This window comes from Microcystis sp. BLCC-F210, from assembly GCF_042134685.1.
GTDB lineage: Bacteria > Cyanobacteriota > Cyanobacteriia > Cyanobacteriales > Microcystaceae > Microcystis > Microcystis aeruginosa_D.
Map to the genome: position 1 here is coordinate 2,523,622 of NZ_CP169647.1, position 57,671 is coordinate 2,581,292.

A 57,671-nucleotide genomic window follows, 5' to 3' on the forward strand; every position below is an offset into this window, starting at 1 on the left:
GCTGACTGCTGTTGCCTTTACCCAAAAAACCCAAATTCATCGGGAAAGCTTCGGCGGCCTCTAGCATTCGATAGATGTTCCATTCTCCCGGGGTGCAGGTGGTGGCATTAGTTCCCGTCGCAGGTCCAGTCCCGCCACCAATCATCGTGGTAATCCCCGACGCAATCGCTGTCTCAATTTGTTGGGGACAGATAAAATGAATATGGGCATCAATCCCCCCTGCTGTCAAAATCATTCCTTCCCCGGCTAATGCCTCGGTAGCAGGACCGATAATAATATCGACATTATCTTGAATGTGGGGATTGCCCGCTTTACCGATTTTATAAATTTTGCCGTCTTTAATGCCCACATCGGCTTTAACGATGCCCCACCAGTCGAGAATTAGGGCATTAGTAATCACCAAATCTACCGCCCCATCTTCCCTAGAAATGGGGGATTGGCCCATACCATCGCGAATTACTTTACCGCCGCCGAATTTTACCTCATCGCCGTAGGTGGTGAAATCTTTTTCGACTTCGATAAATAATTCCGTGTCTGCGAGGCGAACTTTATCTCCGACGGTGGGGCCGTAGGTTTCTGCATAGGTGCGGCGATCGATGCGATAATTCATAGGGGGAATTCTTGAAAATCGACATTGATTATACGATCGATTTTCCAGCAATTATCGCTTTTTAGGGATTTTCTTCCATTTTTAATCCGGCTCGTTTTCGAGGATTTCTTTGGCTTTCAGTAAAGCTTGGCGATGTTCTTCGGTGACGGTGGGATATTTTAAACCAAGGGATTCCAGGGTGTGATAAATAACCGCCCCCACAGCTAAACGGGTAAACCATTTGCGATCAGCCGGGATAATATACCAAGGAGCCCACTCGGTACTGGTATGATTGAATACCTCCTCGTAGGCTTTCGTGTAATCATCCCAAAAAGCTCTTTCTTTGACATCATTTTCGGAAAACTTCCAATTTTTTTCGGGGCGATCAATTCTTTCTAAAAATCGTTTTTTCTGTTCTCCTTTAGAAACATTGAGAAAGAATTTTAGGACAATAACCCCATTATTAACCAGATATTTTTCAAAATTATTAATCTCCTCAAAACGTCGCTGCCAAACTTTCTTAGTTCTGTCTTCTGGGGGGAGTTTTTGCCTTTCCAATAAATCTTGATGGACGCGCACGACTAATAATTCTTCGTAGTAAGAACGATTAAAAATACCGATACGACCCCGCTCCGGTAAAGCTTTATAATATCGCCAGAGATAATCGTGGTCTAGTTCTTCGGCCGAGGGAACTTTAAAGCTAAATACCTGACAGCCTTGGGGATTTAAACCAGACATAACGTGCCTAATCGTACCATCTTTACCCGCCGCATCCATGGCTTGCAGATTAATTAACAGGGCATAGGTATCCTGAGCATAAAGTTTATCTTGAAACTCGGCCATTTTTTCGATCCCCTGTTGCAGCAGCAGCGTGGCATCTTCTTTGGTAATGTAGTCTGGCTTAAACCCGGGATCGTAGTCTTTGTGCAGAGAAATTTCTTTACCCGGTGGCACGATTAAGGATTGTAAAAATGCTTGGCGATCAATTTTGCTGACCATGCTCTTCTCCTTGATTGTTTTGACCCTTAAGATTACATTGTAGCACTTTTGCTCGGAAAATATCTAAACCTTGAACTGGCGAGCCAAAGATGAAGTGGCAGAAATGACCTAGAAACAAGTATATTTAAATATTCGATTTTAGCGACTCCTCATCTGACGAGAAAGTAAAGAATAATTTTTAGGTGATCGCAAATTCGGTCAACTGACGCACTTCGGGAGGTTGAAAAGCTAAAACTATCTCACTGCTGAGAATTCCTAAGCGCATTAATTCCGTGGCGATACCTGCTTCTGTCCAATCTTCTTCAATATAAATTTTGTCATTTTTTAGACGAAGATAAACGGAAATCGCTTTAATTCGTTTGCCATTTTTCCAGCCAATATTAAACCAAAGATATTGGCTTCTATTATCGTCAAACATCAATATTTCTTCTGTGTCTTGATCGGGTACTTGTGAGAAAATTTCTGCATATTCTGTGAGAATTTTCTTGATTATGTTTCGATAAATCACTTTTATCATTTCATTTAAGGCGATTTATTGGTAAATGAGATTGTGTGGCTTTTCATCCCGCTCAAAATGATAGCGAACTTTTTTATTGTGTGGCTTGTACCCGAACTAAACTTGACTATACTTTGTGAGCCTCCGCATAAATCCGTAAAGCGGCGGACATTTTTTGTTCACAATCCTCACCCTGTGATTGAAACCAAGCTAGGGTTTCGGGATCTACTTGAACAAGAACATTTACTTTCTCTACAGGTTTCCACCACCGCGATTTACTAAAAAACTCCTCGGTTAAGGGCGGAATATCGGATGTGTCGATTTCCTCTTCCGTAAGAGCGTCAACTTTCTCCCAATTCGTCTCGGAGGTATTGTTCATATCGTTTTCGTTCATAGGGTAAAGCTTTACGAAGTGAAATAATACGAATTGTATCTCTACTCGGTTCTGTAAAAACGACAACTACCACTCGGCCATCGAGCGTACCGATTCCTATCAATCGATCTTCGCCATAATTTTCTCGTTCGTCAAGGGAAACTCGAATGGGATGTTCAAATATCCGCTGCGCGTCCGCGAAGTCTAGATCGTGCTTGATGATATTCGCTCGGTTCTTTTGTCGATCCCACTCGAATTTCATATTTTTATTTTATCGAGTTGTCATTCCGTATATCGAAAAAAATCCTATAATTGTCGAAAATTTGATCGTTAGAGGGGTCATCTTGATCGAAATCAAAAGAAATCTTTCGCCTCGATCGAAATGACCCATAACCGGTCAACTAACTCAAAACACCAGAAGGAATCCCTAAGATATCCTCAATTTTAGGTAAATCTTCTAGGGGAATTACCCGGCCTTCATCCTCAAAACCAGCGATTTCATTAAAGTTCAAATAGCGGTATAAATCGCCAGCAAAAGGATTAATTTTCTCGGTGACAATTGCCAGGTATTCCTCGACGGTGGGAATGCGTCCTAGCAGCGCACAAACCGCCGCTAATTCGGCGGAACCGAGATAGACTCGCGCATCTTTTCCCATGCGATTATTGAAGTTACGAGTCGAGGTAGAAAATACCGTTGCTCTGTCTTCAACCCGCGCTTGATTACCCATACAAAGGGAACATCCAGGCATCTCAGTACGGGCCCCAGAAGCGGCAAAAATGCCGTACATTCCCTCCTCGCGCAATTGTTTTTCATCCATGCGGGTGGGGGGACAAATCCACAGTTTAGCCTTAGCAACTCCTGCCCCTTCTAATATCTTAGCAGCGGCGCGATAATGACCGATATTAGTCATACAAGAACCGATGAACACCTCATCAATTTTATCCCCGGCGCATTCCGACATTAACTTGATATTATCGGGGTCATTGGGTGCGGCGACAATGGGTTCTTTAATCTCGCTTAAATTGACGGTGATAATATCCGCATATTCGGCATCCTTATCCGCCTCCATCAGAACGGGATTAGCTAACCATTGTTCCATTTTTGCTACCCGACGTAGGATAGTTTTGGCATCACTATAACCCCGGGCCGCCATATTCTTTAACAGGGCCACATTAGAGCGTAAATATTCCGCCACTGTCTCGGTACTTAACTTAATCGTACAACCGGCACAGGAACGTTCCGCCGTGGCATCGGTTAACTCAAAAGCCTGTTCTAATTTCAAATCCGGCAGCCCTTCCATCTCCATAATCCGACCGTTAAAAACATTTTTTTTGTTCTGTTTTTCCACGGTTAATTTGCCTTCTTGGATGGCGACGTAGGGAATAGCATTAACAATATCGCGCAGAGTTACACCGGGTTGTAATTCCCCCGTAAAACGTACTAAAACTGATTCTGGCATATCCAAAGGCATTACTCCCAAAGCGGCGGCAAATGCCACTAAACCCGACCCCGCAGGAAAGGAAATTCCCAGGGGAAAACGAGTATGAGAATCGCCGCCAGTCCCCACCGTATCCGGCAATAACATCCGATTTAACCAGGAGTGAATAATGCCATCTCCCGGACGTAAAGCCACCCCACCCCGGGTAGAGAAAAAGTCCGGTAATTGGTGATGAGTTTGAATATCAACCGGTTTGGGATAGGCTGCCGTGTGACAAAAACTCTGCATGACTAAATCAGCGCTAAAACCTAAACAGGCTAACTCTTTTAACTCGTCTCTGGTCATCGGTCCGGTGGTATCCTGAGACCCTACCGTAGTCATAATCGGGTCACAGGAAGTACCCGGCCGCACCCCGGGTAAACCGCAAGCTTTGCCGACCATTTTTTGCGCTAGGGTGTAACCTTTACCCGTGTCATTAGGCATAGTGGGACGAGTAAATAGGGTACTCGCTTCAAGTCCCAAGGCGTGACGGGTTTTATCCGTGAGACTGCGACCGATTAATAAGGGAATACGACCGCCAGCCCGCACTTCATCCAGAATTGTCTCAGGTTTGAGGCTAAAAGTGCTAATAGTTGCGCCCGCTTCGTTGATGATTTTGCCTTCGTAGGGATAAATTTTAATCACATCCCCCGTGTTCATTTGGCTAACATCGCATTCAATCGGTAAAGCGCCGGAATCCTCGGCAGTATTAAAGAAGATAGGGGCGATTTTACTGCCTAAAATATAGCCACCAGCACGTTTATTAGGCACAAAGGGAATATCATCGCCAATATGCCAGAGAACCGAGTTAATCGCCGATTTTCGGCTGGAACCAGTCCCAACCACATCCCCCACATAGGCGACCGGATGACCTAATTTTTTCAATTCGGCAATGGTTTCTAGGGACCCGGGTTGACGGGTTTCTAACATTACCAAGGCATGAAGGGGAATATCGGGCCGGGTGGTGGCATGGGGAGCGGGAGATAGGTCATCTGTATTGGTTTCTCCCGGGACTTTGAAGACGGTGACGGTAATTTCTTTAGCGAGTTTCGGTTTAGCGATAAACCAAGCGCCATTGGCCCAAGCATCGATAACCTGTTTAGCATAGGGATTGGTGTCGGATAATTCCAAAACCTCGTTAAATGCGTCGAATACCAGCAGGGTTTTACTTAAAGCACTGGCAGCGGCAGCGGCGATATTAATATCTCTGGATTTCAGCAGTTCAATCAGAGAATGAACGTTATAGCCACCGACCATGGTTCCCAGTAAGCTAACCGCACCCTGGGGGGAGATAACGTTAGATTTTATTTCACCTTTGGCAATTCCTGTTAAAAATCCTGCTTTAACGTAGGCCGCTTCATCAACTCCGGGGGGAACACGGTCACGCAGCAGGGTCAGCAATTCTCCCTTGAGTTCTTCGGACGGATTTTTGAGTATTTCGCATAATTCCGCCGTTTGTTGAGCATTAAGGGGAAGGGGAGGGATACCTAATTTCGCTCGGTCGGCAACGTGCTGATGATACGCTTCTAACATAGGTCTATTTTCTCCTAGTCTTCACTTGTGACGGTTTCTTCCTAGGTTACTGGATTTTTGCTAGTCTCGGAATTTCTAGGTTAGCGAGACATGACTTTGCTGTGTGACTTCCATAAAATGAGAAAATAGCGATCGATTGACTATATTGAGGCGTAGATAATGGCTATCACCGATTCTGATCTAGATTTAGCACAATATATCGACCATTCTCTCCTCGTCCCCACCGCCACCAGTGAACAATTAGAGGCTTACTGTCAACAGGCTGATCAATATCATTTTCCCACCGTCTGCGTTTATCCCGCTGCCGTTAAACAAGCTGTGCAGTTACTCCACGGCAAAAAAACTTTAGTTTCTACCGTGATTGGTTTTCCCACAGGGGCCACTACCTCCGCAGTTAAACGTTATGAGGCTTTAGAAGCCGTAGATAATGGTGCTAAGGAGTTAGATGTGGTTATTAATCTCGGTTGGCTAAAAGATGGGAAATCTGAGCAATTATTCCAAGAAATTGCTAGTATTTGTCAGGAAACTGGCCAGACGGTAAAAGCGATTCTGGAAACCTCGCAACTGACGGACACCGAGAAACGTTTAGCAGCAGAGATTTGCATGGATGCAGGAGTGAGTTATCTAAAAACCAGTACCGGCTGGTTTGGAGGAGCAACGGTTAGCGATGTGAAGTTTCTCAAGGAAATTAGCAAAGGCCGGGTAGGAATTAAAGCATCCGGCGGAATTCGCACCATTGAACAAGCAATCGCTCTTATCCAGGCCGGGGCCACCCGTCTGGGGACTTCCCGCGGTGTCGATTTAGTCCGTCAGCAAAAAGCCGCTTTTGAGGAGTAATACTAAATCCTGTTTTAAAAGGTATAGGAAAGTGGGGTGTGGGGTGTGGGGAAGTGGGGTGTGGGGTGTAGGGTGTAGGGTGTAGGGAGAACAAAGCTGCCTTTTGCCTTTTGCCTTTTGCCTTTTGCCTTTTGCCTATTGCCTATTGCCTATTGCCTTTTGCCTATTGCCTTTTGCCTATTGCAAGAGTGCCTATTGCCTTTTGCCTTTTGCCTATTGCCTTTTGCCTTTTGCCTCCTGAGAGCTAAAATGATGACTGACAATATAGATAAAAATAAGGAGGTTTATTTGCCGATAATTCGCTGTGGTAATCGAGAATTTAGAGATATTCAAGGGATTGTTTTTGATAAGGACGGTACGCTAGAGGATTCGCTGGCTTTCTGGTACGATCGAGCTATAGCCCGGGTGCAGGCCATTGAATCGCAAATCCCTGGTTTAGAGTCTTTATTAACTAAAACTTTCGGTATTGGGGCAAATAGTCTCAATCCTGCTGGTTTAATGGCAGTGGGCAGCCGCAGAGATAATCATATCGTCGCTGCTGGTTGTATTGCTTCCACCGGTCGGGATTGGTTAACAGCAATGGCGATCGCAAAAGCCTCCTTCCAAGCGGCCGATGAAAAGGTTCCCCCCCGCTTAAATCCCCTCTATCCCCAATGTTTAGAAGTAATTCGTTATCTGCACGCGGCCGGTTTACAATTGGCGATTCTTTCCTCCGATACCACAGCACGAGTTGAGCAATTTGTCAAGGAAAATCACCTATTAAATTATGTTAAAATTGCCCGAGGCTGCGATCAAGGTTTAAGCAAACCCGATCCCTTATTATTGCAAGAAACCTGTCAAGCTTTGGGGACTGCCGTGGACAAAACCCTGATGATAGGGGATACTAGGGCCGATTGGGAAATGGCTAAACAGGCAAAATCAGCAGCTGCGATCGCAATTATTTGGCAACCAGAAACCCATCAAGATTTACAATTAGCTGATGTGGTCATTAGAGAACTGACTGCCATCTCGGTTATCAGTTATGATTTTAGCTGTTAGGAGTCAGGAGACAGGAGATAGGAGATCGGAGATAGGAGTCAGGAGACTATTTTCATTTGTTTTCCCTGCTCCCTTCTCCCCAATCCCCACTTCATAATTCATAATTCATAATTTATAATTTCCGCTCCCCACTCCCCAATTCATAATTCATAATTTCCACCTCCCCCCACTACTCTCTCCCCAATTCATAATTCCCTCTATGCTAACAATTGCCTTACCGAAGGGTGCTTTACTAAACGAAAGTATCCAAATATTTCAGAAAATTGGCTTAGATTTTAGTGCCTTTCTTGACTCAAAAAATCGCCAATTACAGATTACTGACCCCACTAACCAAGGGAAAGCATTATTAGTAAGAGCCACAGATGTACCAGTTTATGTAGAATACGGTCAGGCACAATTAGGCATCGCTGGTTATGATATTTTATTGGAAAAATCTCCCGATGTGGCTAATTTAATTGACTTAAAATTTGGTTATTGTCGGATGTCGGTAGCTGTCCCTGCTGATAGTCGCTATCAAAGTCCTCTGGACATTCCCCATCACGGTAAAGTTGCCTCAAAATTTGTCAATTGTGCTAAGGATTATTTTCGTCGTTTAGATATTCCCGTCGAGATTATACCTCTCTATGGTTCCGTAGAATTAGGACCGATTACGGGGATGTCAGAAGCGATAGTTGACCTAGTTTCCACTGGTCGAACTTTACGGGAAAATGGTTTAGTAGAAATTGACGAATTATTTGCTAGTAGCGCTCGATTAATCGCTCATCCCCTCAGCTATAGACTAAATCGCAATCATATTTATAACTGGGTAGAAAAGCTCAGAGAAGCAACTACATCAATGGCAAAAGTTTAACGAATCAGCGCCCCCCTTATTAGGGGAAGATTAAGGAGGGTATCTGACAATTTTTAACACCCACCTACTGATTATGCTAAAATCCGGTTATTAAAAACTGATTATTTATTCCCTCTTTTGCCTCTTGCCTGTCCTGATATGTAGCCTATAGTCAACGGATTTAGTAAGTACCTAGGGTTTGCTGAATAAATGTGAAATGTAGGCAAGCTAAGAGTTTTGTGGCTTTTCTCTCGCAACAGGTGCAAGATTTTGAGAGAATCGTCGTTCAAAACCTTGCGTCTTCATCAACCCCCATCCTGTAGGGGCGAAGCATTCGGGCATAACCTATCGGTGAAACCGTAGATTTTCTAACCGAATGCTTCGCCCGTACTTTTTCAGCAGACCCTACCTAAGCAAAATTAATTACACATATCTAACCATCTCTTGCCTCTTGCCTATCTTCACTAGGAAATTAATTTTGTACGACTACTTATCAGTTATTAGTTCACTGAAAAAAAGCTTCCCTGCTACCTGCCATTTGCTCCCAACTCTTGACCATCTCCAATCAGGATAAACGCCGCCCAAAAGAAAGGATGAAGGTCAATATGGGCGAGTTTTGCTTGACGGAGGGCTTCCGCTTTGGTCATGCCCTGTTGTAAATTAGTATAAAATTGATTTAAAATCGCCGCCGTGGGCAATTCTGGGCTGTTTTGTTGGGAATATTGCACAAAATCGGTGGCATTCCAAAGACTGGCGAGGGTAGTTTTCGCCCCCGCTCTTTCCCAAACATAGGCCAAACCCGCCAAACCGACTCCATCCACTTCCCGCGCCGTTTCACAAGCGCCAATAGTAATCAGTTCGGTGTTTTGCAGTCCCAGTTTCACGGCATCTTTGAGTTCATACTCTCTCTTGTTGGCAAACAGTAGGGTATTCGCTTTCATGCCTAGGCTAGGACACCCCTCTGGACGGAAACAACCATGAGTGCCTAAGTGCAGAATAGGAAACCGAGGCGATTGGCTTAAAAAGGCGTCGAGGGTGGCTTGTTGGTGTTTGTAGATTTGGCTGTTGGCATAGGTTTTTTGCAGAAAATCCGCTTGAGCTTCTGTGCCGATTAATTCGACTTGGGTAGGACGGGGATTAGCAAAGACGAGGACACTAGGATTATTGACTTTCGGCGTGGGTTGGGGCTGCACTTTACTCAGACGGGTGAGGTAGTGAATGGGATATTTTTGCAGGAGATACTGTTGGGTTTGGTTGTCGTAGAGGGTTTCAAAGGGGATTCTTTGCAAAGCACCCGTGGCAATGATGGCCAGGGTTTGATTCGGGGCAATTTGGGCTTCTATGGGACGAATCAGCAGATCATAGAGTTGGGAACTGAGGGCGCGATCGACGATTTCTAGGTCGCTTTCCAGTTGGCTGGCGTAGCGTTGCAGACGCTCATTAATATCTTTAGGGACGGGAACTTGCTGAACCTTAAGGGTGGTACGGGTGAGGATAAAGAGGGCAACGGTATGTTCAACGTTATCTATCCCTGTGAGTAGGACGGGTTGGAGGAGAGTGGTATTAGCAGGTAGATTGGCTTGCAGTTGGGCGAGGTCAGTGGGGGTAATTTCCAGTAAATCGGCTAATTCGGGGTATTTTTCCACGAGGATTTCCGCTTGTTCGTTGAGGGCGGCTTGTTCTTGCAGGACTTGTCGGGAGAGGGTGTCGCTGAAATTGGTTTGTAATTCTTGGCGCAGGGCTTCCAGCTGCCGTGCCTGTGCTTTCCACTCCTGATAAGCTTGATTGGCGACAGGATTTTTGACTTGTCCTTCTGTTCCTGCAAGGCGATCGTAATCCACAAGGTCAAAAGTGGTGCTGAGATTTGCCCATTCAAAAGCTTTTTGAGGGGAATTCTGGCGAATGAGGAGACCTACTAGGGCGATGCTTGTCCCTTGCTCACTTTCTAGGAAAGTTGCCCGCAAGGAACGGCTAACCCCCCGCCGTAGCTCCAGAATCAGATTAGCGGATTGTTCCCAAGAGTTAATCGCCACTTCTGGGTTTCCTTGATCTCGATAGATAAGACCAATATTACTGAGAATATTGGATTCCCCAGAGCGATCGCCCACCGCCCGCAATAAGGGTAAAGCCCGTTGGAAGTAGTCTAAAGCCTTCTGTTTCTCCCCTAAATTTCCATAGACAAAACCAATATTATTGAGAGTAGTGGCTTCCCCAGAGCGATCGCCTACTGCCCGCGATAAGGGTAAAGCCTGTTGGTAGTAGTCTAAAGCCTTCTGTTTCTCCCCTAAAGCAGAATAGACAGCCCCGATATTATTGAGAGTAGTGGCTTCCCCAGAGCGATCGCCCACCGCCCGCCTTAAGGGTAATGCCTGTTGGTAATAGTCTAAAGCCTTCTGTTTCTCCCCTAAAGCAGAATAGACACCACCAATATTATTGAGAGTAGTGGCTTCCCCGGAGCGATCGCCTACTGCACGCCATAAGGGTAGAGCCTGTTGGTAATAGTCTAATGCCTTTTGTTTCTCCCCTAAATCATCATAGACAGCACCAATATTACTGAGAGTAGTGGCTTCCCCTGCGCGATCTCCCACCGCCCGCATTATGGGTAAAGCCTGTTCGTAGTAGTCTAAAGCCTTTTGTTTCTCCCCTAAAGCAGAATAGACACGACCAATATTATTGAGAGTAACGGCTTCCCCAGAGCGATCTCCCACCGCCCGTCTTAAGGGTAAAGCCTGTTGGTAGTAGTCTAAAGCCTTCTGTTTCTCCCCTAAATCTGAATAGACAAGACCAATATTATTGAGGGTAGCGGCTTCCCCTCTGCGATCGCCCACCGCCCGTCTTAAGGGTAAAGCCTGTTGGTAGTAGTCTAAAGCCTTCTGTTTCTCCCCTAAATCTGAATAGACACCACCAATATTATTGAGAGTAGTGGCTTCCCCTGCGCGTGCGCTTTGCGTGCCTTCGGTAGCGCCCACCGCCCGCCATAGGGGTAAAGCCTGTTGGTAGTAGTCTAAGGCTTGTTGCTTTTCTCCTAAATCATCATAGATACGTCCTAAACTGGTGAGGACTAATGCTTGCTCTAATTTGCCATCGAGTTGTTGATAAAGCTTTGATGCCTGTTGCCACTTCCCCAATGCCCCCTGATAGCCTTCTAATGTTCCCAACTGGAACAATTCAAATCCTTCTTGAAGTAATCGATCGGCTTCTTGACGTAAATCCGTCTGCACCAATAGGGGGGAAGCTATAACCGTCAAATGCGGCGCTGTTACGACTAGCCCTAGACTGAGTAATATCCCTAAACCTGTCTTCATTGCTTCCCCTCGTCAGACTCAAATGATTCTTTATATTATCTCAATAATGCCAGTATCAGGATTTTGAGGATTGGAAGATTTTCAGGATAGATATAATATTCTTTATGATCCTTTAATTATAGACTCTTCACAAGTCACCTAATCCTGTTAATCCCTTAATCCTCAATGCCAGTATCAGGATTTTGAGGATTTGAGGATTTTCAGGATAGGGTTGAGGGTGGGTGTCCTATTCCCTGCATCCTTTAATTATAGACTCTTCACAAGTAACCTAATCCTGTTAATCCCTTAATCCTCAATGCCAGTATCAGGATTTTGAGGATTGGAGGATTTTCAGGATAGATATAATATTCTTTATGATCCTTTAATTATGTACTCCTTGCCAATAACTTAATCTTGTTAATCCCTTAATTCTCAATCCCAGTATCAGGATTTTGAGGATTGGAGGATTTTCAGGATAGATATAATATTCTTTATGATCCTTTAATTATGTACTCCTTGCCAATAACTTAATCTTGTTAATCCCTTAATTCTCAATCCCAGTATCAGGATTTTGAGGATTGGAGGATTTTCAGGATAGATATAATATTCTTTATGATCCTTTAATTATGTACTCCTTGCCAATAACTTAATCTTGTTAATCCCTTAATTCTCAATCCCAGTATCAGGATTTTGAGGATTGGAGGATTTTCAGGATAGATATAATATTCTTTATGATCCTTTAATTATGTACTCCTTGCCAATAACTTAATCTTGTTAATCCCTTAATTCTCAATCCCAGTATCAGGATTTTGAGGATTGGAGGATTTTCAGGATAGATATAATATTCTTTATGATCCTTTAATTATGTACTCCTTGCCAATAACCTAATCTTGTTAATCCCTTAATTCTCAATCCCAGTATCAGGATTTTGAGGATTGGAGGATTTTCAGGATAGATATAATATTCTTTATGATCCTTTAATTATGTACTCCTTGCCAATAACTTAATCTTGTTAATCCCTTAATTCTCAATCCCAGTATCAGGATTTTGAGGATTTGAGGATTTTCAGGATAGATATAATATTCTTTATGATCCTTTAATTATGTACTCCTTGCCAATAACTTAATCTTGTTAATCCCTTAATTCTCAATCCCAGTATCAGGATTTTGAGGATTGGAGGATTTTCAGGATAGATATAATGTTCTTTATGATCCTTTAATTATGTACTCCTTGCCAATAACCTAATCTTGTTAATCCCTTAATTCTCAATCCCAGTATCAGGATTTTGAGGATTGGAGGATTTTCAGGATAGATATAATATTCTTTATGATCCTTTAATTATGTACTCCTTGCCAATAACCTAATCCTGTTAATCCCTTAATTCTCAATGCCAGTATCAGGATTTTGAGGATTGGAGGATTTTCAGGATAGATATAATGTTCTTTATGATCCTTTAATTATGTACTCCTTGCCAATAACCTAATCTTGTTAATCCCTTAATTCTCAATCCCAGTATCAGGATTTTGAGGATTGGAGGATTTTCAGGATAGATATAATATTCTTTATGATCCTTTAATTATGTACTCCTTGCCAATAACCTAATCCTGTTAATCCCTTAATCCTCAATGCCAGTATCAGGATTTTGAGGATTGGAGGATTTTCAGGATAGATATAATATTCTTTATGATCCTTTAATTATGTACTCCTTGCCAATAACTTAATCTTGTTAATCCCTTAATTCTCAATCCCAGTATCAGGATTTTGAGGATTTGAGGATTTTCAGGATAGATATAATATTCTTTATGATCCTTTAATTATGTACTCCTTGCCAATAACTTAATCTTGTTAATCCCTTAATTCTCAATCCCAGTATCAGGATTTTGAGGATTGGAGGATTTTCAGGATAGATATAATGTTCTTTATGATCCTTTAATTATGTACTCCTTGCCAATAACCTAATCTTGTTAATCCCTTAATCCTCTAAATCCTGATACTGATATTTGTTATCTATTATTAAATATCTTTTTGTATTCTAAACTGGTTGCGCCAAAGTTGATTAATAAACCAACGGGAAAATTATAAGCAACGACGTAATTTTTTGCTTGTGCAAGATGGACATTTTCTAGGCGAATTACTGCTTTTAATTCGACAATGACTTTTCCTTCTACGGTAAAATCAGCGCGTCTTGTTCCGACTTGTATTCCTTCATAAAAGATAAGTTGTTCTTTTTCTCTTTCAAAGGTTAATCCTGTTTTTCCTAATTCAATATCGAGACATCTTTGATAGATGACTTCTTGAAACCCATTTCCCAGTGTTCGATGGATTTTCATACAACAACCAATAATTTTATAGGTGATTTCGTCTAATTCCATAATGCCAGTATCAGGATTTTGAGGATTTGAGAATGTTCAGGATAGATATCATATTCCCTGCATCCTTTAATTATAGACTCTTCACAAGTCACCTAATCCTGTTAATCCTTTAATCCTCAATGCCAGTATCAGGATTTTGAGGATTGGAGGATTTTCAGGATAGATATAATATTCTTTATGATCCTTTAATTATGTACTCCTTGCCAATAACTTAATCCTGTTAATCCCTTAATCCTAAAAATCCTGATCTCAGGATTTAGGGGATTGGAGGATTTTCAGGATGGATATTATAGTCTTTTTATCCTTTAATTATAGAATCTTCACAAGTCACCTAATCCTGTTAATCCCTTAATCCTAAAAATCCTGATACTGATTTTTATTGACCTAATTTTGGTGATTAATTTGCCCGACAACGCACCACTCCTGCCGCTTTTAACTCGCCATTAGCAAATTCTAACTGTTTCAAGACATAACCATAAGCCCCTTTCTGAGTTAAATCTCTTTGCATCTGTGGAGGCAAATCTGATAAGTTAATCTCTACCTGCTTACGCTTTTGCTTTTCCACCAAACTCAAATGCTCAAAACGGCGCGGTACAGCATAAACCGAACCACATCGCTTGTCCTCTCCCTGAATCACAATTATCGGGTTTTCGGGAATACTGATGATGGTTTCTCCCTCTAAGGTTAATTGTGTCACTTGGGCAATGGGTAGATTAAACTCCTTACCCCCTTGCTTAAAAGAAATCTGACGCTGAGGGCGATCGAACCGAGTTAACGTCACCCCCTTATAATCTCTGCCATTTTGTAACGTAATATTTGCTAATCGTGGTAAAGCCGCTTCGAGGGTGGGTGCTTGAGCGATACTAGAAACAGTCAAAAATCCCAAAAAAACTAAAGCTATACCAGATATAATTTCTAAACGTCTGACCATAACCCACTCTACAATGATCATCTATAATAACTTTAATTTTAGCGTTCTTTTTTAGCGTTAGTAGCCCCCTGTGACGACTCCTTCTCCCCCGACGATTCTCCTCAATCTTGCCAGTGCCGCCGGTCTCATTGGTGCGGGATTGTACTATACAGGTTGGGTCTATCGTTGGGCATACTTTGCCTATTACCAACTCGGTATCACCAGCCTCGATTTTCCGGTTGAATCCTTCTTATTACTCCCTCTTCAAGTCTTCTTTGGTACGCCTCAAAGTATTGTTAACACCCTGATTATTGCCCTTCTGATTCCTATACTTTTTCAGCTTTCCACCCTTTGTCTTGCTTTCCTTCACTGGCAATATCAACAGTGGTTAACTAGACTGAAAAATTGGCAACTGAAAAGACAAAACCAACGCAATCGCCGAAAAATACCCTATGCTCCTCGTCCCCGCTTTCAGCGTCAGTTAACCCTTCCTCTCGTCTCAGAACTGATTCTCCTGAGTTGGATTCTCTTACTCATCTTCCATCTTGCCCGGGATCAAGGTTTAAAGGATGCCCGTCGAGATGCGGTGAATCCCACTTCTACTCTCCCCGTTGTCACCCTGATTAGTGCCAAGGAACTGCTCATTTTAGGTAAAGAAGCAGGGGATCTTGACCCCAATCAGCCCCTTTTTGAAGCCCTAACGCCCGAAGATCAGCAGAGTCTCATTGGCGATCCTAATTTAGCCCGCATTATTCAACAGCGCAACCTAACCGATACGGAGCAAGATCGCGTCTGGCGATTATTACTGGAAAGAGGGGGATGGCTGTACCTTTTTCGTGCTTTACCCCAAGATGCCCCCAAAACTGAACATCCCGTACTGCTAGGTGTCGCTAAATCTAACGTCGGTCGGCAGTTGCTTATTTTAAGCCCTGAACCCGTTAAATCCACTAAATAGTATAGAACAGTCTCAAGTTATCTACTGGTGGCGATTTCCACTTCGGGTAAGATTTCTAAAGATAAACGGGTTCTGACAGTGCCAGAAAGACGTTTAAGCAGTTGTGGGCGTAAATCGCGCAGAATATAGATTAATTCGTCTCCTGTGCGCCATTCTTCCCTTTCTGTTACTACCTGTAGGGAATTATCGCGACGCAATAGTAGGGGCAGCAGTTCACCATTTTCGATTAATTTAGTTAATCTGGTTTGTTGTTCGCTCAAATCATCGGCTTTAAAGATAGTTTTACCTAATTTAATCTGATTATCGTCTAAATACTGATTCCATTCCTTGACCGAAAAACTAGGCAGAAAAACCTGATTAACCTTATTTTTATCTGGGTTGGGGGTTCCCGCAAAGGCAGCCAACAACCGGGGAGGATGAAATTCCTCGCTGGCTCTTTGGGCTAAAACCAGATTAACCTCGCTATTATTAGTCAAAACCAGAAAAGTCCCCATGGATTCGATGCCGGCTTCTTGCAGTATTTTTGTATCAAGTGCGCTACTCTGCAGCACCGTCAAACCCTCTTCTTTTGCTTGCTGACAGGCCCTGGCATCCGTATCGATTAAAACCACGTTTTCCCCTTGTTCTTGGAATAAACAGCCGATTAAGCGACCTAGGGGATTACAACCGACGATTACTGCCCCCGTTGCCGCAGAAGAAGTGATTTTTAGCCCTTTTGCCACCCACCGCGCCGTTAATCCCTGAATAAAAACGGTCATTAAAATTGTTAAAAAGACTAAAGCTTTGATCGCTTCACCGCCATTAATACCGGCACGGGTGAGTAAAATGGCAAATAAAGAAGCTACAGAGGCAGAAACGATTCCCCTAGGGGCAACCCAAGCGATAAATAACTTATGTCGCCAATTTAGGTCACTTTTTAGGGTACACAGAGCCACACTCAGGGGACGTACCACCAACATCAAGACTAACACCGTCAGGACGCTGCCCCAACCCAAAGCGATCACACTGGCGATCGAAAGATCCGCCGCTAGTAAAATAAACAGTACCGACACGCAAAGAGTGGTTAATTGACCCTTAAAACGCCTTAATAACCGCTCATCGGGAACTGCCGCCGCTTTTAGCACGATTCCCGCCATTACCACCGCCATTAACCCCGATTCACTGCGACTAAATTGCGATAAACCAAATAATCCCCAGACTCCCGCTAAAACCACGAGATTTTTTAGCTCAAAAGTCAAAAAATTGCAAGTTTTTATAATAAAACTTAACAATCCGCCTCCAGCAATGCCGATCGCCGCCCCGATGCCTAAACGCAGGGTTAAACCGGTGATAATTTCCATGGGGCGGGAATGAGTATCAATAATCGTATTTAGCACCACTACGGCTAAAATTGCGCCCACAGGGTCGATTAATACCCCTTCTCCTTCTAAAAGCGTCGCCACCCGTCGATCTACGGCTACTTGCTTCAGCAAAGGCCCGATCACTGTCGGACCAGTTACCACCACTAAAGAAGCGTAAAGAAATGCGATCGGCCAGGGAAATTCCCCCAACCAGTGGGCCGCCATACCGCCACCGATGAGAGTGATGGAAGTACCGAGGGTGACAAGATTGCGTAAACTGCCAGAAACTCGCCCTAATTCCCGTCCGCTTAGGCTTAAACCGCCTTCAAATAGGATAATCGCCACAGAGAGGGCAACAAGGACTTCTAAGCCAATTCCCAGACTTTGGGGGTGTAAAATTTCCCAACCGTCGGACCCTAAAGCAATCCCAAAAATGAGCAGGAAGACAATACTGGGAACTTTCAGGTATTCGGCGATGACTTGGGCCGTAATCCCCGCTACAACAGTGATGACAATTTGCAGGGTAAGGGCGAAAGATGGATCCATGTTTAGCGATCAGTTATCGGCTATCGTTTATCGAGGCGGGGTTTATCGTTGGGATTTAATGATTCTAATTATAGTTGGGACAACAGGGTAAGTGATGCAAAGTCGCTGAATTTTCCCTCTGAATCACTCCCATAAGTAGGTAGGTATTAAAAACTTTCAGATCCCCCCGCCTATCGGCACCCTCCTTATTAAGCAGGCCCGGGGGGATCAAACTTAAAATCCATTTTTAATTTAATTATAAACAGCTACTTATCTGATACTTTTTGAGTTCCAAAAAGTCTAAAAGTCTTACCCAACAAGGTTTTTAGATTTATTCAGCAAGCCCTACTTAAAGATCAAGCAACAAATCAAGAAATAAAAAATTCTCGATATTGTCTTTCACTTCCCCCAGTTTCAATAATTAATTCTTTTTCCACTACTTTTTAGGTTCTGGGGGTTGCTGTTTAGAATCTGCCGCAATCGCTTGATTTAAACGAGTTAATTCTTCTTTAAATTTTGGTTCTTGGGGATAGTTTTTGACTAATTTTTCTAGGATACTTTTAGCCCCAGAAACGTCTTGAGTTTGTAATCTTGTTCCATAAAGAACTAGCATAACTTCCAGATTATCGGGATATTTTTGATATAACTTTTCTAAAGGTTCTCTGGCTCCGATAAAATCTTTTAACTGTAAGCGAGTTTGGGCTAGTCCTTGCAAAGCAGTAGGGTTATCCGGTTCACGTTCGAGAATTTTCTCGTAACCTTTGACCATTTCTTGTAATTTTTCGGGAGGAATAGCCGCCTCTTGCCCGGGTTGACTGCCTTGGGAAGAATTAGAATTATTATTTTTCAATAAACCTAAGGTTGGCACCACCATTAAAGCCAGAAATACTAAACCAGAGGAAATAATTAAGACTCGTTTGAGGGTATCGTTATTTTTTTTTGGCATACTTTTTAAAGATTAGAGATAAGCAATTTTGCAGGGTGCGTTAGGCTGCGATAACCTTGGAATGAAAAACCAAAATTAGTAATCCGCACCCCACGCATCAGATAAGATTAATCAGTAGTAAGTCGATAAAATTCCTGACCCCAAAGATTATAAGCCCAAATTCCCAAGCTAAAACTACCTAAGCAGAGGATGGTGAGCATCAGGAAAACTTGCCACCTATTGTAACCCGCTTCCTGAAGTTCTAGACGACCGAGGATAGTGGCAGCTAACAGAATTAAAGCTCGACTAAATACCGCCCACTTGTGGAAGATAAAGACTACCGCCAAAGACCAGCCAAGAATTGATAATACAGCGCTAATATCGTTTTTAAACCAACTGCGGAAAAATACTGGCATTAAGTGACTAAACAGAGTTAATCCTAGGGCAATTGAGAGGATAATCCCTATCGCTAGGATATAGATGATAATTTCTAGCCATTCGCTAGTGAGAGTCCAATTCATCTCATCACCGCGGGCAAGTAACCAATCACTCCATGACAAACGCTCACGGGCGATCGACCAGCCAAACAGCCCATAGACCGATGGTATTAGAAAAGTTAGTAGTACAATGCGCCAAAACATAATCAGTTATCAGTTATCAGTTTTGAGTTATTAGTTAAGTACCTAAGCAAAATTAATTACACACTTCGATGAAGCTTTTGCCTCTTGCCTATTGCCTCTTGCCTATCTTCACTGGGAAATTTATTTTGCATGACTACTTATCAGTTTTGAGTATTAAGTGAGCAGTATGTATTAAGTGAGCCTGATCAAATGCCAGTTTACTACTGTCTTTTCACTGATTACTGTTTACTGCTTACTGATCACTGATCACTGTTTACTGATCACTGAAAAAAGTTAAGCCTGAAGCCTGAAAGAGACGAAAATTGCCCCTTTTTAGACTTCAGACCCGTGGAGTTGTCCCGATCGCTTAGGACATATACTGGATGATAAAGTCGAAGTAGGGGGCTGCTTCCACAGCATCCTCTTGAGTCAAAAGACCTAAAGCGGCCTCTTTGAGACAACGAATCGCTTCCACCATACCGGGGACGGGAACATTAAGAGAGTTATACATCTCTTTGACCCCGACCAGGCCGGTTTGTTCGATCGGACCCTTATCTCCGGCTAATACCCCATAGGTAACTAGACGCAGATACCAACCATAATCGCGCAAGCATTGATTATATTGACGCTGACCGTAGGCATTACCCCCCGGCGCTCTATAATCGGGACGTTTCTTGAACAGTTGTTTTTGAGCCTGATCGACGATTTTTTTCTCATTTTCAGCGAGAGTCTCGGCAATGCGAATTCTTTGCTCACCGGTTTTTAAAAATTGCCCGATACCCTGTAGTTCACCACTACTAGGATAACGAAGTTCGTCGTCGGCTTTGAGGATGACTTGGCTAACTACGCTCATAATATCAAGGTAAATTCTGATAACATTCTGTAGTTTATCTCAGGTCGGGGTCTGGAAGTCGAGTCATCTCTGTCGGGTGGGCAATTCCTAAAAATCTGTAATATTTCGTTATGAGTTTCCCCGGCAGCCTAGTTACTCTCTAGAATGAATGTATTAGTGATCAGGAGTGAGGAGATAGCAATTGAGATGTCACCCTACACCGATTAACTTGAACCCGATAACTGGTAATTAATATGGAATTTTTAGCACCCTTGCTGTTTATAGCGGGCATTCTGGGGTTAAATGGCTTTAAAATCGATCGAGAATACCAGCGTGGTGTTATCTTTCGCCTAGGTCGTTATCAAGACACCAAAGGCCCGGGACTATACTGGATCATTCCCCTAGTTGACCAAAAAATGCAGGTGGATATTCGCACCAAAACCGTCGATATCGCCCCGCAAGAAACTGTCACCGCCGATAATGTCACAATTAAGGTTAATGCGGTTCTCTACTATCGCATTATCGACCCGGGCAAAGCGATTAATAAAGTCGAATCCTATCCCACAGCCGTTTATCAAGCGGCCATGACCACTTTAAGAAATGTAGTTGGTCAAAATCATCTCGATGATGTCTTGCAAAAACGAGACAAAATTAATCATGCGGTCCAACAAATTGTCGATGAAATTAGCGAACCTTGGGGCATCGATATCGAACGGGTGGAGATGAAAGATGTGGAAATTCCCACCGGTATGCAGCGAGCTATGGCCAAGGAAGCGGAAGCATTGCGAGAAAAACGGGCCCGTTTGATTAAAGCTGCCGCAGAACAGGAAGCCTCCCTAAAATTAGCGGAAGCTTCCCGATTAATCATGGAAAATCCCGCCGCTTTGGAATTGCGCCGCCTACAAATGTTAACCGAAATTGGAGCGGAAAATAACACCAGTACCGTGATTATGCTCCCCTCCGATATCTTAAATCTGGCTCAAAAATTAACCGAAAAAAAATCATAAAATGGCTCAATTGTCAATAGCCAAAAGGGTTAATTTTCTCCGGTGTGTTAGGTTGGTTTAACACACCTAAAATTGTTAATTAACGCATGGTGACAAATTCCTCGGCAGCACTGGGGTGAATGCCGACAGTAGCATCAAAATCGGCTTTTGTCGCCCCCATTTTTACCGCAATGGCTACTCCTTGAATAATTTCGGCGGCGTGATCTCCTACCATGTGCGCCCCAAGGATTTTACCACTTTCCTGATGGACAACTAATTTCATCAAAGTTTTGTCCTCTCGGTCTGGTAAAACATTGTAACCGGGGCGAAATTTAGACCGATAAACTGTAATCTCCGTGTCACCATATTGTTTTTTTGCTTGCAATTCTGTTAATCCCACCGTCGCCGCTTCAGGAGTAGAAAATACCGCCGAAGGAACATTTTCATAACTCATTAACCGGGGTTTATTACCAAAGACTGTATCGGCAAAAGCGCGCCCCTCATTAATCGCCACGGGAGTTAAATTAATTTTATCGGTACAATCGCCCACGGCATAGATATTATCTTCGCTGGTTTGGCTATACTCGTTGACGACAATTGCTCCATTTTTTACCTCGACATTGACATTCTCTAAGCCCAATTTTTCCAGCTTAGGAATTCTTCCAGTAGCGGCTAAACCTAGGGCATCAACAAATAAGATTTCTGAGGTTTCTTTCCCCTGAATATGTACCTTTAAACCCTCGTCAGTTTTCTCGATCGAAGTGGGGAAAGTTTCGGGCATAATTTTAATTCCCTGACGGATCATTTCTGCTTGAATCTCATCGCGGATATCCTCATCAAACCCTCTTAAAATCTTGTCTTTACGGATTAACTGCACTACTTCCGTCCCTAATCCGTGCATAATACCAGCAAATTCTACCCCAATATATCCCGCCCCTAAAACTATAATTCTTTTTGGTTGTTCTGGCAGTTGAAACATGGCATCAGAAACTACTGTATGTTCTATCCCTGGAATATCGGGTTTAACGGGATGTCCCCCCACGGCAATTAAAATTTTATCGGCAGTAATTTTCTCCTCTCCCACCTCTAGGGTATGGGTATCAAGAAACTTGGCATAATTAGGAAAAAGCGTCACTTGGGAATTATCGAGCATCTTTTGATAAATGCCATTTAAACGGATAGTTTCCTGATTAACGGCGCTGATTAATTTTTGCCAATTTAACTGACTCTCTACTGGACTCCAACCGTAACCTTCCGCATCCTTAAATAGTTGCGGAAAACGACTAGAATAAACCATTAATTTTTTGGGAATACAACCGCGATTAACACAGGTTCCTCCCAAGCGATCGTATTCTGCTAATCCCACTTTTGCCCCGTATTCGGCTGCCCGTCTAGCGGTGGCAATACCCCCAGAACCACCACCAATCACGAATAAATCAAAATCATAACTCATAAAAATATCCTCGCGAATGTATAGAAATTTGACGGAATCAAGAAACTTTCTGGGCAAAAAAGGATAGAGAATATCTCGGATCAATCCCTAACTGAATCTATTCAGTAACTAGCACAATATGGTCACTAATGCTGCTAAATTAGAGTCAATTTATCCACTGCCAAGATTTAATTCTATGCTAACACGCCGCTCGAAATTATCTTTTCTCTTGGGGACTTGTTCCCTATTTCTCTGGGTAAACCATCCCCTCACCCTCGCAACCCCCATCAGTAAAGACAATTCTCCCCCTTCCCAGTTTATCTGTCCGGCAGACTTAGCCACCAGGATTGATCGCATTTTAGCCCGCCCCGATTATCAAGGCGCTTATTGGGGAATTTTAGTAAAATCCCTCAATTCTCAGGAAAATCTCTATAGTCTCCACGAAAATAACTTTTTTACTCCCGCTTCTACTGCGAAATTATTAACCACTGCCGCCGCTTTTAGCAAATTTAACCGCGATTATCGTCTGAAAACCCCCATTTTAGCCCAAGGCAACCCCCCCGATTTAGAGACTTTAACCTTAGTCGGGAGGGGAGATGCCACCATAACCACAGAAAAGTTAGAAAAATTAGCAGAAAAGTTAAAAGCAGGGGGAATTAACTCAATTTCTCGCTTAATTGTCGTTGCTAATCCTTTTGTAGTCTCCGATAGTCAAAAAACTTGGGAATGGGAAGATGTCTTTTTTGACTATGCTGTACCCGCTTCTAGTTTGGTTTTAAACGAAAATTCCGTCACTTTAAGGCTTTTACCGCGACAATTGGGGCAAAGCTTAGATTTACAGTGGTCTGATCCCATTGCCGCTAAACAATGGCTAATTGAGAATCAAACCAGCACTGCAGCGCAAGGAACCCCGAATACTTTGGCAATTAAGGGCAATTTAGCCAGTAATCGCCTGATTATCACCGGTTCTCTGCCGATCGATAGTCAAGATGATTTTAATTTAGCTATTCCCCAACCCTCGGAATATTTCTTGGCTCGCTGGCGTAATATTCTTGAAAAAGCGGGAATTACCGTTAAAAACGCCGAAATTAGCTCAGAAATTCTCGGTTATGAAATCACCAATTTAGAATCAGAACCCCTAGCATATTTGGTGGAAAAAGTCAATAAAAATAGCGATAATTTACTAGCCGAAACCCTACTACAAATGCTCGGCGGTGTGTCGGGATTGCAAGAAACTTTAACAAAACTGGGAATTAACAGCGATAGTTATAAAATCGGCGACGGTTCGGGGCTGTCACGACAAAACCTGATTAAACCCAAGACTTTAGGTCAAATATTACAACTAATGGCAGAAAACCCTGATTATCGGCGTTCTTTAGCCATTGGCGGCATTGATGGCACTTTAACCAATAGATTTCGCCAGACTCCCCTAGAAGGACGATTACAGGCAAAAACCGGGACTTTAACCGGAGTTACCGCTCTCGCCGGTTATCTAGAAACCGCGGACAATCAACCCCTAATCTTTAGCATAACCGTCAATAACAGCGATAAACCCGCCACCACCCTCAGAAACGGCATCGATGAGGTGATTTTGCTCCTAGGACAGTTAAAACGCTGTTAATCTTTAGGAGACGGGAGATGGGGAGATAGGGAGATAGGGAGATAGGGAGATAGGGAGATAGGGGGATAGGGAGATAGGGAGATAGGGAGATAGGGAGATAGGGAGATAGGGAGATAGGGAGATAGGGAAATTTCAGCTAAATTCCCCCACTACCCCAACACCCCACTTCCCCAACACCCCACTTCCCCACTTCCCCAACACCCCACTTCCCCACTTCCCCACTTCCCCACTTCCCCACTTCCCAATTCATAATTCATAATTCATAATTCCCACTTCCCCAACCCGCAACTAATTCGATCGAGCCATTTAATCACAGAAGACTGTATACTTTTGTAAAAATTGCTTCTAGCTGACTTGTAGATTAATCGAGGGAGTTATTGATATATGTATATAGTTCAGGTTGCCTCTGAGTGCGCCCCGGTGATTAAAGCCGGGGGATTGGGGGATGTGGTATATGGATTGAGTCGAGAATTGGAAATTCGCGGTCATTGCGTGGAGCTAATCCTACCCATGTATGATTGTATGCGCTACGACCAAATTTGGGGCTTACACGAGGCTTATCGGGACCTGTGGGTGCCTTGGTACGGTGGCGCAATTCACTGTAACGTTTTTTGTGGTTGGGTACACGGGCGCTTGTGTTTCTTTATTCAACCCAATTCGGGGGATAATTTCTTTAATCGCGGCACTTACTACGGTTGTAAAGACGATAATATGCGTTTTGCCTTCTTCTCTAAAGCCGCTTTAGAATTTTTGCTCAGAAGTAATAAACGTCCCGATATAATTCATTGTCACGACTGGCAAACCGGTTTAATTCCACCCTTACTGTTTGAAATTTATAAATATCATGGTATGGGCAATCAGCGCGTTCTCTACACCATCCATAACTTTAAACACCAAGGATTTGGAGGTGCAGAAATTCTCTGGGCAACAGGATTAAATAACGATTCTTACTACTTTAGCTATGCCCGACTGCGTGATAACTTCAATCCTTTTGTGATTAATTTTATGAAAGGTGGCATCGTTTTTGCCAACTATTTCAATACCGTCTCGCCCCACCATGCCTGGGAAGCACACCACACTGATGTTAGTTACGGTTTAGGACACACAATTCACCAGCATCAACACAAATTTACTGGTATTCTCAACGGTTTAGATTACAATATCTGGAACCCAGAAGTGGATAAATTTATTGCTGCACCCTACGGTGTTGATAGCTTCTCCGAGAAGGCACGCAATAAGAAGGCACTGCGAGAAAGACTCTGGTTAAGAGATGAGGCAGAAAAACCCTTAATTTGTTATGTCGGTCGTTTAGATGACCAAAAAGGCGTACATTTAGTTCACCATGCCATGTATTATGCCTTAGCTCGTGGGGCGCAATTTGTCCTCTTAGGTTCCGCCACCGAATCGTTAATTAATAACTGGTTCTGGCACGAGAAAAATCACCTCAATAATAACCCTGATGTCCATATTGAATTGGGCTTTAATGAGGAATTATCTCACCTGATTTATGCGGGTGCTGATATGATTGTGGTTCCCAGTAATTTTGAACCCTGCGGACTGACACAAGTAATCAGCTTAAAATATGGAACTGTTCCCATCGTCCGGGGAGTTGGTGGTTTAGTTAATACGGTTTTTGATCGGGATTATGATACCTATCACAAACCGGAAGAACGCAATGGTTTTGTCTTTTTTGATCCCGATAATAATGCCCTCGAATCAGCCATGTCCCGGGCATTAGAATTGTGGTACACTCAACCAGAAGAATTCCAAAAATTAGCGATTCAAGGCATGGAATGCGATTACTCTTGGAATAGCCCCGGGGAAGAATACGTTGCCCTCTATGAAATGATTCGCCACAAATAAGCTGTCTTGTCTCTAGCAATTCCCTGGCAGTTGTCAACAGAAATTCGAGGAATGGATTTGTTGAAATTTCCAGGGTAATTGCTTTAGTTTTGACCGACTCCTAACCCCACCAAAAAACTTTTTTAGTAAACCCTACCTAGTAGAGCAGAAATGTTAACTTTGCTTGGTATTCTTGGGTGAGGGTATGACTAACTCCCAAAATCTGAAATATGGCTAACATGGCTTTTCTTGCCCCATCCTGACGATATTTTCTGCTTTCTTCCACCAGGCTGATCAGTTTATCTAAAGCGGCGGCATAATCTTCTTTTAAGGCGAAATTAATCCCAGTAAAAAATATCGGATCGAGGGGATTATTTTCTGGTTGTAACTGTTGAAATTCTAGGAGAGTTTTCCAACCTTTGATAACAGGGTTTTCCTCTTTAATAGCACTGATTAATCGATAAGCATCTGACCATTTTTCTAGACGCATGAGAAATTTTACCGCCATAATAATCAATCGCTGTTCGTTGGGATATTTAGGAAAAAGACGATCAAATAATTGTTTGGCTGCGGGCAAATTATCGAGGGCGATCGCTTCTTGTATTTCTGCTAATCCTGTTTCTAATTCCGATTGTAAATCGAGACGGGAAAATAAGTCTCTAATTTGTTCTTCTGGCAAAGCACCGACAAAACAGGGTAACACTTCTCCCTTGCTGACAATTCGCACATCGGGAACTCCTTCTACATCGTATTGTTCGGCTAATTCGGGATTTTTATCTATATCTATTTTGGCCAAGATAAAATTATATTCACTTGCTAGTTTTTCTAGCATCGGTTTTACCAATTTACAGGGTCCACACCAGAGAGCATAAAAGTCTAAAATCACTGTATTTAGATAGGACTTCTCGATCACTTCACTGTCAAAATTTGTCCCATCTACCTCGATAGAATATCCCATCTATTTCTCCTCTAATAACTTATTTTTCAGCTAGTTTTGTCTCACTTATCTCTTTTACCCAAAGGGCTAACCCTCCCCCTCGTCCCCGGGCTGCTATCATTGTTTCTGTGATCAAAAAATAGGCAAAAAACGCCTGTTTTTTGATACTTTCTTGATAAAAATTAGCTTCACTTACTTGGCCATTTCTAATAAAACCTGAATAGAGAGAGAGATTAAATAGGGTTAGGTTGAGCCTGGTGAAATCAAAGGCAAGAAGACGGGTTTTAGGAAAAAACTTAACCGGACCGCTTACAGATAGTTTTACTGCCCCTAAAAATATCTGATTGCTGACGGTTCCAGAGATAAATTCTCCCGGTTCTAAGCTCTCATTTCTTTGGTAAGAGATGGTAATTTTTAACCAAGATGGTAGATAGCGCCCCTTACCCAAAACAATTCCCGCTCTCTTTTTCGCTTTTTGAGTTCCCGTGATCAAGTATAATCGCCAAGTACCGACTAAAGCCTCAAAAGTAAGATTTTCTTTAGTTTTTTTATGGTTTTTTTCTGTTGCTAATAGAAATTCTAGCAGTTGAGAGACAGGGTGGCGATTATCATCCTTAAGTATTAGGGGTGAGTCGAGATTTATAACCATGATTTCAGACAGTGCCAAAATATTTTAACTGAAGCTACCGAACTCGAAAAAGTGATCGATAAACCGGTTGACTCTTATTATAAGTGGACTTTTCCCTCTCCGTTGCTACGGGAAAAATATTTTCCGCTAACCAGGGGGTTTGATGTTGCCGAACAAAATGGGGATGTGCTTGAAATCTCTCCGTCATTTCCAGGGCGATCGATTCCACATCCGACTGTAAAAAAACCCAGCCTCCAGATACCATATATTGAGCCAAAGCTATGACTAATTCCGGCTGCACGACTCGACGCTTACTGTGACGCTGTTTAAACCAAGGATCGGGAAATTGAATCGACACCCAAGATAACTTATCTGCGGGCAAAGATTGCAGTAAAATTTCTGGAGAAACATTGATATTGCCAAAAACAAAAGCGAGGTTTCTTAATCCTAACCTTTCCCGTTCCTGATTCGCTTCCATTACCAAAGGTTGACGAATTTCAATCCCCAAAAAATTAATTTCTGGATATACTTGGGCCATTTGTAACAAAAATTTACCCCGCGCACAACCAATATCAAGATGGAGAGGTGGTGTCATATCCTGATAAACTTGATTCCAATCGGGGGGAGCGATCGGATGGCGATATTTATGACTTAAGGGATTGACGTGCTGACGAACGCGAACTTTAGCCAAAGATATTTTCTCCTCATTTCTCCTCGATCAATCTAGTTTACCGATATTTAGCCCAATTGAATGCGATGAATTTCCGTTTCGCCATTCTTAGCGATCCTCATATCGCTTTACCCACAACCATTTTGAACCATTCTAATCGCTTTCATCTGGTGGAAGTGAGTATTCCCGCTTTAAAAATTGTTTTAGACCATCTCATCACCCTTAACCTCGATTTTCTGCTGATTGCTGGCGATTTAACCCAAGATGGTGAACCAGAAAATCATCGTTGGTTAGCCGATTGTTTAGCCACTTTACCCTTTCCCGTCTATGTGGTGCCAGGTAATCATGATGTTTTGAGTTTAACCGCAACAGAAAACCAGATCGGTTTAGCTGATTTTCCCTTTTATTATCAACAATTTGGTTACAGCAACTCCGAACAAATATACTACCAAAAAGAAATTTTACCCGGAGTGCAATTAATCGGTCTTAATTCTAATCAATTTGATGACCAAGGTAAACAAATTGGCAGTTTAGATGCAGAACAGTTGCAGTGGTTAAAACAGACTTTACCCGCGCTAAAAAATGATCTAGTGATGGTGATGATCCATCATAACGTTATCGAGCATTTACCCAGACAAAGCAATCATGAATTAGGTAAACGCTATATGTTGACTAATGCGGTGGAACTGCTCGATATACTACAGGAAAACGGCGTAAAATTGTTGATTACTGGCCATCTCCACGTGCAGGATCTGGCTTTTACTAGAGGTATCTATGAAATTACCACCGGTTCCCTCGTCAGTTATCCCCATCCCTACCGGGTGTTAGAATATTGCGAAAACACAGGAGAATTAGCCATAGAATCCTTTCATCTGCAAAATATACCCGGATGGGAGAATTTACCCGCTCTTTCTCGGCAATGGTTAGGCGATCGCTCTTATCCTTTTATGATGCGTTTATTAACCTGTCATCCCCTCAATCTTCCCGTGAGTCTAGCGGAGGAATTAGCCCCAAAATTACGCAATTTTTGGGCAGATGTGGCCCAAGGTGACACAATCTTCGATTTTAGCGATTTTCCGCCCCTAGTACGCCGTTATTTCTACGCTTTCAGTGCCGTCGATCCCCTCGGTAATCCTCATTTTATCGACAATCAAGCGGTAATTAGTTTCCAGCATCAGTTTACTTATCAGCGCTCAGACTTGCTGGTAGAGTTGAGAGAATAGCTGCAATAAATAATTAACTATAGCTTATAGTTATGGTACGCAGCCGCTATCTTGGCAGAAAATATCAAAAAAAATCAATGGAAGCAATTAAAAAGGAATTTAAAAAAATCGGTTCTCTTACCCTCTTTTTTTTCTTGGCTTTCGGTTATATTCTTCTGATCATGAAATTATTTCTGGAAGAGTATTCGATTACCACCTACGTTTTGGGTAAAGCAATCGTAGGAGCGATCCTCGCGGCAAAAACCGTGGCCATTCTCGACGCAGCCATGAAGCTAGAATGGTTAGAAAATCGTCCCCGTTATGTTAGTGTTCTGTATCGAACCTTTGTTTATACCCTAGCAGCACTGATTCTCGGCTCGATCGAGGGTTTTCTGGAAGCTTATCGGATAACGCGGGTAATTTCGGAGGCAATGGCCAAATTTTGGCAAAGGGAAAGTTTCTCTCAAATCCTTGCGGTTACTCTCTGTCTCGCAGTGGTTTTTTGTCTCCACAATCTCTGGCACGAAATCGATCGCTATTGGGGTAGAGGCAAATTGAGAAAATTTTTTCTCGATCGCTCCTAAGGGACTTGCGTGGGAATAATATCCCAATCGATCGGAGGGCGCAAGCTTTGCGCCCCTACAGTAACGGATTTTGTCCACAATGTAGGGGCGAACTGCGTTCGCCCAAAAGGTACATTATCAAAGCGCAAGTCCCTAAAGTACAGCAGTTATCTTAATGGTGAAGTTTTCCTTTTGGGGAGTCGGGAGATAGGATTTAGGGAGATAGGGATTTAGGGAAATTTCAGCTAAAGTCCCCACTACCCCAACACCCCACACCCCCACACCCCACTTAAGAAGTATGTACGATCGCCCTATCTTTCGCGGGCAACCCCTGCTAGGATAAAATACGGGTGAAAAATTGCTAATCCAAGGAGTACAGACGTGATTGAACCTTTAGTGCTAGGGATTGTCCTAGGCTTAATTCCCATTACCCTCGCGGGTTTGTTCGTTGCCGCCTATTTACAGTACAAACGGGGCAATCAATTCGGCTTAGACTAAATCTATCATGCCAATCCCCCGAATTGAGAAAATCTCCCGTCAAGCTAGGCACTAGACGGGAGATTTTCAACAGGACAAATTTGCCGCTTAACAGATTGTGGCTGCCGGCGTTGCCATCCCTGCAAAACTTATCTGTCTTGGGAGAGCGATCGCCTGAAAGTAAGAACTAAACGGCTGTTAAACTAGGAAAACGAATGACAGTCTCCGTATATTCGGGAACCCATCCAGCGGTAGTGGTGAAGTAACGTACTGCTTTAACCCGTTTACTAGCAGTGAGGTGAAACCAGTGTTCGCTATGGGCGGGAACATTGATATATTCTTGAGGTTGAATAGTTAATTCTCCCTGAGAACCATCGGGAAAGACAAAGCCAAAAACCCCCTCCCCATCAATGATATAACGCACCTCATCGTCAGCGTGGATGTGACAGCGCTCGAATTTGGCCAGTAAAGTGTCAAGATTGGGAGTTTCAGGGTGTAAAACGATTAAATCTCTAGCTTGATAACCCGCTTCTTGCTTTAGTTGCTCAAAATAACCGTCTAAGCTGGTTAAAACTATTTCTTTTTCTTCTTCAGTCAGAGAAGCTTGCTTAAGTAGCTGACGGGTGGCCTCGTTTTCGATCGGCCAATAGTTTAAAGTAACATTTAATTTAGCCAATTCCAGACTAATATCGGCTAACTGGGTATAGGTTGTCCCATTCTCTAAGCGTAGTATCGCCATTGGTTATCATCCTCAAGATTACTTTTTCTATTTTAAAGTTTTCCAGAGAGAAACCGCTCGATTTTTTGCCCCTCGACCCCTTGTCAGTTCCTAGGATTTTCTGCTGAAAAATGTTACTATGTCCTATGTATGGGGAATTAGCTCAGTTGGTAGAGCGCTGCGATCGCACCGCAGAGGTCAGGGATTCGAGTTCCCTATTCTCCATTTGCTAGAGATATTAACCGCTTCTTAAGGTTCAAGAAAGATTATGAACCAGTGTAAACTCGCCAAAAAGATGCTACTTTTATTTCTGGAGAGAATAGCAGAGGATTACTCACAGAAGGGCTAAAAGACTCAACTTGTGATGGTAATTTTCCTTATTTCCCCAATTGGTTATCCCATTTTGTCTCTGCCTTAAAGCTTTATTTTTGTCTGTATCAGTTGTTACCTTTTAAAAGGAGAATTGCTGTCTTGCAAGAGTGCCTCATCTCAACAAGTAATTTAAATACTTAACAGCTTATGATAGGTATCTAAGCACAATTAATTACACATCTAAGCCACCACTCCGTCAGACTTCTGATGTGAGGAAACAGTGAACTGAAAACTCAAATCCGATCCCTGATAGCTTTATCCCGTCTCCGTTCGGACCTCGGACGTTCGGTGAGCTCACGGCCGAAGCCTGTACAGATTTTATGCCATTTAATCCTTATTTTTACTTTTTTTGAACCATGAATTAACACTAAATCTGTTGATCAAAAACTGATTATTTATTACCCCTTTTGCCTGTCCTCATATGTAGCCTATATTCAACGTATTTAGTATGACTATCCCCTTAGAAATCCAACAACGTTGCCAACAACTAAAAACAGAACTACAAAGAGCCAGTTATGCTTATTATGTTCTTGATGATCCTTTTATACCCGATAGCGTTTATGATCAACTTTATCGGGAATTAGAAGACCTAGAAAAGCGTTATCCCCAATTAATCACCCCCGATAGTCCTACCCAAAGAGTCGGGGATAAAATCTCTAGTCAATTCGTTTCTGTCCGTCATAATATCCCCCTGTATAGTCTTGAAAATGCCTTTAACCTCGAAGAATTAAATAAATGGGGCAGCCGTTGGCAAAGATATATAAATGAAACCCAAGACGCGGAATATGTGTGTGAATTAAAAATCGATGGTTCCGCATTAGCTTTAACCTACGAAAACGGCTTTTTAGTCAGAGGTGTTACTAGAGGAGATGGAGTCACCGGCGAAGATATTACCCCCAATGTGCGGACAATTCGCTCTATTCCTTTACGCTTAAATATAGACAATCCTCCGGCAATTGTGGAAGTGCGCGGCGAAGCTTTTTTACCCCTCGACACCTTCGATAAAATCAATCAAGAAAGAGAAGAAAAAGGGGAATCTCTCTTTGCTAATCCCCGCAATGCAGCAGCAGGAACCCTACGACAATTAGACCCGAAAATAGTTGATAAAAGACGCTTACAATTTTTTGCCTATACCCTGCATTTAGACGATAACCATATCACCACTCAATGGCAATCCTTAGATAGATTAGAAACCATGGGATTTCTGGTTAATCCCCACCGTCAACTCTGTCCATCCCTGCAAGAAGTGGCGCAATACTATCAAGATTGGCAAGAAAAACGTCATCAATTAGCCTACATGACCGATGGTGTAGTAGTCAAAATCAACGATTTACAGCGACAAAATCGCTTAGGATTCACTCAAAAATTCCCCCGGTGGGCCATCGCTTTAAAATATCCTGCCGAAGAAGTCCCCACGGTAGTTAAAGATATTATCGTCAATGTGGGACGCACCGGCGCAGTTACACCCATGGCAGTGATGGAACCGGTACAGGTAGCAGGAACCACCGTACAAAGGGCTACTTTACATAATAGCGATCGAGTGGCCGAATTAGATATCCGCATCGGTGATACGGTAATTATCCGCAAAGCGGGGGAAATTATTCCAGAAGTGGTGAGAATACTGCCAGAATTGCGTCCTAGCCAGACTTTACCCTTCCAGATGCCCACTAATTGCCCTGAATGTCAATCTCCCCTAGTTAGTCCGGTGGGGGAAGCGGTGACGCGCTGTGTTAATAGTTCCTGTCCGGCGATTTTGCGGGGAAGTATAGTACATTGGGCCAGTCGCGATGCTCTCGATATTCGGGGATTAGGGGAAAAAGTGGTGATTTTGCTGATTGAACAGGGATTAGTTACCGCCATTTCTGACCTCTACAGCCTCGAAAAAACGGAAATTGCTAAATTAGACCGAATGGGCGATAAATCCGCCTTAAATTTGATTACAGCTATGGCTCAGAGCAAAAATCAAAGCTGGTCGAGGGTACTTTATGGGCTAGGAATTCGCTATGTGGGCAGCGTTAACGCCAAAATTCTCGCCGAAAGTTTTCGGACTGTGGAGGAGTTAGCTAACGCCAGCGTGACTGATTTAGCTTCTGTCTATGGCATCGGTGAAGAAATCGCTCAATCTGTCTATGATTGGTTTAAAATCGCCGCTAATCGGGATTTAGTCGCTAAATTACAGGCAGCTGGTTTACAATTTGCCGCAGCAGCAAAAACCACCACCACTAAAGCGACTTTAGCAGGGAAAACCTTTGTGATTACTGGCACTTTACCAACTCTCAAACGGGAGGAAGCGAAAGAATTAATCGAAAAAGCCGGGGGAAAAGTGACAGGTTCTGTGAGCAAAAAAACCGATTATTTAGTGCTAGGAGAGGCGGCGGGTTCTAAGCTAGAAAAAGCCCTAGAATTGGGCATTACTCAGCTAACCGAAGCACAATTACTCGAATTAATCGGGGATTAAATACAATTATTTGACGTTAAAAAGACTTGTTCTGAGAAAATATTACAGAAGCAAAGTTAAATAATTTTACACACCATTTAGAGGCAAATGTAATTGTTTATATTCTATAGAGGAGTTAATCTTATGAGAGCTTTTATCCCGTGGTATAGTTAATGTATTATATCTTCTTTCTAGCAATCGAGTAAAAGTAAGCCAAGAAATCACCCTAGAACGATAATCTCTAAGGGTTTTATTTGTGGGTCGTTTACCAGAAGTAGAAGTACAGATACTAGCAATAATTTCTTGTACTCGCCAAGGGGTTATTGACTTATGAATTTCTAATTCTTTATAGATTTTTTTTTATAAGAATATGTTTTTTGAGGGCGAATGATAAATATTGAGAAATATCATCTTCTCCTTTACCTATAAGCTCTCTTGCCGCTAAGATTTTTTTCTGATGATTGATGAATATCATGTCAAAATTTTCCAAATCCCAAATAATATTATTAATTGTTGTGTCGCTTCGTTCTAATTTTTGCTTAAGTTCTTTTTTGGTTATACCTTTGTAGCCACTTGTTTGAATTATTTTTAATGCTTCGATTACTGTAGTAATTGAATTTCGTACCATATAAGTTGATAAGGAAGGTTTATCTACTAGAAATTCTAAACTTAGAGATAAAGTTAGCTGTTCGTATTTGGGTTTGTAATTATTATGTTCTTGTTTTAGTAAAAGGTTGAATTCATAACGAGTAATAAAGTTTTCTACCGACCAAAGAGATAAATTTTGTTTAGTAAAGACATATTTTTGGGGAGATTGAGTAATAATTGCATCAACTGGTATGGCCAAACCACATTCTACTTCGATGGCTGATTCAATATCTGAATCGTATTGACGCGCATTCTGAAAAATAGTAGCTGAACCTTCACAGATATGAAATCTAGACTCCAGAAGATTAATCAATTTATCAGCATCTTTTGATGAATTCATACTGGTCAGGGTATAAACCTTTTCAACGCACGGCCTAGTTATATAAAAAATTATTTCTTGAGATTGATGGGGACTTTTAATAACCTCCCAAAGCTTCCTACCCGACTCACATGATTTATTAACTGTACGATTAAGCAATATTTCTGTGATTAAATATTGGTCAATTAAAACTTTCATTAGTTACACTCCTCTCTACTGATATATTCGGAGTTAACTTTTTTCTCTATTACTTCAACAGGATTTTCAGTACCCATAAGTTTAAATAAATCATCTATTTCTGGGATATTTGGATGAGTAAAACTATCCAAATCTACGGAAGTATTATCGATTAACTGAGCAACAGCATCAAGATAATCATTAAGTTCCATTTTGTGAGCTTGAGCAAATAAATTAAGGGTTTCTACCTTTGTTCCTTCTCCCTGTTCAATGCGTCTCACTTGACGCTCGGATACTCCTATAATATCTGATTGTCGCAGTTGATGCTGTTTGCGTAAAGAGGCAATCGCTTGACCAAAAATCTGATCATGTTTTAATTTAATCGCTGCAAATTTTTGTTTTGCTGCTGGTTCAATCACACTCAAAAAAGCCGCTATATCAAGATGAATGTCCACCACTGGCCAATGAATATAACTACCATCTTCTGCTATAATAAAATTCTCTCTTTCTTCTAGAGGAATACGCTGTAAAGCTGGCATAGATGCAAAGGGAATTTCTAGCTCATCGAAATCACAGCGACTGATTAATAAACTTTCCTCAATGACTAAAGCTGTGGCGATTAAATGCTCTTGCGCTCCCCAAATCCAAGCATTAATCACCCTTGTCGGTAAAGTAAAATCTCGATAAACGAGGGTATTTCGCAGGGTGCGTAAATTGGCCCGTTTAAATAGTTGCGGCAACCAGATAGCATCAATGTTTTCTCGGATAAAAAGACCTCGCAGATGATGTTTATCATTAGCGGTTCTGACAATATCTGACACTGCTTTTAAACCAGTCAAAGAAGTACAAATAAAGATGTTTTTTAAAAAATCAATATTCTTTAAATCTGGTAAAGAAATAATCTGCACAGATTGAGACTCTGGTAATAAATTATAACTTTCTTTATCCTCAATTATAACAGTAATTTCTGGCTTGTTTAACATGATTAATTCCCCTGCGTACAGACTTTTGCCTCCCATTCAATTAGGAGCGCAGAACGATTGGCTAAAACGTGGTCGAGTATTTGCTTTTTTTCCTTACTAGATATTTTGGCATTGGCGGGCCATTTTACCTCAAACTTTAGACCATTTTCTTGATTACAAAGTAAGAAAAAAACTCTAATTTCCCATTGGCCCGGTTTACGAACATGAAAATGAGGTGGCAAATGATCGTGAGAATTGAAAAACAGATCTAAGCCATCTAAATTAAAGGATTCCACCTTACCCAAATGTTCACCTCGCCTACCTCAACTTTGGTCACTTAATGCTATTATAAACTTAACCAGACATTTTGTCCTTAAATTCTGAAATATAATGTCTGCTTAACCTAGAACGATCAAAGCGTTAGATTAGAAAGAGTCCTTTATTTTAGAGATACTTAAACCTGATGGTCTGGCCTTTTAAACCGAAAACCCGCAAACAAATCGCTCGAATAGAGATTACAGGTGCAATTGCCTCCGATACCCGCAAAAGAGTCTTAAAATCCCTAGAAATCGTCAAAGAAAGGCAATATCCCGCCCTACTTCTCCGCATTGACTCCCCCGGGGGAACCGTGGGGGATTCCCAAGAAATTTATGAAGCATTGAAGCGCTTACAAAAAACCACGAAGATAATCGCTAGTTTTGGCAATATTTCCGCCTCTGGCGGGGTTTATATTGGTATGGGGGCTAATTATATTATGGCTAACCCCGGCACGATTACCGGCTCGATTGGTGTTATCCTGAGGGGGAACAATCTAGAAAGATTGTTGGATAAAGTAGGAGTTTCGTTTAAAGTGATTAAATCGGGCCCCTATAAAGATATTCTCTCCTTCGATCGAGAATTAACTGATGAAGAAGAAAGAATTCTCCAGGATATGATTGATACCAGTTACCAGCAATTTCTGCAAACCGTCGCCGGAGCGAGAAATTTAGATGTCAATCAGGTGAAAAGTTTTGCCGATGGGCGCATTTTTACCGGTCAACAGGCGTTAGAATTAGGAGTGGTCGATCGCTTGGGAACCGAAGAAGATGCTCGACTTTGGGCACTAGAATTGGCAGGATTACCCCCAGATAAAACTAAATGTCAGACTATCGAAGAACCGAAACCCCTGCTCAGTCGTCTGACGGGCAATCGTTCCCAAATACCCCCAGGATTAGAAAAAACCCTACAGCGTCTAGAATTTGAATTGGAAGTTAACGGACAACTGTTGTGGTTATACCGACCCTGATGGTTAGATTAAAATCGAGAAAAAGGGCGCGTTAACCCCTAAAATTGACTCATCAGGATTAGCGGAGGATGACCATCGTGCAGTGGAAGGTTCGAGCCATTCGGGGAGCGACTACAGTAACGGTTAATACTATTGAAGCTATACGAGAAGCAGTGACAGAACTCCTCGAAGCGATCGAAATCCACAATAGTCTCGATCCCGATGATATTGTTAGTGTTATTTTTACTGCAACTCAGGATTTAGACGCGATTTTCCCCGCTGCTATCGCTCGTGAACGTTCCCACTGGCAAAATGTCCCGCTCCTCGATGTGCAACAGATGCACGTCGTTGGTAGTCTAGAAAAATGTATTCGGGTAATTCTCCACGTTAATACTCCCAAACTGCAAGGCGAAATTCAGCACGTCTATCTGCAAGGGGCGAAAAATCTTCGCCCTGATTGGCAGATTTCTCCAGTAACCATTAATCGCTAAAATCTTGGATTACCTACCTATTTAGAGATTTTTTGCAACTTCAGGGCTATTTTTCCTATTGTTGAACTCCCAAACCCTAATAAGGGCTTGCTGAATAAATGTGAAATATAGACTAGGTAAGGGTTTTAGGGTTCTGTTTTGCCCTCACAGGTGCAAGATTTTGAGAGAATCGTCGTTCAAAACCTTGCGTCTTCATCAGTCCGCGTCCTGTAGGGGCGAAGCATTCGGATAGAAAATCTACGGTTTCACCGATAGGTTATTACCCGAATGCTTCGCCCGTACTTTTTCAGCAGACCCTAATTAAGCTGGAAGTCTCTTGAAACTTAACAATATTAACAGACAAGGACGGGAAAATAATTGCTAGATTGATTTAGGTACAGTCAAATGTAACCGCGAGAACAAGCGAAAAAAAGGCGGTTTTGCCAGGTCAAACCTTCAAAATGCCCTAGCTTAATTTCTCGATTCTGACGATTAAATAAATATTAAAACAGCCGATGAATCTAACGAACTTTCCTTGGTTAACTGCCATCATCCTTTTTCCCATCGTCGCTGCTTTATTGGTTCCCATAATTCCCGATAAAGACGGTAAAACCGTGAGATGGTTTGCTCTAACGGTGGGATTAATCGATTTTGCCCTAATTATCTACGCTTTCTATACCAGTTACGATTTCGCTAATCCCAATCTGCAATTAGTGGAAAGTTACCAATGGTTGCCCGAAATTGACCTAAGATGGTCCCTAGGAGCCGATGGCCTCTCCATGCCTCTGATCATCTTAACGGGATTTATTACCACTCTGGCCATCTTAGCGGCTTGGCCGGTGACTTTTAAACCGAAACTATTCTACTTCCTGATGCTGTTGATGTACGGGGGACAGATTGCGGTGTTTGCCGTACAGGATCTGTTACTGTTCTTCCTCGTCTGGGAATTAGAATTAGTCCCCGTCTATCTGATCCTCTCTATTTGGGGCGGTAAACGCCGTCTCTACGCAGCCACCAAATTTATCCTTTACACCGCCGGAGGCTCCCTCTTCATCCTTGTAGCGGCGCTGACGATGGCTTTTTATGGCGATACCGTCTCCTTTGACATGGTGACTATCGCTGGTAAAGACTTCCCCCTGAAACTGCAATTATTCCTCTACGCTGGTTTTCTGATTGCCTACGGGGTAAAACTGCCGATTTTCCCCCTTCATACTTGGCTGCCGGATGCCCACGGCGAAGCCACTGCCCCTGCCCATATGTTACTAGCGGGAATTTTGCTTAAAATGGGTGGTTATGCGCTCCTACGCATGAATATGGGGATGTTACCCGATGCTCACGCCGTTTTCGCTCCCGTTTTGGTGATTTTAGGGGTAGTTAATATTATCTACGCCGCCTTAACCTCTTTTGCCCAACGCAATCTTAAGCGCAAAATTGCCTATTCTTCCATCTCTCACATGGGATTTGTCCTGATTGGTATGGCTTCCTTTACCGATATTGGCACAAGTGGGGCGATGTTACAGATGATTTCCCACGGACTGATTGGGGCGAGTTTATTCTTTATGGTCGGTTGTACCTACGATCGCACCCATACCCTGATGTTAGACGAGATGGGCGGTGTCGGCAAGAAAATGAAGAAAGTTTTTGCCATGTGGACTACCTGTTCCCTCGCTTCCCTAGCTTTGCCCGGGATGAGCGGTTTTGTGGCGGAATTAATGGTATTTATCGGTTTTGCCACCAGTGATGCCTATAGTCCCACTTTCCGCGTCATTATCGTCTTCTTAGCGGCTATCGGTGTCATTCTTACCCCGATTTATCTCTTGTCCATGTTGCGGGAAATTCTCTACGGGCCGGAAAATAAGGAATTAGAAGAACACCACGCTCTAGTAGATGCGGAACCCCGGGAAGTCTTTATCATCGCTTCTCTATTAGTGCCAATTATCGGTATTGGACTCTATCCCAAAGTAGCCACGACAATTTACGATGCTACTACCAATAAATTAACCGCTCTAGCGCGTAATTCTGTTCCCAGTTTAGTGCAACAGGCAAAGGCAAAAACCCCTAGCTTCTCCCTTTATTCCCTAAAAGCTCCCGAAATCTAAGGAGTTATCAGTTATCAGTTATCAGTTACCAGTTATCAGATTTGAGTTTTAAGTGAGCAGTATTAAATCCCACTTTCCGCACTTCTTAACATTCAATTGATAATTTTTACCAATATTAAATCCGGTTATTAAAGAATGATTATTTATTCTCCCTTTTGCCTATTGCATGAGTAGAAAACGGGTTTCTCGGAGAAACCCGTTTTCTGTGCGTTACTCAACGGATTTAGTATTATTATACTTTTAATTGATTATGTGATTAATTTAATGCGATCGCTACCTAGTACAGCCTAGAGAATTATGAGAATTAGTCCCCACTGGAGCAATCGTACCCAAATCCGTAGTTCGGCAAGAGAAACATTAAAATTCTTTCCCTAACTTCTGCTCTTTCTTCTTCTTTAAGAGCTTTTTGTCAGTTTTTCTTTTCTTCTAAATCTAGGAAATATTTGGCTGGCATAAGTAGAATTTTTCTCAAGTTACTATTCCTATTTTAGGTGGTTTAAGTGCGTTTTAGCTGATCTATTTTTTGTTCTAATTGCGATCGGAAAGCGGCGATCTCCACTATCCAATGACGGGCATTCCGTTCTTTTTCCGATTCCCCATAGGATAGTTTGAGCAAGTGTTCGATTAAAACGGTTAATAAACTCGTTATTGCCTGTCTCTCGCTTTTTCCCATGCACTCCACCTCTTCGATCAGGTTTTCCCAGTCCACCAGGTCAAACTCTTTTCGCTTTAACAGTTCGGCGGTTTTTTCTGTCCAAAGAACAAAATCTTCTTCGTAGAGAGCGGTCATCATAGATTTCTCATCCCGACCGGAAGCGCGGGGTAATGGCTCGATTATAACGCTCGATCGCTATCCTTGATCGGCTTCTAGTCTGGGGAATTTTTGCCAAGTTAGAGATTTTTCTTCTAGCACAAGTTTTTTTTTGTCAAGAAAACTTTTTCTTTTTAACAAAAGTACACAAACATTTTGAGCAACCTTATTGACGATGTTATTTTGGGACTAGAGGGGAAAGATAACCTCACTGCTAGAATTTAATTTTCAGACAAGTAAGCAGCAGCAGAAATTAGGCTCTCCCAGGTTTGGTGGGTAAAATATATTCTAAGATACATTACTCCTAGCGAGGGGGTGGAGCGAACTACGAAGACACAAAGGACACAAAGATCGATCATATTGTAAGTTAAACTTATCAGACAGAACCTAGAAGAGCCGAAATTATGACCTTTACACCAGCTATTGATCCAGATATTGAATACCCCGATAGTGACGGTAAACCCATGGCCGATAATACCGAACAATACGAATGGATCGTGAAAATCAAAGAAAATCTTGAGATTCTTTTTGCTAATTCTCCTCAGGTTTTTATTGCGGGGGATCTGCTCTGGTATCCTGTCCAAGATAAGAAAATTACTGGACCGGTTGCTCCCGATGTTATGGTAGTATTTGGCCGTCCGAAAGGAAGAAGGGGTTCCTATAAACAATGGCAAGAAGATAATATCGCTCCTCAAGTGGTTTTTGAAATTCTCTCCCCTTCTAATAGCTTAGAAGAAATGGAGCGAAAACTACTGTTTTATCAACGTTATGGAGTGGAAGAATACTATCTCTATGATCCCGATTCTCATAATTTTCAAGGATGGTTGAGACAGGAAGGACTATTAAGTTCTATACCTGAGATTAAGGGATGGGTTAGTTCTCGGTTAAATATCCGATTTGATTTGAGAGAAGATGGGTTAGAAATTTATAGTTTAGATGGTCAGAAATTTTTAACTTCTCTTGAGTTATCTCAAAGGTTAGAACAAGAGCGTCTTAAAGCTGAACAAGCAAGTTTACAATTGGAACAAGAGCGTCTTAAAGCTGAACAAGCAAGTTTACAATTGGAACAAGAGCGTCTTAAAGCTGAACGTTTAGCCGAATATATCCGTTCTCTGGGAATTGATCCCGATACTTTATAATGACATAATTGATCGGTTGTGACGAATACTAATTAACTGGTAAACTGCCGAAATTATCGTCATTGAACCCAGTCTAGGGCTATACTCAACTATGTAATCACTAAAAAAGCAAATCTATGAAAGCTTGGGCCAAATCTCTAGAAAAACCAGCAGTGGAATTTTCTGAAACCCAATTAACCTTATTATCGGGGAAAATTCCCGATGGATTGCGGGGTAGTCTCTATCGCAATGGTCCGGGAAGATTAGAAAGAGGTAAGCAAAAAGTTGGTCATTGGTTTGACGGAGATGGGGCAGTTTTAGCTGTACATTTTCATGATAATGGAGCCAGTGCCACTTATCGTTATGTTCAGACTGCCGGTTATCAGCAAGAAAGCGCCGCTAATCAATATTTATTTCCTAATTATGGCATGAATGCCCCCGGCTTCTTTTGGAATAATTGGGGAAAAGAGGTAAAAAATGCCGCTAACACCTCGGTGTTAGCTCTACCCGATAAATTATTAGCTCTCTGGGAAGGGGGTTTTCCCCATAAATTAGATTTACAATCTTTAGAAACCCTAGGTTTAGATAATTTATCTAGCTTACAAGCAAAGGAAACTTTTTCCGCTCATCCTAAGCTAGATTTGTCCAGAGGAGAGATTTTAAATTTTGGGGTGACAATCGGTGCTAAAGTTAGTTTAAATCTCTATAAGTCTGACTCCACTGGTGAAATTATCCAGAAAAATACTTTTGAGTTAGATAGATTATCTCTGCTGCATGACTTTGTTTTAGCAGGACAGTATCTCGTCTTTTTTGTTCCACCGATAAAAGCGGATAAATTATCGATACTGTTGGGATTTAAAACTTTTAGTGATGCCATGCAGTGGCAGCCAGAATTAGGAACAAGAATACTAATTTTTGATCGAGATTCTCTACAGTTAGTCAGTGAAAGTGTTACAGATTCATGGTTTCAATGGCACTTCGCTAATGGTTGTGTGAATGAGCAAGGCAATCTTAAAATTGTTTTTGTCCGTTATGATGACTTTAAAACTAATCAATTTTTAAAAGAAGTTCCCACGGGTAAAACCGAAACCTTAGCCATCGGAAAATTGGCAAGTATCACTATTAATCCCCTATCAGCAAAAGTGATTAATCAGGAAATTCTCTCGGATTTAAGCTGTGATTTTCCCGTGGTTTCCCCGCAACTGGTGGGACAAAAATGGCAGAATACTTTTTTAGCTGTCCATCGTCCTGATAGCGATATTAGTGGGGAAATTATCGGACTTCCCGCTTGTTATAATCACTCCACAGGTAAGTTAACTATTGCTTATCTGGAAAATAACTGTTATGGAAGTGAACCGATTTTTGTCTGCGATGGTTTATCTCCAGAAACAGGATGGTTAATCGTCGTGGTTTACGACGGCAATAATCACAGCAGCCAAGTGAGAATCTATGACAGTCAGCAGTTAGAAAAAGAACCCCTTTGCTGTCTGCAATTACCCAGTGTTATCCCTCCGGGGTTTCACGGAACTTGGCAGGAAAAATCAGAAAAAGGTGCTATTTAGAAAACGGGTTTCTTCGAGAAACTATTTAGAAACCTGGTGTCTTTGAGAACCTATTTAGAAACAAGGTTTCTTTGAGAAACCCGGTTTCTTGTTCCTTTGAGAAACCCGTTTTCTTGTAATAAATGTTAATTTTTGTGATAGCACCCTTGAAAAATTGGGGATTGTTGGGCTAAAACTGTTAGCAATAAACTTTTGCAGTTAATGTCATGACTTCTACCCTGTTGCCGAGCCTTCCTGCTGTTTACGATATTTTGTTCGATTTCGCTCAATCTGATGGTTTTTGGGCGAATTTAGAAACTGCTTTTGGCACAAGTTATGATGTGGTTAAGGCGACGCAATTACGACAGCAGTGGCAAAGTCGAGATTTTAGTCAAATTCCCCCTATTACAGTTCAAAACCTTGGCAATTCAGGGATTTTCGGCGCTTATGCCAGCAGTATTATAGCAATTCTTGGAGCTATGAGGTACAATGGAAAGCAAATAGACAAATAATAGAACTTACCAGCTTCCTATGAGACCCTATTCCGTAGATTTTCGCCAAAAAATTATCGATGTCTGGAAGAAAGAAAAAATTTCCATTCGAGGACTAGCTCAGAGATTTGACGTGGCCAAAAGCTTTATTCAGAAGTTATTGAAGCAACATAAAGAAACAGGAGATATCCGTCCTCGTCCGCAAGGGGGAAGTCCGCCAACCAAGTTAAATAGTGAACAATTGATAATTTTAATAGAAATCATCGAAGCTAACAATGATGCAACTCTCGAAGAATTATCGGACTTACTGTATGAAAAGACACAGGTGAAAGTCAGTAGAGCCACCTTGGGACGGCTGACGCAAAAACTCAATTATAGTTTCAAAAAAAAACACTACACGCGGCGGAAAAAGAAAGTGACAGGGTACAGCAAAAAAGAGTGGAATACTGGTCATAAGTTCGGGAAATTGAGGCATCAAAACTAATTTTTATCAATGAATAGGGGGTAAATTTAGCCCTTTTGAGACTCTATGCTAGAGCCTTAATTGGCCAAAGAGCTAGGGGAAGAAAACCACAAAAAAGAGGGAGAAATATTTCAATAATTAGTGCTATAAGCTTAGAAAAAGTTGTCGCATCAGTCAACATATACGGTGCAGTGGATGCGGTAACATTTGAAGGATTTATTCTGAAGGAAGTGCTGCCAAAAATTAAAGAAGGAGACTGTCTGATCATGGATAACGCCAAGATTCATCTCGGAGAAATGGTCAGAGAAATAATCGAACAAGAAAAAGCTAGACTCATCTATTTACCTCCTTATTCTCCCGAATTCTCTCCTATTGAAAACTTTTGGTCAAAAGTCAAAGCGATGTTAAGAAAACTAAAGGCGAGAACTTACAAAGACTTAATAGAAGGGATTGAATTGGCTATGTTAGAAGTTACTCAAAAAGATATTCGCAATTGGTTTACTCACTGTTGCTACTGTACCTCATAAGCAGCAATTCTCATTTTGAAATAAATAGAGCATTAACCCCGATTTTGGCAGGGAAAATATAGTACGAAGCAACTATTTTCTAGAAGAGGCGAACAATAAAAAAAACAATTGGCTAGACAAATTAAGTATAAATACTCAAGCAATCAAAGAGGTTGGCTGAGAACGAACGGGGTTAAATCAGGAAGATAGTTCTGTTTTTAGAATAGGGAATTCAAGGGAAATAAAAATTTATAATTATTGTCAGCTAAGGTAAAATGGGTGAGATAGAAATCCACCAGCACGTCAAATTATTCCAAGATGGCTCAAAAAGCGGCAACCCTAGAAATTTCGGAATTAATGCAATTTTTCCATCAAGAATTAGATGATTTACCCGATGAGAGGAAACCTGGAAATAATAGAAAATATGAGATAAAAGATGCCGTGATGGCTGCATTTTCAGTCTTTTTTACTCAGTCGCCGTCTTTTTTAGACCATCAACGTTTAATGAAAAGCAATAAGGGAAAAGATAATGCTGAAAGTTTATTTTCAATTAAAAAAATTCCTGGGGATAATCAAATAAGAAATTTGCTAGATCCAGTGCCAGCATCTAATATCTCTAGGACTTTTCAAAAAGTCTATGAATGGTTAAAAGAAAAGGGAGTTTTGAAAAAGTTTCTCTACTTAGATGGAGAAATATTAGTGGCGTTAGATGGCACAGAATATTTCTCATCCAAGAAAATTAATTGCCCTCATTGTAACTGTCGTAATCATCGAAATGGAACTACAACTTATTTTCATGGCTGTGTCACACCGATAGTAGTTTCTCCTAAGCAAAAACAAGTAATTAATTTAGAGCCAGAATTCATTAAAAAACAAGATGGACATCAAAAACAAGACTGTGAAAATGCGGCCGTTAAAAGATGGTTAAATAGGAATCATAAAAATAAGTATGGTTATCCTGTAACTCTTTTAGGAGACGACTTATATTCTCACGAACCTGTTTGTGAATTAGCGATAAAACAAGGTTATAATTTTATTTTTGTTTGTTTGGAAACGTCGCATAAAACTTTATATGAATGGCTAGAATTTTTAGAAAAAAGTGGCGAAGTTAGGACCGTTGAAAAGAAACAATGGGATGGACGAAAAAATCTAATTTATCGTTATCGTTATGCTTCTAGAGTTCCCTTAAGAGAGGGGGACTCAAGTCTCGAAGTTAATTGGTGTGAAGTGACTGTTATCAATGAAAAAACCCAGAAAACTATCTACCAAAATAATTGGATAACTAATCATAAAATCACGGAAAATAATGTCGAAGAAATTGTCAAAGCTGGACGTAGCAGATGGAAAGTTGAAAATGAAGGCAATAACGTTCTTAAAAATCACGGTTATAATTTAGAGCATAACTTTGGTCACGGTCAGAATCATTTGTGCGAGTTCTTATTGTCTTTAAATTTACTAGCTTTTTTATTTCATACCGTGTTGGATTTAGTTAATTACACCTATCAAAAGATTCGTGAGCTATTAGTAACTAGGACTTCTTTCTTTAATGATATTCGTACCCTATTAAAATTTATTTGGTTTAAGAATTGGTCGGAATTTTTCTCAATTATTCTAACCGAATATGTCCCATTTAAAAAAGTAAATTCTAGTTAAAAATGTCAGAACTCTTGAAGGAAAAAAAGAAAGTTGTTTATAAAAAAAAACTAAAAATTTTGTTAGAATTTCATCCAGATTTATGAGTTGAAATCGATTTTTTGTGGACAAAGTTCTTAAAACCTGTCTATCTCCAGCTTTGGATGATAATTATCTGTCAAAAAATAATGCTTCTACACAAGTTCTCTATTTAAATAAGAGAATTTTATCTGATTTTTTTCAAAATGAGAATTGCTGCCTCATAAGTCAGAGAATTGCTATAATAAGATTTATATCTCTCAAACCCTGATTGATTCGGGGGACGCTACCACCCTCAGCGCGGTGTTATTAGAAGAAATTGGGCATTTTATCGACGCGCAAATCAACAGCAGCGATACGCCGGGGGATGAGGGGCAGTTATTTTCGGCGCTGGTGCGGGGGGAAGTGCTGACAGAGGAGCAAATCGCGGCGATACAAGGGGAAAATGACGCGGCGACTATTACCGTTGATGGGCAAGCGATTAATAGATCTCTTGCATAAGTCTAGACAAAATAGGATAAAATAGTCCAAGAGTTAAGATTGAAAGATGAATTACGAACAAGTAAAAACTTTACAGCCAACAGAGTTCAAACGCTTGTGTGGGGGAGCATCCCAATTTTGCAATAAGTATAAATGCTTAGAGACTAAAAACGTTAGCTAAGGCAAAATAAAGAGAAACAATTAAACGGTAGAATCATGAATACAGACCAAAAAGAACAACTAGATCAACATTTAAAAGCCATTGCTCAAATTCTAGTCGATAATACCCCAGAAGAACAACTACGTAGCTTTGAGGGCATTGAAACCGCCCTGCGAGACCATTGGCTGACTACATTGGGTCCTGCCATAGGCAATTTTTTTTTGAATCAGCAACAGGAACCCAAGCAGGGGGTTCTTCTGGTTTCTGTGTGGAAACGGGGTCTATACTGATAGTTTCTTCAGCAAAATAGTCCTAAAAGTCTTTCTAGGTAAATATTTCACGATTCTATAAGCAAAAATTATCACACAAAGTCGAGAAGAGCCAGCAGGGCGAACCAAAAGCGTAAGCAGTATCATAGGGAAAGTCAAGATAAGCGAGAAACAAGCCGATAAACTAGGATTAAGCAAGAATAATCGATTAAGTCCCATGCTGGAGAAATGTTGCTTAGGAGCAGTGGCTAAAGTCTCTTTTGAAGATGCGGAAAAAGCTCTCAAAATGGCGACAGGAATGGCAGTTTCAGGCAGTAGTCAACAGAGGCTTGTACAAAGATATAAATTTGAGGAAGCAGAAGCAAAGAGTCCGGTAGAAGCATTGAGTGTGGATGGGGGAAAAGTCAGAATCAGAACGCCCAAAGGACAACCGAGTCAAGGTCGAGATTACAAAGCAGTAAGTCTGCATGGTCAAGAATGTGCGGGATTTTTTCAGCAAAATGAAGAATTACTGGAATGGGTGAACCGTCAGCCCTTAACAGAGGTAGTCACCTGTTTAGGAGATGGTCATGATGGGGTGTGGAATCTGATGGAGAAAATCGGTGTTAAAAGGAGAGAAATATTGGATTGGTATCATTTAGTAGAGAATATGAATAAAATAGGCGGGTCAAACCAGCGTCTGAATAGAATCAAAGAGAATTTATGGAAAGGAGAGGTGAAAAGAGTTTTAGAGGAATTAGAGGGATGCAAAAAGAAACAGGCTATAAATTTCACCAAATATGTCGATAAACATCGAGAAAGAATACCCAATTACGAACTCTATCAATCACAAGGGATTTGCATCGGTTCTGGAAGTGTAGAGTCAAAGATTAAGCAAATAGGTGCAAGAATGAAAATTGTGGGAGCACAATGGAAAGCAGAGAATGTTCCTCAGTATTTGAAGCTACGTTGTGCTTATCTCAACGGCGATATTGCCTGAGTATTTTTACTCATTGCAAAACTGGGATGCTCCCACCATGTTCTTTCAGCCGATGCTTGCCTTGCTTGGGAATTTAACTCACCAGCAAATTTAAAGTCGTGCGCTAAAACCCGACAATAAGCCGATAGGTCGTATTTATCCGCACCCTTGTTATCCATCCAATACCTTAGGCATTTATTACGGATGAATTGAGCGGTGCGAATAGCATCGTCTATAGCTTGATATTGTTTTGTTTTAGCCTCAACTTTAAATTCTAGAACAAACATTTAAGCTAGGCTTGAAAGTATAAACCTAGTTTAGCACACTTAAGACTAAATTGACAACCTATCATTGAAAAACCGCCCGGTCGTGCGGGGAACCTTAAACCCAAATTTTCGGTAAATATGGGGGATTAAATCACAGGTTTTTTTCTAAGGATGAAGTTGAACCTAATTTGGCATCATAAAAAGAAAACTTTGTACCTCATCATTAAGATAACAGCCTATTGATCGAGAGAAATTGACGGTTTAGGGACAACCTGGCCGAGATACTAGATTTTTAAAGGAAGTTTTTTGATTTAAATCCCACTGGTTAGGCTAAAATTCAGCCATAGCAAAGCGTTATATTAACGATAAGAATTTTTAGGAATAAGAGAAATGACGCAAGAACAGAAGGTTTCAGTGGGTATTGTCGGCGCTTCCGGATATGGTGGCGTACAGTTGGTACGTTTGCTCAAAGAACATCCCCTTGTTGAATTAGTCTATCTGGGGGGCGATAGTAGCGCCGGAAAACCCTACAGTGATTTATATCCCCATCTCGGTCATAGCATTAATCTTAATGTGGAGGCGATCGATTTAGAGATAATTGCCTCCCGTTGTCAAGTGGTTTTCTTGGGTTTACCCAATGGTTTAGCCTGTGATTTAGCTCCCCCTTTGATCGCCAAAGGGTGTAAAGTGTTGGATCTGTCGGCAGATTATCGTTTTACTAGCCTAGAAACCTATAGTAAATGGTATGGCAAGGAACGTCAGGATCAAGCGATCGCATCTAAGGCTGTGTACGGTTTACCGGAACTTTATCGGGAAGATATTAAAAATGCCTCTTTGATCGGTTGCCCCGGATGTTATCCTACTGCTAGTTTAATGGCGATTTCTCCCCTATTAAAACAGGGTTTAATTCTCCCGGAAACCACGATTATTGATGCCAAATCGGGAACTTCGGGAGGGGGAAGACAAGCTAAGATTAATATGTTATTGGCAGAAGCAGATAGTTCGATCGGGGCCTATAATGTAGCGGGAAAACACCGTCATACTCCCGAAATTGAGCAGATTTGCAGTGATTTAGCCGGTCATGAGGTGCGCGTCCAGTTTACTCCCCATTTAATGCCCATGGTTCGGGGTATCCTGTCCACAGTCTATGCAACTTTGCGGGATCCCAATCTGGTGCGGGATGATTTGATCACTATCTACAATGCTTTTTATCGCACTTCTCCTTTTGTCAAAATCTTACCCGGGGGAGTCTATCCACAAACTAAGTGGGCCTGTGGTACTAATTTATGTTATCTCGGTATTGAAGTAGATCCGAGAACCGATCGAGTGATAGTGATGTCAGCGATTGATAATTTAGTTAAGGGACAATCGGGACAAGCGCTACAATGTCTCAATCTCATGATGGGTTGGGAAGAATCCCTTGGTTTGCCGCAAATGTGTTTTTATCCCTAAAAATTTCTGGATGCGTTTAACCTGCTACATCTCATTTTTGTAAATCTACTGAGTTGGGATTTTTAAAGGGAAACTATCTTCTAAAATTGGTGATCACTTCCGATTTTACCACTCAATCCAAGCCTTTGGGGGGTTCTACCCCCCAAACCCCCCGCGCATTAGTTTTTCGGTGGGATGCTTACACGCGATTGTTGATATAGTTGTACCAGTTTAAGAGTCACTGATAATTGCTGATTGTCGGTATTTCTGCAAATGTGAGATGCACCCCGTTTAACCACACATCCTTTAATCAATTTCAGGAAAAACTGGCAAAATTTTGTCACTATGATTGAGATGCGATGTTTACCGATTGGCAGCAAAGACAAGGAGAAAATGGCAGAAAAGTAGTCAGTTTATCGACAAAAGCGCATATAAAACCTTGCTAAAGTTCCTCACCACCAAACTAAATTTGATTGTCAAGTTGATATCAACCCCTTAGAAACCCTGACTTACCCGACTGGGATCACCTAAAAAGGCCCTTTCAGGAATCGATCCTTGAGTCGCTTCTGGGAGAATTTGCCAGTGTTGATCTAAAGCTTGTAACACCCGATCCTGCTGATTTCTGAATCCCTCGATATTGCTACTACCGGCATTCATAATTACAAACCAAACTTTACCCCTTTCTTGGGTGGGAATTTCTCCAGCTAAGGCGCTAACTTGGGCTAAGGTTCCAGTTTTAATCACCACTCCTTTGGGAATGGCCCGCCACTGCATAGTTCCTTTGGTATCGCGTCCCCCCACCGGAAATAAATCAGCTACTTTGATCGGTTGATTGGCTAATTTGCGATCCAATGCTTGAAGAATCTCAATAACTGCCCGGGGAGACAAGCGATTTTCTACCCCCAATCCCGAACCATTAATTAATTGAATTTCCTCCGCTCCTACCCCAGTAATTTTAGTATTAATTGCGTCCACTGCCGCCGGACCACCGAGCAGTTCGGCTAACATTTCTGACATGACGTTATTACTATAAATATTCATCTGACGCAACAGTTCCGTTAAAGTCAAGGACTGATGACGCAACAATAATCGGGCATTTTCGGGGCGAATTTGACTGGCTCGAACCATGCCCAAAATCTTCACCTGTGGGGCTTGTGTGCCGCTAGGAAGGCTCTGAAAAGCTTTTTGGGTTTCTTTTGACCATTTCGATTGATCAAGCCCAATTTTCAGCGATTCTCCCGCTTTGAGGGGATCGGTTTGAAAATTCATGGCGAATTGACCCGTAACGATCAGATCGCCTTTGACCTGACGGATGCCTAATTGATCGAGGCCATTGCCCACTGCGATCGCTTCTTCCCAGACAAACAGAGGATCCCCTTGCCCTTCAATAATTAAATCTCCCTCTAACACCCCGTTTTTTACCTCTCCCGTTGTGTAAAAACGGGTAGCAAAACGATGATCGAGGGGCCAGGTTTCCACTGCGGCGAGAGTAGTGGCGATTTTAGTTAAAGATGCGGCTGAAGCGGGCATATTTCCCTGATAATCAGCTAAATTAGCCCATTCTGTCTCAATTAAGACCCGTTGTTGACTAGAGTTTAAACCTTTTTTAGTCAAGTCTTGCAGATAATCGGCCACGATCGCCGCTACCCGGGGATCGGGAGCGGTGGGAAGGTCAAAAATAGGCTGATTTTGCCAAGAAATTAGGGGAATATTGGCGATCGGTTGGGATTGCCCCCCCAGCCAACCCAAGAGAAAGCCGAAAACTGCCAAATTAAAAACTGAGAACATCTTTTCCTTAATCGCAATGATGCCTTATTGTATAGAGATGATTGGTAATTTTTAACAATTGCTCGATCAAAAAACACTAATCCTCGATCGGCCAGCTTTTGTCAAGAGCTGCCGCTCAACTTATTAAAGATTTCTATCCCACTGACTCAATGGCAGAAACGGCATTAAATCGGGCAAGAATCGCGGTAGATGCGATGGGAGGTGACTACGCTCCCAACGAGATCATCGCGGGATCGATGCGAGCTTCCGAAGAATTAGATGTAGAAGTATTATTAGTCGGCGATTCTGAACGGATTGAGGCTTATTTCCAGCATCATCCCCGTCCCAAGAATCTCACGATCGTCCACGCAGAGGAAGTGGTGGCTATGGACGAAGAGCCGATCACCGCTATCCGTCGCAAACCGGCGGCCTCGATTAATGTGGCCATGGATTTAGTTAAACAAAATCGCGCCGATGCAGTGGTGTCCGCCGGTCACTCCGGGGCAGCCATGGCGGCGGCGTTACTGCGTTTAGGTCGTTTAAAAGGAATCGATCGCCCGGCGATCGGTGCGGTGCTGCCGACGATGTTGGCGGGTAAATCGGTGATTATCCTCGATGTCGGGGCGAATGTGGACTGTAAACCCAAATATTTAGAGCAGTTTGCCCTAATGGGGACAATTTACAGTAAATACGTTATGGGGGTTGAAGATCCGAAAGTCGGTTTACTCAATATCGGCGAAGAACCCAGCAAAGGTAACGATCTCGCCCTAAAAACCTACGAATTATTAGAAAATAACCAGCAAATTCCCTTTATCGGCAATGCTGAGGGCCGGGATGTGCTATCGGGACAATTTGATGTGATTGTCTGCGATGGTTTTGTCGGTAATGTCCTGTTAAAATTTGCCGAAGCGGTGGGAGGAGTTATCCTACAAATTCTCAAAGAGGAATTACCTAGGGGGATACAGGGTAAAGTCGGGACGGCTTTAATTAAACCCAATCTTAAACAGATTAAACAACGCATGGATCACGCGGAACACGGTGGTGCGCTGTTATTTGGAGTTGATGGGGTTTGTGTGATCAGTCACGGCAGTTCCCAAGCACCTTCAATTTTTAACGCCATCCGACAGGCGAAAAATGCCGTCGATAATCGCGTTTCTGAGCGCATTCAAGCCTACAATGACCACCATCATCAATTAAAAAAGTTGTCGGTGAACGGTGAAGATTAAGCTGTCAACTGATCACTGACCCACTGATAACTGATAACTGATAACTGATAACTGAAAAAGGGGGAATATTTTGAACGGATTCGGGGCAGCAGTCGTCATTACCGGTTGTGGATCGGCCACACCAGGGCAATTTCTCAGTAATGAAGAACTCAGCCAAATTGTCGAGACTTCCGATGAGTGGATTAAAAGTCGCACAGGCATCGGTAAACGCCATTTAGCGGATCAATCGGTGTCTTTGAGCCAATTAGCAGCCCAAGCGGCGATTAAGGCTCTAGAAATGGCTCAGGTGTCCCCTAGGGAGGTCGATCTGATTCTTTTGGCTACTTCTACCCCCGATGATCTGTTCGGTAGCGCGGCCCAAGTGCAAAGTCAGATCGGGGCAAATCGGGCGATCGCTTTTGATCTCACCGCCGCCTGTTCAGGTTTTCTGGTGGCATTAGTCACCGCCACCCAGTTTATCCGTGCTGGTACTTACCGCAATGTCTTGGTTATCGGGGCCGATGTTCTCTCCCGTTGGGTGGATTGGAACGATCGCGCTACCTGTGTCCTCTTTGGTGATGGGGCAGGGGCGGTTCTTTGTCAAGCAAATGATACAAAAGATAACATTCTCGGTTTTGAACTCCATAGCGACGGCAGCCAGAATAGTTCTCTCAATCTCGCCTACAAGGGGGAGGAATTGCCTCTTAAGGAGGGGGTAAGGGTTCAAAAAGGGACCTATAAGCCTCTAACGATGAACGGACGGGAAGTCTATCGTTTTGCCGTGGCGAAAGTGCCAGAGGTCATCGAAAAAGCCCTCTATCGGGCTAATTTAACCACCAGTGACATCGATTGGTTAGTTCTGCATCAAGCTAATCAAAGAATTATGGACGCAGTGAGCGATCGCCTGAAACTGCCTCCCGAAAAAGTGATCAGCAATCTCAGCGAGTATGGCAACACTTCTGCGGCCTCGATTCCTCTAGCTCTCGATGAAGCTGTCAGGAGTGGTAAGGTCAAAAAAGGTGATATTATTGCTTCTTCCGGCTTTGGTGCTGGTTTAACTTGGGGTGGGATTATCTTCCGTTGGGGAGATTAATTCAGTGATCAGTAAACAGTAAACAGTAAACAGTAAAATAAAAACTCACATCTGATAACTGATAACTGATAGCTGATAACTGATAACTGATAACTGATAACTGATAACTGACCTAAACACAACTATCTATCTATTTTAAGAACTTATGAAAACAGCGTGGATATTCCCGGGACAAGGATCGCAAGCGTTAGGAATGATTGGAGATTTATCAGAAAGTGCGCTTGGTCAAGAGAGATTAGAAAGAGCAGAAAAAATCCTCGGTTGGTCGGTGTTAGAAAAATGTCAAGGGGATGAAGAAACCCTATCTCGTACTCTTTATACTCAACCTTGTTTATTTGTGGTGGAGAGTATTTTAGCGGATTTGTTGCAAGAGAAAGGTCATTTTCCCGATCTAGTTGCTGGTCATAGTCTCGGTGAATATTCCGCTTTATATGCGGCGAGGGTGTTTAATTTTGAAACAGGATTAAATCTAGTGCAGAACCGTTCCCGTTTGATGGATGCTGCCGAAGGTGGTAAAATGGCCGCCTTAATGAAATTTGATCGCACCAGTCTAGAGACAGTGGTTAATCAGACGGAAAATGTAGTTATTGCTAATGATAATAGTGCTGAACAAGTGGTAATTTCTGGGACTCCTGAAGCGGTGGATTTGGTATTAGGTCAAGTGAAAGTTAAGCGGGTTATGCAGTTAAAAGTATCTGGTGCTTTTCACTCTCCCTTGATGGAAAATGCCGCTATTCAATTTCAGCAGATTTTAGAATTAGTTAATTTTCGGTCTGCAAAAGTTCCCGTGATTTCTAATGTCGATCCGAGCAATCCTACCCAGGACGGGGAACAATTAAAAAAATATCTGATCCAGCAGATGACTAGCTCGGTTCGCTGGCGAGAAATTATGTTAAAGTTGCCAGATGTGGGTGTGGAAAAAGCGATCGAAGTGGGACCGGGTAAAGTTTTAACTGGTTTAATTAAACGAACTGTTCCCACAATCGAGTTAGAAAATATTAGTCAATTAGCTGATATATCCAATGGTAGCGACGACGTTATATTCCAGGGTTCATTAATTGGTGTTGGTTAAATTATCTAGCAACATTTTCGATGAAGTAAATTGATGGATACCTAAGTAGTTAGGTGTTAAAAAACATCAGACACCCCCCTTATCAAGGGGGGATTAAGGGGGAATCGAACCCAAAATCTATCTTTAATTTAATTATAACCAGCTACCTAGCCAAAAATTTGGTTAGGTATTTTTTTAAGAAACTATCATAACTTCTACTGTTTCTCCTGCTTGTATGGTAGTTTTACCCTGGGGAATTATGGCTAAAGCATTAGTACCCGCTAAATTAATTAAATTAGCTGAATTGTGTTGTCCAGAAGCGAGTTGAAATTGATAAACTCCCTCGATAATTTCTATTTTTCCCCAGAGATAAACTTCTCTTTGTCCCTTAGATTTGAGAGTATCGCGGGTGACAACTCGCAGAAATTTGTTCTGATAATCTGTCAATCCCGATAACTTTTTAATGGCCATTTGTACGAAGCGCCAACAGGAAACTAAAGCAGAGACGGGATTACCGGGGATACCAAAGTAAAGACAACCGTTAGGAAAAGTAGCAAAGGTTAAGGGTTTACCCGGTTGAATAGCAACGCTGCGAATTAGAATTTCTGATCCTAATTCCCCTAAAATTCCCTCGATATAATCGTAATCTCCCACGGAAACACCGCCGGTGGAAAGGACGATAGCACTAGAATTAATGGCTTTTCTGATAGTTTCTCTGAGAAGTTCGGGATTATCTTTGATTATACCTAAAGGTCTGGGAATTGCCCCTAAACTGGCGACAAATGCCGTTAAAGCGTAGCGATTTGAGTCAATAATTTGACCTTTTTGGAGGGTTTCATCGGGATTAATTAATTCATCTCCCGTGGAGAAAATTGCCACTTGGAGACGGGAAAAAACTGTTAATTCGGTAGCTTGTGCCGTGGCTAAAACTGCTATTTCTGGGGAATTAAGGGCAATACCGGCTTTTAATAAGGGATTTCCTGCTCGATAGAATGTGCCGCGTTGACGCACAAAAAGACCTATTTTTTCGGGAGGGATAAGAATCGCCACCCGCTCCCCTTTTTTGTCAGTATTTTCCTGCATAATAATCGTATCACTGCCGGCGGGTAACATCGCTCCTGTAAATATTCGGGCTGTTTCTCCCGGTTGAATAATTGTTTCGGGGGCTTTGCCGGCAGGAATTTCGGCGATAATCTTGAGAGTAACGGGATTTTCTGGGTTAGTGTCTTTAACATCTTCGTAGCGGACAGCATAGCCATCCATAGCAGAATTATCCCAATAGGGAAAGTCTAAATCGCTGCTGATATCTTCGGCTAAAATGCGCCCAAAAGCTGCCTCTAGAGAAACTTTTTCTGTTTGCTGTTGGGGTTGAATTTGAGTTAGAATTATAGATTCTGCTTCTTTGACTGAGTACATGGATTAAACAAATGAACCGATTAGCTAGATTAAGGGTGGAAGATATACAAGCTTGGGTCGGGGAAGTGCATTTATCGGATAGGAAGGGTCAGACTCCCTATTATATACCAGTTTTGAAGCAAGTTAATCCCGAGTTTTTCGCTCTCCAAATTCACTGTCTTGAGGGGGAGATTTTGTCTTGGGGAGATGAAACTATAACTTTTCCTTTGATGAGTGTGATTAAACCTTTTTTGTTATTATATCTTTTAACTCATTTAGGGGAAGATGCTGTTTTTAGGCGCGTGGGAAAACAAGCTTCTAGTTATCCTTTTAATTCTTTAACTCAACTGCAAGAGGATTGCGGTTTTCCCCGTAATCCTATGATTAACAGTGGTGCGATCGCTTTGGCGGATTTATTAGGAGGGAAAACGCCAGAATCTCGCTGTGAAAATTTGCTTTTATGGTTAAATGAAATGGGTAATTGTCAATTATTTCTTGATCGCTCTGTGCTTTATTCTGTTCACTCCCATCCTAATGTTCACAATCAAGCTCTAAGCTTAGAATTAGAAAAAAATGGTTATATCAGTCATCGTTATTTAGCTCTAGAAACCTACAATCAAATCTGTTGTTTATCTGGAAAAATTGCCGATCTTGCTAATTTAGGTAAGTTGATTTTAGCTGCTCCTTATGCTAAAATTATTCTAGAAATCATGACTAATTGTGGACTCTATGAAGCTTCCCAACAATTCGCCCTTGAGGTGGGTTTTCCCACAAAATCGGGAGTCAGTGGGGCTTTATTATCTATTGTGTCAGACGAGGGAGTTATTGCTTGTTATAGTCCTCCGTTAAATGAGCAAGGTAATTCAATTTTAGGAGTTAATTTGTTAACACAGATAAGTCGTTTTATCAAGGAAATTTAAGCCATGAAAACAAAATTTAACTTTTTAAAAAAACACCAATTCTATTTAGTAATTATCTTGCTAGTATTTATGGCTTTATCTGTCACCAGTTTATTTTTTCCTCTACCAGAATCCCTCAATTATGATGAAGGTTATCATTATGAAAGTGGAGTAGAAATTCTCAGAGGTACGGCAGCGCAACGGGGCGATGAAGATATTTATCATCGCAATATTATGCCAGCTTCAGCACTGCATTTCCTAGTCGATCAAACAATACAAAATATTTTTCCTATCTCTAAATATCTAAACTTAGAAAATAAGTTTTTTGGACGGTTTG

Annotated in this window: 47 protein-coding genes, 1 tRNA gene and 7 pseudogenes (2 of these 55 only partly in view); 29 read left to right on the forward strand and 26 right to left on the reverse strand. The window is 41.9% G+C overall.

Annotation, left to right across the window (positions count from 1 at the left end; translation table 11 throughout):
* The 6 genes from ureC to acnB form a co-directional block, all read right to left on the reverse strand.
* Positions 1-610 carry the 5' portion of an urease subunit alpha gene (gene ureC / locus ACE3JL_RS12165; protein ID WP_002785480.1) on the reverse strand. Its footprint begins 1,100 nt before the window's first position, so only the first 610 of its 1,710 coding nucleotides appear in the window; its start codon is at positions 608-610; its stop codon lies beyond the left edge, outside the window.
* 81 nt (positions 611-691) lie between these two features.
* Entirely contained in the window at positions 692-1,588 is an 897-nt protein-coding gene (locus ACE3JL_RS12170) for a polyphosphate kinase 2 family protein (protein ID WP_271988798.1), read from the reverse strand.
* A gap of 178 nt (positions 1,589-1,766) precedes the next feature.
* Complete coding sequence (locus ACE3JL_RS12175; RefSeq protein WP_375327585.1) at positions 1,767-2,105, reverse strand: XisI protein; 339 nt, start codon at positions 2,103-2,105, stop codon at positions 1,767-1,769.
* A 106-nt stretch (positions 2,106-2,211) separates the two neighbouring features.
* The gene (locus ACE3JL_RS12180; protein ID WP_002746336.1) at positions 2,212-2,478 is read right to left on the reverse strand and encodes a BrnA antitoxin family protein; all 267 of its coding nucleotides are present in this window, start codon (positions 2,476-2,478) and stop codon (positions 2,212-2,214) included.
* Complete coding sequence (locus tag ACE3JL_RS12185) at positions 2,426-2,719, reverse strand: BrnT family toxin (RefSeq protein ID WP_002735016.1); 294 nt, start codon at positions 2,717-2,719, stop codon at positions 2,426-2,428. The genes ACE3JL_RS12180 and ACE3JL_RS12185 overlap by 53 nt, the downstream gene beginning before the upstream one ends.
* Positions 2,720-2,858: 139 nt before the next feature.
* On the reverse strand, positions 2,859-5,468 hold the full coding sequence (acnB, locus tag ACE3JL_RS12190) for a bifunctional aconitate hydratase 2/2-methylisocitrate dehydratase (RefSeq protein ID WP_375327586.1): 2,610 nt from the start codon (positions 5,466-5,468) through the stop codon (positions 2,859-2,861).
* A gap of 159 nt (positions 5,469-5,627) precedes the next feature.
* On the opposite strand from acnB, the gene deoC reads away from it, so the two are divergent.
* The 3 genes from deoC to hisG all read left to right on the forward strand — a co-directional run bounded on the left by deoC (position 5,628) and on the right by hisG (position 8,193).
* The gene (gene deoC, locus ACE3JL_RS12195) at positions 5,628-6,305 is read left to right on the forward strand and encodes a deoxyribose-phosphate aldolase (RefSeq protein ID WP_375327587.1); all 678 of its coding nucleotides are present in this window, start codon (positions 5,628-5,630) and stop codon (positions 6,303-6,305) included.
* Positions 6,306-6,554: 249 nt separating this feature from the next.
* Entirely contained in the window at positions 6,555-7,343 is a 789-nt protein-coding gene (locus tag ACE3JL_RS12200) for an HAD family hydrolase (protein ID WP_375327588.1), read from the forward strand.
* A 199-nt stretch (positions 7,344-7,542) separates the two neighbouring features.
* Positions 7,543-8,193, forward strand: coding sequence for an ATP phosphoribosyltransferase (gene hisG, locus ACE3JL_RS12205; RefSeq protein WP_375327589.1), 651 nt, complete (start codon positions 7,543-7,545; stop codon positions 8,191-8,193).
* A gap of 506 nt (positions 8,194-8,699) precedes the next feature.
* On the opposite strand, the gene ACE3JL_RS12210 is transcribed toward hisG, so the two are convergent.
* The 3 genes from ACE3JL_RS12210 to ACE3JL_RS12220 form a co-directional block, all read right to left on the reverse strand.
* Positions 8,700-11,477, reverse strand: coding sequence for a tetratricopeptide repeat protein (locus tag ACE3JL_RS12210; protein WP_375327590.1), 2,778 nt, complete (start codon positions 11,475-11,477; stop codon positions 8,700-8,702).
* Between the two features lie 1,982 nt (positions 11,478-13,459).
* Positions 13,460-13,828: a GxxExxY protein gene (locus ACE3JL_RS12215; protein WP_002755507.1), complete on the reverse strand. Its 369-nt coding sequence runs from the start codon at positions 13,826-13,828 to the stop codon at positions 13,460-13,462.
* A gap of 397 nt (positions 13,829-14,225) precedes the next feature.
* Positions 14,226-14,780, reverse strand: coding sequence for a hypothetical protein (locus tag ACE3JL_RS12220; RefSeq protein ID WP_375327591.1), 555 nt, complete (start codon positions 14,778-14,780; stop codon positions 14,226-14,228).
* Positions 14,781-14,829: 49 nt separating this feature from the next.
* Here ACE3JL_RS12220 and ACE3JL_RS12225 point away from each other — a divergent pair, with 49 nt between their 5' ends.
* Positions 14,830-15,693, forward strand: a complete 864-nt coding sequence (locus ACE3JL_RS12225; protein ID WP_375327592.1) for a hypothetical protein — start codon at positions 14,830-14,832, stop codon at positions 15,691-15,693.
* Positions 15,694-15,710: 17 nt separating this feature from the next.
* Here ACE3JL_RS12225 and ACE3JL_RS12230 read toward each other — a convergent pair whose 3' ends face one another.
* The 4 genes from ACE3JL_RS12230 to ACE3JL_RS12245 all read right to left on the reverse strand — a co-directional run bounded on the left by ACE3JL_RS12230 (position 15,711) and on the right by ACE3JL_RS12245 (position 19,956).
* Entirely contained in the window at positions 15,711-17,579 is a 1,869-nt protein-coding gene (locus ACE3JL_RS12230; protein WP_375327593.1) for a cation:proton antiporter, read from the reverse strand.
* Positions 17,580-17,994: 415 nt separating this feature from the next.
* Positions 17,995-18,504, reverse strand: coding sequence for a tetratricopeptide repeat protein (locus tag ACE3JL_RS12235; RefSeq protein ID WP_375327594.1), 510 nt, complete (start codon positions 18,502-18,504; stop codon positions 17,995-17,997).
* A 107-nt stretch (positions 18,505-18,611) separates the two neighbouring features.
* A complete protein-coding gene (locus ACE3JL_RS12240; RefSeq protein ID WP_150975884.1) occupies positions 18,612-19,124 on the reverse strand; it encodes a hypothetical protein in 513 nt (170 codons plus the stop codon).
* A 346-nt stretch (positions 19,125-19,470) separates the two neighbouring features.
* Entirely contained in the window at positions 19,471-19,956 is a 486-nt protein-coding gene (locus tag ACE3JL_RS12245) for an allophycocyanin subunit alpha-B (protein WP_271988370.1), read from the reverse strand.
* Between the two features lie 233 nt (positions 19,957-20,189).
* Here ACE3JL_RS12245 and ACE3JL_RS12250 point away from each other — a divergent pair, with 233 nt between their 5' ends.
* Positions 20,190-20,942: a slipin family protein gene (locus ACE3JL_RS12250; protein WP_271988369.1), complete on the forward strand. Its 753-nt coding sequence runs from the start codon at positions 20,190-20,192 to the stop codon at positions 20,940-20,942.
* 79 nt (positions 20,943-21,021) lie between these two features.
* Here ACE3JL_RS12250 and gorA read toward each other — a convergent pair whose 3' ends face one another.
* Positions 21,022-22,374, reverse strand: a complete 1,353-nt coding sequence (gene gorA, locus ACE3JL_RS12255; protein WP_271988368.1) for a glutathione-disulfide reductase — start codon at positions 22,372-22,374, stop codon at positions 21,022-21,024.
* Positions 22,375-22,549: 175 nt separating this feature from the next.
* Here gorA and dacB point away from each other — a divergent pair, with 175 nt between their 5' ends.
* Both dacB and glgA read left to right on the forward strand, forming a co-directional pair.
* Positions 22,550-23,974: a D-alanyl-D-alanine carboxypeptidase/D-alanyl-D-alanine-endopeptidase gene (dacB, locus tag ACE3JL_RS12260; RefSeq protein ID WP_271988375.1), complete on the forward strand. Its 1,425-nt coding sequence runs from the start codon at positions 22,550-22,552 to the stop codon at positions 23,972-23,974.
* A 384-nt stretch (positions 23,975-24,358) separates the two neighbouring features.
* Positions 24,359-25,837, forward strand: coding sequence for a glycogen synthase GlgA (gene glgA / locus ACE3JL_RS12265; protein ID WP_375327595.1), 1,479 nt, complete (start codon positions 24,359-24,361; stop codon positions 25,835-25,837).
* 136 nt (positions 25,838-25,973) lie between these two features.
* Here glgA and ACE3JL_RS12270 read toward each other — a convergent pair whose 3' ends face one another.
* From ACE3JL_RS12270 to trmB, 3 genes are read right to left on the reverse strand one after another with little or no spacing between them, the layout of a single operon-like run.
* A complete protein-coding gene (locus ACE3JL_RS12270; RefSeq protein ID WP_271989758.1) occupies positions 25,974-26,774 on the reverse strand; it encodes a tetratricopeptide repeat protein in 801 nt (266 codons plus the stop codon).
* Between the two features lie 19 nt (positions 26,775-26,793).
* A complete protein-coding gene (locus ACE3JL_RS12275) occupies positions 26,794-27,402 on the reverse strand; it encodes a hypothetical protein (protein WP_271989757.1) in 609 nt (202 codons plus the stop codon).
* A gap of 34 nt (positions 27,403-27,436) precedes the next feature.
* Positions 27,437-28,072, reverse strand: a complete 636-nt coding sequence (trmB, locus tag ACE3JL_RS12280) for a tRNA (guanosine(46)-N7)-methyltransferase TrmB (protein ID WP_271989756.1) — start codon at positions 28,070-28,072, stop codon at positions 27,437-27,439.
* Between the two features lie 65 nt (positions 28,073-28,137).
* On the opposite strand from trmB, the gene ACE3JL_RS12285 reads away from it, so the two are divergent.
* The 3 genes from ACE3JL_RS12285 to petG all read left to right on the forward strand — a co-directional run bounded on the left by ACE3JL_RS12285 (position 28,138) and on the right by petG (position 30,314).
* Positions 28,138-29,274 (forward strand): metallophosphoesterase family protein, encoded by a 1,137-nt coding sequence (locus ACE3JL_RS12285; protein ID WP_375327596.1) that lies wholly within the window; start codon positions 28,138-28,140, stop codon positions 29,272-29,274.
* 77 nt (positions 29,275-29,351) lie between these two features.
* Entirely contained in the window at positions 29,352-29,837 is a 486-nt protein-coding gene (locus ACE3JL_RS12290; RefSeq protein ID WP_375329610.1) for a hypothetical protein, read from the forward strand.
* 360 nt (positions 29,838-30,197) lie between these two features.
* Positions 30,198-30,314, forward strand: coding sequence for a cytochrome b6-f complex subunit V (petG, locus tag ACE3JL_RS12295; protein WP_002738052.1), 117 nt, complete (start codon positions 30,198-30,200; stop codon positions 30,312-30,314).
* 166 nt (positions 30,315-30,480) lie between these two features.
* Here the strand turns inward: petG and ACE3JL_RS12300 are convergent, their stop codons facing one another.
* On the reverse strand, positions 30,481-31,032 hold the full coding sequence (locus ACE3JL_RS12300; RefSeq protein ID WP_271989753.1) for an acireductone dioxygenase: 552 nt from the start codon (positions 31,030-31,032) through the stop codon (positions 30,481-30,483).
* Between the two features lie 131 nt (positions 31,033-31,163).
* Between ACE3JL_RS12300 and ACE3JL_RS12305 the strand changes: the two genes are divergently transcribed.
* Together ACE3JL_RS12305 and ligA are read left to right on the forward strand one after the other, a co-directional pair.
* A tRNA-Ala gene (locus tag ACE3JL_RS12305) sits at positions 31,164-31,236 on the forward strand.
* A 595-nt stretch (positions 31,237-31,831) separates the two neighbouring features.
* Positions 31,832-33,841 (forward strand): NAD-dependent DNA ligase LigA, encoded by a 2,010-nt coding sequence (ligA, locus tag ACE3JL_RS12310; RefSeq protein WP_375327597.1) that lies wholly within the window; start codon positions 31,832-31,834, stop codon positions 33,839-33,841.
* Between the two features lie 325 nt (positions 33,842-34,166).
* On the opposite strand, the gene ACE3JL_RS12315 is transcribed toward ligA, so the two are convergent.
* Genes ACE3JL_RS12315 through ACE3JL_RS12325 form a run of 3 tightly spaced genes read right to left on the reverse strand, consistent with a single transcriptional unit; the run spans position 34,167 to position 36,222 of the window.
* Positions 34,167-34,985 (reverse strand): hypothetical protein, encoded by an 819-nt coding sequence (locus ACE3JL_RS12315; protein ID WP_375327598.1) that lies wholly within the window; start codon positions 34,983-34,985, stop codon positions 34,167-34,169.
* On the reverse strand, positions 34,985-35,947 hold the full coding sequence (locus ACE3JL_RS12320; RefSeq protein WP_375327599.1) for a DUF2442 domain-containing protein: 963 nt from the start codon (positions 35,945-35,947) through the stop codon (positions 34,985-34,987). Before ACE3JL_RS12320 ends, ACE3JL_RS12315 begins: the two co-directional genes overlap by 1 nt.
* A 2-nt stretch (positions 35,948-35,949) precedes the next feature.
* The gene (locus tag ACE3JL_RS12325) at positions 35,950-36,222 is read right to left on the reverse strand and encodes a DUF4160 domain-containing protein (protein ID WP_271953038.1); all 273 of its coding nucleotides are present in this window, start codon (positions 36,220-36,222) and stop codon (positions 35,950-35,952) included.
* A gap of 167 nt (positions 36,223-36,389) precedes the next feature.
* On the opposite strand from ACE3JL_RS12325, the gene sppA reads away from it, so the two are divergent.
* From sppA to ndhD1, 3 genes are all read left to right on the forward strand, one after another.
* On the forward strand, positions 36,390-37,211 hold the full coding sequence (sppA, locus tag ACE3JL_RS12330) for a signal peptide peptidase SppA (protein ID WP_271989747.1): 822 nt from the start codon (positions 36,390-36,392) through the stop codon (positions 37,209-37,211).
* A 68-nt stretch (positions 37,212-37,279) separates the two neighbouring features.
* A complete protein-coding gene (aroH, locus tag ACE3JL_RS12335; RefSeq protein WP_150975899.1) occupies positions 37,280-37,681 on the forward strand; it encodes a chorismate mutase in 402 nt (133 codons plus the stop codon).
* Positions 37,682-38,175: 494 nt separating this feature from the next.
* Complete coding sequence (gene ndhD1, locus ACE3JL_RS12340) at positions 38,176-39,759, forward strand: photosynthetic/respiratory NAD(P)H-quinone oxidoreductase subunit D1 (RefSeq protein ID WP_159294743.1); 1,584 nt, start codon at positions 38,176-38,178, stop codon at positions 39,757-39,759.
* Positions 39,760-40,093: 334 nt separating this feature from the next.
* Here the strand turns inward: ndhD1 and ACE3JL_RS12345 are convergent.
* Positions 40,094-40,213 (reverse strand): annotated as a pseudogene (locus ACE3JL_RS12345) (IS630 family transposase); the annotation flags it as partial.
* Between the two features lie 60 nt (positions 40,214-40,273).
* A pseudogene (locus ACE3JL_RS12350) lies at positions 40,274-40,552 on the reverse strand (DUF29 domain-containing protein); the annotation flags it as partial.
* 422 nt (positions 40,553-40,974) lie between these two features.
* Here ACE3JL_RS12350 and ACE3JL_RS12355 point away from each other — a divergent pair.
* From ACE3JL_RS12355 to ACE3JL_RS12390, 8 genes and pseudogenes are all read left to right on the forward strand, one after another.
* On the forward strand, positions 40,975-41,709 hold the full coding sequence (locus tag ACE3JL_RS12355; protein WP_375327600.1) for a Uma2 family endonuclease: 735 nt from the start codon (positions 40,975-40,977) through the stop codon (positions 41,707-41,709).
* A 116-nt stretch (positions 41,710-41,825) separates the two neighbouring features.
* The gene (locus tag ACE3JL_RS12360) at positions 41,826-43,250 is read left to right on the forward strand and encodes a carotenoid oxygenase family protein (protein WP_271989743.1); all 1,425 of its coding nucleotides are present in this window, start codon (positions 41,826-41,828) and stop codon (positions 43,248-43,250) included.
* Between the two features lie 206 nt (positions 43,251-43,456).
* Positions 43,457-43,741, forward strand: coding sequence for a hypothetical protein (locus tag ACE3JL_RS12365; RefSeq protein ID WP_271989742.1), 285 nt, complete (start codon positions 43,457-43,459; stop codon positions 43,739-43,741).
* A gap of 19 nt (positions 43,742-43,760) precedes the next feature.
* Positions 43,761-44,710 (forward strand): annotated as a pseudogene (locus tag ACE3JL_RS12370) (IS630-like element ISMae26 family transposase).
* Positions 44,711-45,007: 297 nt separating this feature from the next.
* Positions 45,008-46,256 (forward strand): annotated as a pseudogene (locus tag ACE3JL_RS12375) (ISNCY family transposase).
* 317 nt (positions 46,257-46,573) lie between these two features.
* Positions 46,574-46,861 carry a hypothetical protein gene (locus ACE3JL_RS12380; RefSeq protein ID WP_375327601.1) on the forward strand — a complete coding sequence of 96 codons (288 nt, stop codon included), beginning with the start codon at positions 46,574-46,576 and terminating at the stop codon, positions 46,859-46,861.
* A 195-nt stretch (positions 46,862-47,056) separates the two neighbouring features.
* Positions 47,057-47,244: pseudogene (locus ACE3JL_RS12385) on the forward strand (ISKra4 family transposase); the annotation flags it as partial.
* A 140-nt stretch (positions 47,245-47,384) separates the two neighbouring features.
* Positions 47,385-48,248, forward strand: a pseudogene (locus tag ACE3JL_RS12390) (ISKra4-like element ISMae18 family transposase); the annotation flags it as partial.
* Positions 48,249-48,283: 35 nt separating this feature from the next.
* Here the strand turns inward: ACE3JL_RS12390 and ACE3JL_RS12395 are convergent.
* Positions 48,284-48,514: pseudogene (locus ACE3JL_RS12395) on the reverse strand (RNA-guided endonuclease TnpB family protein); the annotation flags it as partial.
* 369 nt (positions 48,515-48,883) lie between these two features.
* Here ACE3JL_RS12395 and argC point away from each other — a divergent pair.
* Positions 48,884-49,945: an N-acetyl-gamma-glutamyl-phosphate reductase gene (gene argC / locus ACE3JL_RS12400; protein ID WP_375327602.1), complete on the forward strand. Its 1,062-nt coding sequence runs from the start codon at positions 48,884-48,886 to the stop codon at positions 49,943-49,945.
* A gap of 474 nt (positions 49,946-50,419) precedes the next feature.
* On the opposite strand, the gene ACE3JL_RS12405 is transcribed toward argC, so the two are convergent.
* Positions 50,420-51,712 carry a D-alanyl-D-alanine carboxypeptidase gene (locus ACE3JL_RS12405; RefSeq protein ID WP_375327603.1) on the reverse strand — a complete coding sequence of 431 codons (1,293 nt, stop codon included), beginning with the start codon at positions 51,710-51,712 and terminating at the stop codon, positions 50,420-50,422.
* A gap of 149 nt (positions 51,713-51,861) precedes the next feature.
* Here ACE3JL_RS12405 and plsX point away from each other — a divergent pair, with 149 nt between their 5' ends.
* The 3 genes from plsX to fabD all read left to right on the forward strand — a co-directional run bounded on the left by plsX (position 51,862) and on the right by fabD (position 55,061).
* The gene (plsX, locus tag ACE3JL_RS12410; protein ID WP_271991146.1) at positions 51,862-52,917 is read left to right on the forward strand and encodes a phosphate acyltransferase PlsX; all 1,056 of its coding nucleotides are present in this window, start codon (positions 51,862-51,864) and stop codon (positions 52,915-52,917) included.
* A gap of 70 nt (positions 52,918-52,987) precedes the next feature.
* On the forward strand, positions 52,988-53,989 hold the full coding sequence (locus ACE3JL_RS12415; RefSeq protein WP_271991138.1) for a beta-ketoacyl-ACP synthase 3: 1,002 nt from the start codon (positions 52,988-52,990) through the stop codon (positions 53,987-53,989).
* A 145-nt stretch (positions 53,990-54,134) separates the two neighbouring features.
* A complete protein-coding gene (gene fabD, locus ACE3JL_RS12420; RefSeq protein WP_375327604.1) occupies positions 54,135-55,061 on the forward strand; it encodes an ACP S-malonyltransferase in 927 nt (308 codons plus the stop codon).
* Positions 55,062-55,235: 174 nt separating this feature from the next.
* On the opposite strand, the gene glp is transcribed toward fabD, so the two are convergent.
* The gene (gene glp / locus ACE3JL_RS12425) at positions 55,236-56,456 is read right to left on the reverse strand and encodes a gephyrin-like molybdotransferase Glp (RefSeq protein WP_375327605.1); all 1,221 of its coding nucleotides are present in this window, start codon (positions 56,454-56,456) and stop codon (positions 55,236-55,238) included.
* Between the two features lie 11 nt (positions 56,457-56,467).
* Between glp and ACE3JL_RS12430 the strand changes: the two genes are divergently transcribed.
* Positions 56,468-57,355: a glutaminase gene (locus ACE3JL_RS12430; protein ID WP_375327606.1), complete on the forward strand. Its 888-nt coding sequence runs from the start codon at positions 56,468-56,470 to the stop codon at positions 57,353-57,355.
* Between the two features lie 3 nt (positions 57,356-57,358).
* Positions 57,359-57,671: the start of a glycosyltransferase family 39 protein gene (locus tag ACE3JL_RS12435; protein WP_375327607.1), read on the forward strand. 1,409 nt of this gene lie beyond the right edge of the window; 313 of the gene's 1,722 nt are visible here — the first part of the coding sequence; the start codon lies at positions 57,359-57,361; its stop codon lies beyond the right edge, outside the window.

Excerpts from the sequence above, each read along its gene's own strand:
- ACE3JL_RS12170 (WP_271988798.1), bottom strand. The coding sequence starts at position 1,588 with ATGGTCAGCAAAATTGATCGCCAAGCATTTTTACAATCCTTAATCGTG.
- ACE3JL_RS12175 (WP_375327585.1), bottom strand. The coding sequence starts at position 2,105 with ATGATAAAAGTGATTTATCGAAACATAATCAAGAAAATTCTCACAGAA.
- ACE3JL_RS12180 (WP_002746336.1), bottom strand. The coding sequence starts at position 2,478 with ATGAACGAAAACGATATGAACAATACCTCCGAGACGAATTGGGAGAAA.
- ACE3JL_RS12185 (WP_002735016.1), bottom strand. The coding sequence starts at position 2,719 with ATGAAATTCGAGTGGGATCGACAAAAGAACCGAGCGAATATCATCAAG.
- acnB (WP_375327586.1), bottom strand. The coding sequence starts at position 5,468 with ATGTTAGAAGCGTATCATCAGCACGTTGCCGACCGAGCGAAATTAGGT.
- deoC (WP_375327587.1), top strand. The coding sequence starts at position 5,628 with ATGGCTATCACCGATTCTGATCTAGATTTAGCACAATATATCGACCAT.
- ACE3JL_RS12200 (WP_375327588.1), top strand. The coding sequence starts at position 6,555 with ATGATGACTGACAATATAGATAAAAATAAGGAGGTTTATTTGCCGATA.
- hisG (WP_375327589.1), top strand. The coding sequence starts at position 7,543 with ATGCTAACAATTGCCTTACCGAAGGGTGCTTTACTAAACGAAAGTATC.
- ACE3JL_RS12210 (WP_375327590.1), bottom strand. The coding sequence starts at position 11,477 with ATGAAGACAGGTTTAGGGATATTACTCAGTCTAGGGCTAGTCGTAACA.
- ACE3JL_RS12215 (WP_002755507.1), bottom strand. The coding sequence starts at position 13,828 with ATGGAATTAGACGAAATCACCTATAAAATTATTGGTTGTTGTATGAAA.
- ACE3JL_RS12220 (WP_375327591.1), bottom strand. The coding sequence starts at position 14,780 with ATGATCATTGTAGAGTGGGTTATGGTCAGACGTTTAGAAATTATATCT.
- ACE3JL_RS12230 (WP_375327593.1), bottom strand. The coding sequence starts at position 17,579 with ATGGATCCATCTTTCGCCCTTACCCTGCAAATTGTCATCACTGTTGTA.
- ACE3JL_RS12235 (WP_375327594.1), bottom strand. The coding sequence starts at position 18,504 with ATGCCAAAAAAAAATAACGATACCCTCAAACGAGTCTTAATTATTTCC.
- ACE3JL_RS12240 (WP_150975884.1), bottom strand. The coding sequence starts at position 19,124 with ATGTTTTGGCGCATTGTACTACTAACTTTTCTAATACCATCGGTCTAT.
- ACE3JL_RS12245 (WP_271988370.1), bottom strand. The coding sequence starts at position 19,956 with ATGAGCGTAGTTAGCCAAGTCATCCTCAAAGCCGACGACGAACTTCGT.
- ACE3JL_RS12250 (WP_271988369.1), top strand. The coding sequence starts at position 20,190 with ATGGAATTTTTAGCACCCTTGCTGTTTATAGCGGGCATTCTGGGGTTA.
- gorA (WP_271988368.1), bottom strand. The coding sequence starts at position 22,374 with ATGAGTTATGATTTTGATTTATTCGTGATTGGTGGTGGTTCTGGGGGT.
- dacB (WP_271988375.1), top strand. The coding sequence starts at position 22,550 with ATGCTAACACGCCGCTCGAAATTATCTTTTCTCTTGGGGACTTGTTCC.
- glgA (WP_375327595.1), top strand. The coding sequence starts at position 24,359 with ATGTATATAGTTCAGGTTGCCTCTGAGTGCGCCCCGGTGATTAAAGCC.
- ACE3JL_RS12270 (WP_271989758.1), bottom strand. The coding sequence starts at position 26,774 with ATGGGATATTCTATCGAGGTAGATGGGACAAATTTTGACAGTGAAGTG.
- ACE3JL_RS12275 (WP_271989757.1), bottom strand. The coding sequence starts at position 27,402 with ATGGTTATAAATCTCGACTCACCCCTAATACTTAAGGATGATAATCGC.
- ACE3JL_RS12285 (WP_375327596.1), top strand. The coding sequence starts at position 28,138 with ATGAATTTCCGTTTCGCCATTCTTAGCGATCCTCATATCGCTTTACCC.
- ACE3JL_RS12290 (WP_375329610.1), top strand. The coding sequence starts at position 29,352 with ATGGAAGCAATTAAAAAGGAATTTAAAAAAATCGGTTCTCTTACCCTC.
- ACE3JL_RS12300 (WP_271989753.1), bottom strand. The coding sequence starts at position 31,032 with ATGGCGATACTACGCTTAGAGAATGGGACAACCTATACCCAGTTAGCC.
- ligA (WP_375327597.1), top strand. The coding sequence starts at position 31,832 with ATGACTATCCCCTTAGAAATCCAACAACGTTGCCAACAACTAAAAACA.
- ACE3JL_RS12315 (WP_375327598.1), bottom strand. The coding sequence starts at position 34,985 with ATGAAAGTTTTAATTGACCAATATTTAATCACAGAAATATTGCTTAAT.
- ACE3JL_RS12320 (WP_375327599.1), bottom strand. The coding sequence starts at position 35,947 with ATGTTAAACAAGCCAGAAATTACTGTTATAATTGAGGATAAAGAAAGT.
- sppA (WP_271989747.1), top strand. The coding sequence starts at position 36,390 with ATGGTCTGGCCTTTTAAACCGAAAACCCGCAAACAAATCGCTCGAATA.
- aroH (WP_150975899.1), top strand. The coding sequence starts at position 37,280 with ATGACCATCGTGCAGTGGAAGGTTCGAGCCATTCGGGGAGCGACTACA.
- ndhD1 (WP_159294743.1), top strand. The coding sequence starts at position 38,176 with ATGAATCTAACGAACTTTCCTTGGTTAACTGCCATCATCCTTTTTCCC.
- ACE3JL_RS12355 (WP_375327600.1), top strand. The coding sequence starts at position 40,975 with ATGACCTTTACACCAGCTATTGATCCAGATATTGAATACCCCGATAGT.
- ACE3JL_RS12360 (WP_271989743.1), top strand. The coding sequence starts at position 41,826 with ATGAAAGCTTGGGCCAAATCTCTAGAAAAACCAGCAGTGGAATTTTCT.
- ACE3JL_RS12365 (WP_271989742.1), top strand. The coding sequence starts at position 43,457 with ATGACTTCTACCCTGTTGCCGAGCCTTCCTGCTGTTTACGATATTTTG.
- argC (WP_375327602.1), top strand. The coding sequence starts at position 48,884 with ATGACGCAAGAACAGAAGGTTTCAGTGGGTATTGTCGGCGCTTCCGGA.
- ACE3JL_RS12405 (WP_375327603.1), bottom strand. The coding sequence starts at position 51,712 with ATGTTCTCAGTTTTTAATTTGGCAGTTTTCGGCTTTCTCTTGGGTTGG.
- plsX (WP_271991146.1), top strand. The coding sequence starts at position 51,862 with ATGGCAGAAACGGCATTAAATCGGGCAAGAATCGCGGTAGATGCGATG.
- fabD (WP_375327604.1), top strand. The coding sequence starts at position 54,135 with ATGAAAACAGCGTGGATATTCCCGGGACAAGGATCGCAAGCGTTAGGA.
- glp (WP_375327605.1), bottom strand. The coding sequence starts at position 56,456 with ATGTACTCAGTCAAAGAAGCAGAATCTATAATTCTAACTCAAATTCAA.
- ACE3JL_RS12430 (WP_375327606.1), top strand. The coding sequence starts at position 56,468 with ATGAACCGATTAGCTAGATTAAGGGTGGAAGATATACAAGCTTGGGTC.